Annotated in this window: 37 protein-coding genes, 4 tRNA genes and 1 pseudogene; 24 read left to right on the top strand and 18 right to left on the bottom strand. The window is 79.0% G+C overall.

Annotation, left to right across the window (positions count from 1 at the left end):
- On the bottom strand, nucleotides 1-1,041 hold a 1,041-nt coding region (locus tag ACRYMN_RS14350), incomplete at its 3' end, for a glycosyltransferase family 2 protein (protein ID WP_432496342.1).
- Nucleotides 1,038-2,048: an iron-containing redox enzyme family protein gene (locus ACRYMN_RS14345; RefSeq protein ID WP_432496349.1), complete on the bottom strand. Its 1,011-nt coding sequence runs from the start codon at nucleotides 2,046-2,048 to the stop codon at nucleotides 1,038-1,040. The genes ACRYMN_RS14345 and ACRYMN_RS14350, both read right to left, overlap by 4 nt.
- Before the next feature lie 224 nt (nucleotides 2,049-2,272).
- Here ACRYMN_RS14345 and ACRYMN_RS14340 point away from each other — a divergent pair, with 224 nt between their 5' ends.
- From ACRYMN_RS14340 to ppk2, 3 genes are all read left to right on the top strand, one after another.
- On the top strand, nucleotides 2,273-2,530 hold the full coding sequence (locus ACRYMN_RS14340) for a CDGSH iron-sulfur domain-containing protein (RefSeq protein WP_432496340.1): 258 nt from the start codon (nucleotides 2,273-2,275) through the stop codon (nucleotides 2,528-2,530).
- Between the two features lie 279 nt (nucleotides 2,531-2,809).
- Entirely contained in the window at nucleotides 2,810-4,462 is a 1,653-nt protein-coding gene (locus ACRYMN_RS14335; RefSeq protein WP_432496338.1) for an alkaline phosphatase D family protein, read from the top strand.
- A 158-nt stretch (nucleotides 4,463-4,620) separates the two neighbouring features.
- Nucleotides 4,621-5,490: a polyphosphate kinase 2 gene (ppk2, locus tag ACRYMN_RS14330; RefSeq protein ID WP_432496346.1), complete on the top strand. Its 870-nt coding sequence runs from the start codon at nucleotides 4,621-4,623 to the stop codon at nucleotides 5,488-5,490.
- Between the two features lie 64 nt (nucleotides 5,491-5,554).
- Here the strand turns inward: ppk2 and ACRYMN_RS14325 are convergent.
- Nucleotides 5,555-5,630, bottom strand: a tRNA-Lys gene (locus ACRYMN_RS14325).
- Nucleotides 5,631-5,757: 127 nt separating this feature from the next.
- Nucleotides 5,758-5,943, bottom strand: a complete 186-nt coding sequence (locus ACRYMN_RS14320) for a hypothetical protein (protein WP_432496336.1) — start codon at nucleotides 5,941-5,943, stop codon at nucleotides 5,758-5,760.
- 203 nt (nucleotides 5,944-6,146) lie between these two features.
- Here ACRYMN_RS14320 and ACRYMN_RS14315 point away from each other — a divergent pair, with 203 nt between their 5' ends.
- Complete coding sequence (locus tag ACRYMN_RS14315) at nucleotides 6,147-6,851, top strand: hypothetical protein (protein WP_432496333.1); 705 nt, start codon at nucleotides 6,147-6,149, stop codon at nucleotides 6,849-6,851.
- Between the two features lie 48 nt (nucleotides 6,852-6,899).
- Here ACRYMN_RS14315 and ACRYMN_RS14310 read toward each other — a convergent pair whose 3' ends face one another.
- On the bottom strand, nucleotides 6,900-7,289 hold the full coding sequence (locus tag ACRYMN_RS14310; protein ID WP_432496331.1) for a GvpU-like protein: 390 nt from the start codon (nucleotides 7,287-7,289) through the stop codon (nucleotides 6,900-6,902).
- A gap of 111 nt (nucleotides 7,290-7,400) precedes the next feature.
- Between ACRYMN_RS14310 and ACRYMN_RS14305 the strand changes: the two genes are divergently transcribed.
- Nucleotides 7,401-7,718 carry a hypothetical protein gene (locus ACRYMN_RS14305; protein WP_432496329.1) on the top strand — a complete coding sequence of 106 codons (318 nt, stop codon included), beginning with the start codon at nucleotides 7,401-7,403 and terminating at the stop codon, nucleotides 7,716-7,718.
- A gap of 64 nt (nucleotides 7,719-7,782) precedes the next feature.
- Here ACRYMN_RS14305 and ACRYMN_RS14300 read toward each other — a convergent pair.
- Nucleotides 7,783-7,858 (bottom strand) — tRNA-His (locus ACRYMN_RS14300).
- A 106-nt stretch (nucleotides 7,859-7,964) separates the two neighbouring features.
- Nucleotides 7,965-8,588 (bottom strand): oligoribonuclease, encoded by a 624-nt coding sequence (orn, locus tag ACRYMN_RS14295; protein WP_432496344.1) that lies wholly within the window; start codon nucleotides 8,586-8,588, stop codon nucleotides 7,965-7,967.
- Nucleotides 8,589-8,712: 124 nt separating this feature from the next.
- Between orn and ACRYMN_RS14290 the strand changes: the two genes are divergently transcribed.
- From ACRYMN_RS14290 to ACRYMN_RS14275, 4 genes are all read left to right on the top strand, one after another.
- The gene (locus ACRYMN_RS14290; RefSeq protein ID WP_432496327.1) at nucleotides 8,713-9,894 is read left to right on the top strand and encodes a PrsW family intramembrane metalloprotease; all 1,182 of its coding nucleotides are present in this window, start codon (nucleotides 8,713-8,715) and stop codon (nucleotides 9,892-9,894) included.
- Between the two features lie 74 nt (nucleotides 9,895-9,968).
- Complete coding sequence (locus ACRYMN_RS14285; RefSeq protein WP_432496325.1) at nucleotides 9,969-11,468, top strand: malate:quinone oxidoreductase; 1,500 nt, start codon at nucleotides 9,969-9,971, stop codon at nucleotides 11,466-11,468.
- A gap of 14 nt (nucleotides 11,469-11,482) precedes the next feature.
- Nucleotides 11,483-12,004 carry a methylated-DNA--[protein]-cysteine S-methyltransferase gene (locus ACRYMN_RS14280; protein WP_432496322.1) on the top strand — a complete coding sequence of 174 codons (522 nt, stop codon included), beginning with the start codon at nucleotides 11,483-11,485 and terminating at the stop codon, nucleotides 12,002-12,004.
- A 79-nt stretch (nucleotides 12,005-12,083) separates the two neighbouring features.
- Nucleotides 12,084-13,127 carry a GNAT family N-acetyltransferase gene (locus ACRYMN_RS14275; RefSeq protein WP_432496319.1) on the top strand — a complete coding sequence of 348 codons (1,044 nt, stop codon included), beginning with the start codon at nucleotides 12,084-12,086 and terminating at the stop codon, nucleotides 13,125-13,127.
- A gap of 73 nt (nucleotides 13,128-13,200) precedes the next feature.
- Here ACRYMN_RS14275 and ACRYMN_RS14270 read toward each other — a convergent pair whose 3' ends face one another.
- On the bottom strand, nucleotides 13,201-13,731 hold the full coding sequence (locus ACRYMN_RS14270; protein WP_432496316.1) for a low molecular weight protein-tyrosine-phosphatase: 531 nt from the start codon (nucleotides 13,729-13,731) through the stop codon (nucleotides 13,201-13,203).
- A 173-nt stretch (nucleotides 13,732-13,904) separates the two neighbouring features.
- Here ACRYMN_RS14270 and ACRYMN_RS14265 point away from each other — a divergent pair, with 173 nt between their 5' ends.
- Complete coding sequence (locus tag ACRYMN_RS14265) at nucleotides 13,905-16,199, top strand: peptidase M6 (RefSeq protein ID WP_432496313.1); 2,295 nt, start codon at nucleotides 13,905-13,907, stop codon at nucleotides 16,197-16,199.
- A 70-nt stretch (nucleotides 16,200-16,269) separates the two neighbouring features.
- Here ACRYMN_RS14265 and ACRYMN_RS14260 read toward each other — a convergent pair whose 3' ends face one another.
- From ACRYMN_RS14260 to ACRYMN_RS14250, 3 genes are all read right to left on the bottom strand, one after another.
- Nucleotides 16,270-17,460: a glycerophosphodiester phosphodiesterase gene (locus ACRYMN_RS14260; RefSeq protein ID WP_432496311.1), complete on the bottom strand. Its 1,191-nt coding sequence runs from the start codon at nucleotides 17,458-17,460 to the stop codon at nucleotides 16,270-16,272.
- A 125-nt stretch (nucleotides 17,461-17,585) separates the two neighbouring features.
- The gene (locus tag ACRYMN_RS14255) at nucleotides 17,586-18,824 is read right to left on the bottom strand and encodes a hypothetical protein (protein ID WP_432496308.1); all 1,239 of its coding nucleotides are present in this window, start codon (nucleotides 18,822-18,824) and stop codon (nucleotides 17,586-17,588) included.
- A gap of 113 nt (nucleotides 18,825-18,937) precedes the next feature.
- Nucleotides 18,938-19,013 (bottom strand) — tRNA-Arg (locus ACRYMN_RS14250).
- Nucleotides 19,014-19,301: 288 nt separating this feature from the next.
- On the opposite strand from ACRYMN_RS14250, the gene ACRYMN_RS14245 reads away from it, so the two are divergent.
- Nucleotides 19,302-19,718, top strand: coding sequence for a hypothetical protein (locus ACRYMN_RS14245; protein WP_432496305.1), 417 nt, complete (start codon nucleotides 19,302-19,304; stop codon nucleotides 19,716-19,718).
- Nucleotides 19,719-19,727: 9 nt separating this feature from the next.
- Here the strand turns inward: ACRYMN_RS14245 and ACRYMN_RS14240 are convergent, their stop codons facing one another.
- Together ACRYMN_RS14240 and ACRYMN_RS14235 are read right to left on the bottom strand one after the other, a co-directional pair.
- The gene (locus tag ACRYMN_RS14240) at nucleotides 19,728-20,636 is read right to left on the bottom strand and encodes an NAD(P)H-hydrate dehydratase (protein ID WP_432496303.1); all 909 of its coding nucleotides are present in this window, start codon (nucleotides 20,634-20,636) and stop codon (nucleotides 19,728-19,730) included.
- Nucleotides 20,633-21,496 carry a histidine phosphatase family protein gene (locus tag ACRYMN_RS14235; protein ID WP_432496300.1) on the bottom strand — a complete coding sequence of 288 codons (864 nt, stop codon included), beginning with the start codon at nucleotides 21,494-21,496 and terminating at the stop codon, nucleotides 20,633-20,635. Before ACRYMN_RS14235 ends, ACRYMN_RS14240 begins: the two co-directional genes overlap by 4 nt.
- 129 nt (nucleotides 21,497-21,625) lie before the next feature.
- Here ACRYMN_RS14235 and ACRYMN_RS14230 point away from each other — a divergent pair, with 129 nt between their 5' ends.
- From ACRYMN_RS14230 to ACRYMN_RS14215, 4 genes are all read left to right on the top strand, one after another.
- Nucleotides 21,626-23,314 carry a PP2C family protein-serine/threonine phosphatase gene (locus ACRYMN_RS14230; protein ID WP_432496297.1) on the top strand — a complete coding sequence of 563 codons (1,689 nt, stop codon included), beginning with the start codon at nucleotides 21,626-21,628 and terminating at the stop codon, nucleotides 23,312-23,314.
- Between the two features lie 64 nt (nucleotides 23,315-23,378).
- A complete protein-coding gene (locus tag ACRYMN_RS14225) occupies nucleotides 23,379-27,407 on the top strand; it encodes a hypothetical protein (RefSeq protein WP_432496295.1) in 4,029 nt (1,342 codons plus the stop codon).
- Nucleotides 27,404-27,556: a hypothetical protein gene (locus tag ACRYMN_RS14220; protein ID WP_432496293.1), complete on the top strand. Its 153-nt coding sequence runs from the start codon at nucleotides 27,404-27,406 to the stop codon at nucleotides 27,554-27,556. The genes ACRYMN_RS14225 and ACRYMN_RS14220 overlap by 4 nt, the downstream gene beginning before the upstream one ends.
- Nucleotides 27,557-27,822: 266 nt before the next feature.
- Entirely contained in the window at nucleotides 27,823-29,556 is a 1,734-nt protein-coding gene (locus tag ACRYMN_RS14215; RefSeq protein WP_432496291.1) for a putative bifunctional diguanylate cyclase/phosphodiesterase, read from the top strand.
- A 35-nt stretch (nucleotides 29,557-29,591) separates the two neighbouring features.
- Here the strand turns inward: ACRYMN_RS14215 and ACRYMN_RS14210 are convergent, their stop codons facing one another.
- Nucleotides 29,592-30,248, bottom strand: coding sequence for an SAF domain-containing protein (locus tag ACRYMN_RS14210; protein WP_432496288.1), 657 nt, complete (start codon nucleotides 30,246-30,248; stop codon nucleotides 29,592-29,594).
- Between the two features lie 53 nt (nucleotides 30,249-30,301).
- Between ACRYMN_RS14210 and ACRYMN_RS14205 the strand changes: the two genes are divergently transcribed.
- Nucleotides 30,302-30,592, top strand: a complete 291-nt coding sequence (locus tag ACRYMN_RS14205) for a hypothetical protein (protein WP_432496352.1) — start codon at nucleotides 30,302-30,304, stop codon at nucleotides 30,590-30,592.
- A gap of 14 nt (nucleotides 30,593-30,606) precedes the next feature.
- Here ACRYMN_RS14205 and ACRYMN_RS14200 read toward each other — a convergent pair.
- From ACRYMN_RS14200 to ACRYMN_RS14185, 4 genes and pseudogenes are all read right to left on the bottom strand, one after another.
- Nucleotides 30,607-30,747 (bottom strand): annotated as a pseudogene (locus ACRYMN_RS14200) (FmdB family zinc ribbon protein); the annotation flags it as partial.
- Between the two features lie 103 nt (nucleotides 30,748-30,850).
- Nucleotides 30,851-33,928 carry a phosphodiester glycosidase family protein gene (locus ACRYMN_RS14195; protein WP_432496285.1) on the bottom strand — a complete coding sequence of 1,026 codons (3,078 nt, stop codon included), beginning with the start codon at nucleotides 33,926-33,928 and terminating at the stop codon, nucleotides 30,851-30,853.
- Between the two features lie 21 nt (nucleotides 33,929-33,949).
- Nucleotides 33,950-35,476, bottom strand: coding sequence for a potassium/proton antiporter (locus tag ACRYMN_RS14190; protein WP_432496283.1), 1,527 nt, complete (start codon nucleotides 35,474-35,476; stop codon nucleotides 33,950-33,952).
- An 82-nt stretch (nucleotides 35,477-35,558) separates the two neighbouring features.
- Entirely contained in the window at nucleotides 35,559-36,221 is a 663-nt protein-coding gene (locus tag ACRYMN_RS14185) for a 5-formyltetrahydrofolate cyclo-ligase (RefSeq protein ID WP_432496280.1), read from the bottom strand.
- A gap of 155 nt (nucleotides 36,222-36,376) precedes the next feature.
- Between ACRYMN_RS14185 and galU the strand changes: the two genes are divergently transcribed.
- The 8 genes from galU to ACRYMN_RS14145 form a co-directional block, all read left to right on the top strand.
- Entirely contained in the window at nucleotides 36,377-37,303 is a 927-nt protein-coding gene (gene galU / locus ACRYMN_RS14180; RefSeq protein ID WP_432496277.1) for a UTP--glucose-1-phosphate uridylyltransferase GalU, read from the top strand.
- Nucleotides 37,300-38,598, top strand: a complete 1,299-nt coding sequence (glp, locus tag ACRYMN_RS14175; protein WP_432496275.1) for a molybdotransferase-like divisome protein Glp — start codon at nucleotides 37,300-37,302, stop codon at nucleotides 38,596-38,598. Before galU ends, glp begins: the two co-directional genes overlap by 4 nt.
- Nucleotides 38,595-39,119 carry a cyclic pyranopterin monophosphate synthase MoaC gene (moaC, locus tag ACRYMN_RS14170; protein WP_432496272.1) on the top strand — a complete coding sequence of 175 codons (525 nt, stop codon included), beginning with the start codon at nucleotides 38,595-38,597 and terminating at the stop codon, nucleotides 39,117-39,119. Before glp ends, moaC begins: the two co-directional genes overlap by 4 nt.
- Nucleotides 39,112-39,675 carry a MogA/MoaB family molybdenum cofactor biosynthesis protein gene (locus ACRYMN_RS14165; protein WP_432496269.1) on the top strand — a complete coding sequence of 188 codons (564 nt, stop codon included), beginning with the start codon at nucleotides 39,112-39,114 and terminating at the stop codon, nucleotides 39,673-39,675. The genes moaC and ACRYMN_RS14165 overlap by 8 nt, the downstream gene beginning before the upstream one ends.
- A gap of 7 nt (nucleotides 39,676-39,682) precedes the next feature.
- Nucleotides 39,683-40,285 (top strand): GNAT family N-acetyltransferase, encoded by a 603-nt coding sequence (locus tag ACRYMN_RS14160; RefSeq protein WP_432496266.1) that lies wholly within the window; start codon nucleotides 39,683-39,685, stop codon nucleotides 40,283-40,285.
- Between the two features lie 297 nt (nucleotides 40,286-40,582).
- Entirely contained in the window at nucleotides 40,583-41,527 is a 945-nt protein-coding gene (locus tag ACRYMN_RS14155; RefSeq protein WP_432496263.1) for a hypothetical protein, read from the top strand.
- 105 nt (nucleotides 41,528-41,632) lie between these two features.
- Nucleotides 41,633-41,705, top strand: a tRNA-Ala gene (locus ACRYMN_RS14150).
- Nucleotides 41,706-42,102: 397 nt separating this feature from the next.
- Nucleotides 42,103-43,009 (top strand): nucleoside-diphosphate sugar epimerase/dehydratase (locus ACRYMN_RS14145; protein WP_432496261.1); only part of this gene is annotated, 907 nt, incomplete at its 3' end.

Raw genomic sequence — 43,009 nt, 5'->3', positions numbered from 1 at the left:
CCCCCCCCCCCCCCCCCCCCCCCCCCCCCCCCCCCCCCCCCCCCCCCCCCCCCCCCCCCCCCCCCCCCCCCCCCCCCCCCCCCCCCCCCCCCCCCCCCCCCCCCCGCGCGCCCGCGAGCCGACGGCCAGCCACACGCACACCGCCCGCTCCGCCGCCCACAGCGGCGCCCACAGCGCGGCCGTGGCCGGGTAGTGCGCCCGGCCCCCGTGGCGCCGCCGGCCCACCTCCGCCACGGCCACCGCCGCCAGTGCCCCCAGCCCCGCGGCCCGCGCGCCCCGCTCGCGCAGCGCGGCCAGGCCCAGCAGCGGCAGCCAGGAGGCCTCGACCACCAGGCGCCACGGCTGGGCGAAGTCGTCGTACGCCTGCCGGGTGCGCTGGCCCAGGAAGTGGCGCGCCGTCGGCGGCAGGCGCCGCACGTAGACCCCCGAGGCCGCCACGACGCGGCCCCCCACCGAGCGGACCGTGCGCAGCATCTGCAGGTTCTCGAACAGCACGTCGCCGTCGTAGCCGCCCATCGCCTCGAAGGTGCTGCGGCGCACCGCGATCGTGCCGGGGTAGTCCGCCCCGAACGCCCGGTTGACCAGCGAGCGGGCGGTGTCCCAGCGCGCGTGCCAGGGCGCGGGGGAGAACACGTTCTGCGGGCGCACGGCGTCCGCGCCGGCGAGCAGGTCCAGCACGGCGCGCAGCTGCGCCGGCCCGTAGCGCACGTCGTCGTCGGCGACGACGACGAGCTCGTGGCGGGCCGCGAGGACGCCGGTGACGACCCCGGCCACCTTGCCGTTGCGCCCCGGCCACGGCCGCGGGCGCACGTGCCGCGCCCCGCTGCCGCGCCAGGCGGCCGCGTGCCGCTCGAACTGCTCCGGCGCCGAGCCGTCGACGACGGTGACGTCCACCAGGCCGCGCAGCGAGGACAGGTAGGAACCCATCTCCTCGACCTGCGCGTCCGCGGGCTCCAGCCACCGCAGCGGCACCACGTACTCGGCCGCCGGGCCGCCCGCGCGCCCGCGCGCGGGGGCGGGCGGCGCCTCGAGCGAGGTCACGGCCGCGCGTCGAGCAGCGAGCTGCGCCCCTGCTCCCAGCGGGAGAGCTGGTGCTCGCCGGCGATCGCGTCCAGCGCCAGGGCCGCCGCCGCGCCGAACAGGACGTCGCCGACCAGCCCCGGCTCGCGCCGGGCCAGCGCACCGGCCAGGTCCCGGCCGGCGATCTGCTCGTGCACGGCGTCCGCCTGCACGTGCTCGTCGAAGAACCAGGTGGCGTCGGCGTCGAAACCCAGCCGGCGGAACCCGTTGCCGTAGGCCTTGTTCGGCAGCGAGGAGGTCATCTCGAACACCGCGAGGTGCCCGACGACCGCTCCGCGCAGGCGCCGGTGCAGCCCGAAGAGCGACATGGCGTTCGAGCCCACCAGCGTCGTCGCCGGCACGGAGGGCAGGTGGCGGCCGTAGGAGTCATCCAGGCCGGCCGCGCGCATCGTGCGCGCGAACAGCGCCGCGTGCACGCGCTCGGGGCGCCCGCCGCCGTACTCGTCGGCCTGCACCTCCACCAGCGCCGCCTTCGGCCCGCCGGCCAGGCGCGGGATCGCCCACGTGTGCGGGTCGGCCTCCTTGAGGTGGTAGATCGAGCGGTGCACGAGGAACTCGCGCACCTGCTCCAGGGTGGCGCGCCGCTGCACGAACGCGCTCACGCCCGGGCCGTCGTCGCCGGCGGCCATCGCGAACAGCGCCTCGGCGACGTCCTCGACGGCGACGTCCGGGACCCGCACGAGCGCGCGCACCGCGGCCTCGAACGGGCCCTCCAGCTCCTGGCGCACCGCCAGCAGGCCCAGGTCCCACTCCAGGCGGTCGTCCACCCCGCGCACGCCGCGGTAGTGCAGCTCGTAGAGCAGGAACAGCGACAGCTGCACGTCCTCGTCGCGCAGCGGGTCGCCGCAGTCGGCCGCCGTGCGCGCGGCCAGCTCGCGCAGCCGCTGCGCGGTGGGCGCTCCGGCGCGGCCGAGGAGGTGCTCCAGCAGCGCCGCGCTCAGCGGGCCGCGCGCCGGCGGCACCGGCAGGCGGTCGGCGTCGGCGTCGGCGTCGGCGGCGACGGGCGCGCCCGGGGTGGTGGGGACGTCGGGGGCGGTCGTCACGGCGAGGTTCCGGCCGGGTGCGGTCGTGGTCATGTGCTCGTCCTGTCTGGTCTGCGTGGGGGCGGGTGCATCGTCGCGCCGCGGCGCCGGGCGGGGGCGGCGCCGGCCCGCGGGTGCGCTCAGCGGCCCCGGTGGGTAGGAAGACCGGTGTGGAACCGCACAGCGCCCCGCCCGAGCGGGCCGCCGGCCCCCGGGCCGACGAGGTCACCGTCACCGTCTGCCCCGCCGGGCCGCTCCTGCTGCGCGGGCCGGTGACGCTGCTCGACGGCGACGGCGCGCGGCTGGACCCCGGTCGCCGCACCGTGGCGCTGTGCCGCTGCGGGCGCAGCGCGGAGCCGCCGTTCTGCGACGGCTCCCACAAGCGGCGCACCCGCCGGCCGCCCGTCGACGCGTCGACGGGCTCCTGAGCGCGCTCCCGCAGCGCCTCCGGGGGAGGGCTGCTCGGGCACGGGGAGCGGGGCATCGGTCCCTCCGGGTCGGCGGTGCGGACCGCGAACGGGCACCGGTCTGGACCCTCGGCGCACGCTAGGTGCGAGCCCCGCACCCCGCAACCGCGCCCCGCGGTCGGGGCGAGTTCACGACGGCGTCGCCCGCGGGTCACCCCCCGGGCCCCCGCGGTGGGCAGGCTGGGCGGCCGGGCGCCCGCCGACGCGGGTGGGCGCGCGCACCCGACGACGGAGGTCCCCGTGCCCGCTCCCCGCTCCGGACCCGCTCCCGACGCCCTCCCCACCGCCGCTGCCGAGCCGGCACCGGCTGCGGGCACCCTGCCGCGCCGCGGTCTGCTGCGCGCGGGCGGGGCGCTGGCCGTGGCCGGGGGAGCCGGCCTGCTCGTGCCGGGCGGGGCGGTGGTGGCCGTGCCGCTGGTGCGCCGCGCAGCGCCGGTGGTCACGCACGGCGTGCAGTCCGGGGACGTCACCGCGAACGGGGCGGTGGTCTGGACGCGCTCGGACCGCCCGGCGCGGATGTTCGTCCAGGTCTCCTCCACCGGGCGCTTCCGGCGCCGCACGCGCTGGGTGCCCGGTCCGCTGCTGACCCCCGAGAGCGACTTCACCGGCCGCGTCGAGCTGCGCGGGCTGCCCTCGGGCGCCGACGTGCACTACCGGGTCGTCGTCGCCGACCCGGACGCGCACCGCCCCGACGGCGACGCGGTCGAGGGGTTCCTGCGCACCGCGCCGTCCTGGCGCGACCGCCGGCGGGTCCGGTTCCTGTGGAGCGGTGACCAGGCCGGGCAGGGCTGGGGGCGCAACCCCGACATCGGCGGGTTCCCGATCTACCGGGCCATGGCCGAGCGCGACCCGGACTTCTTCCTGCACTCCGGCGACACCGTCTACGCCGACGGCCCGATCACCGGGGACGTCGAGCTGCCCGACGGGACCGTGTACCGCAACGTCGTCACCGAGGAGAAGTCGCACGTCGCCGAGACCCTCGACGACTTCCGCGGCGCGTTCCGCTACAACCTCGACGACGACGCGCTGCGCGCCTTCGTCGGCGGCGTCGCGCAGGTGAACCAGTGGGACGACCACGAGGTGCACAACAACTGGTACCCCGGCCAGGTGATCGCCGACGACCGCTACACCGTGCAGGACGTCGACGTGCTGCGCGCGCGCGGCGAGCGCGCCTGGCGCGAGTACGTGCCGATCTCCGAGCGCCGCGGCGGGCGCGTGTACCGCTCGTTCTCCCACGGCCCGCTGGTGGACGTCTTCGTCCTCGACATGCGCTCGTACCGCGACTCCAACGCGAACGGCGCCGCCGCCGGTGGCGTGGGTCCCGAGGGCGGGATCCTCGGCGCCGAGCAGGCCCGCTGGCTCGTGGAGGCGGTCTCCGCCTCCCGCGCCACCTGGAAGGTGGTCCAGGCCGACATGCCGATCGGCCTGGTCGTGCCGGACAGCGCGACCCCGCCCGCGGGCGTGGAGGCGATCGCCCAGGGCGACGCGGGCGTCCCGCTGGGCCGCGAGCGGCAGATCGCCTGGATCCTGCGCGAGCTGCAGCGGCGCGGGGTGCGCGACCACGTGTGGCTGACCGCCGACGTGCACTACACCGCCGCGCACCGCTACGACCCCGCGCGCGCGACGTTCACCGAGTTCGACCCGTTCTGGGAGTTCGTCTCCGGCCCGCTGCACGCCGGTGCGTTCGGGCCCAGCGCGCTCGACGCGACCTTCGGCCCGCAGGTGGTCTTCCAGGCCGCGCCCCCGCACCCGAACACCTCGCCGGCCGAGGGCTGGCAGCACTTCGGCGAGGTCGAGGTCGACCCCGCCTCCGAGGAGATGACCGTGACGCTGCGCGGCATCGACGGCGCGGCGCTGTGGTCGGTGGCCCTGCAGCCGCAGGACCGCCGCTGAACCCGCCGGGCCCGCGGCCGGGCGGGCCGCGCCGGAGCGGGCCGCGCCCGACCGGCCCGTCACGCCGGGCGCGGGCCCGGCGGCCGCACTAGCCTCGTCGGGGCGAGGACGCACGGCGGTGACGGGAGACGATCGTGGACCTGCTCTCCGAGAGCGGCATGAGGGTGCTCGACGACGAGGACGACCCCGTCCTCGTGCGCGCGGACGGCACCCCCGTGGACACCTGGCGCGAGGACTACCCCTACGACGAGCGGTTGCCGCGCTCGGAGTACGACCCGGTCAAGCGCCTGCTGCAGATCGAGCTGCTGAAGCTGCAGAAGTGGGTCAAGGACACCGGCGAGCGCCTCGTGGTCCTGTGCGAGGGGCGCGACGCGGCCGGCAAGGGCGGCACGATCAAGCGGTTCACCGAGCACCTGAACCCGCGCGGGGCGCGCGTGGTGGCGCTGGAGAAGCCCAGCGAGCGCGAGTCCACCCAGTGGTACTTCCAGCGCTACGTCGCGCACCTGCCCGCGGGCGGGGAGATCGTCCTGTTCGACCGCTCCTGGTACAACCGCGCCGGCGTCGAGCGGGTCATGGGTTTCGCCACCGAGGAGGAGTACGAGCGGTTCATGCGGCAGGCGCCGCTGTTCGAGCAGATGCTCGTCGACGACGGCATCCACCTGGTGAAGTTCTGGTTCTCCGTCACCCGCGCCGAGCAGCGCACCCGCTTCGCGATCCGCCAGGTCGACCCGGTGCGGCAGTGGAAGCTCAGCCCCATGGACCTGGAGAGCCTGGACCGCTGGGACGAGTACACCGCCGCCAAGGAGGCGATGTTCGCCCGCACCGACACCTCCTTCGCGCCGTGGACGGTCGTGAAGACCAACGACAAGAAGCGCGCCCGCCTGGAGGCGATGCGGGTGGTGCTCAGCCGCTTCGACTACGCGGGCAAGGACGCGGCCGTCGTGGGCTCGCCCGACCCGCTGCTCGTGGTCGGTGCGCGCAGCATCCTCGAGGCCGACCGGCGCCCGGCGCAGTCGGCCGCCTCCTGAGGGCTCGAGCGGGGCGGGGACGACGGAGGGCCGTGGCAGCACTGCTGCCACGGCCCTCCGGGGGTGGTGCGCCGTCAGGGACTCGAACCCCGAACCCGCTGATTAAGAGTCAGCTGCTCTGCCAATTGAGCTAACGGCGCAACGAGAGAGGACTCTAGCAGTCCAGCCCGGCCCCCGCGAAATCCGCGGGGGCCGGGCCGAGGGCGGAGCCGGGGGCCGGGCCGGGGGCCGGCGCGCTGGCCGCTCGGGCCCCGCCCCGGCGGTGCGTCAGGACCGGGCCCACCACTCGTCCTCGGGCAGCCCCTCGCTGGCGAGCAGCTCCGCCGAGCGCGGTCCCCCGGGCGAGGCGATGTCTAGGATGAGCGAGAGCGGGACGTGCTCGGAGAGCAGCTCCATGACGGGCTCGGCGCCGTGCGGGGCCGCGGCCTCCCTCGTCGCGTCGTCGTGCGACATGGCGTCCTCCAGTGGTGACGTGCCCGGGCCGACGTGCCCGGGGTGGGTGTGACCCCTACGTCGTCGTCGGGCCCGCGCACCCCCTTGAGGCGTGCCGGGGCACGAGGACACGTCCGGAGCAGCCCCGTCGCCGCGCGTCACCGGCCGCCGCCCCGGGTGCCGCCGTGTGGACGGCTCCGGCCGGGGCGCGGCACAGTGGGTCGGTGCGCAGCGCCGGGCGGTGGGGGATCCACCTGTCCATGCCCCAGGCCCTGCTGCTCGCGCTGCACCTGCGCGACGCGGCCGGGCTGCGCCCGCCGGTCTCCGCCGACGTGCCGGACCTGCCGCCCCTGGACCCGCCGGCCCGCCCGCTGGGCGCCGGCGGCACCCCGCCCGCCGGCGCCGAGGCCGCCGCGCAGCAGTGGGCCCGCTGGTGGGCCGGCGCCTTCCCCGGCGGCCCGGACGCGCTGACCTCGCTGCTGCCGCCGTCCTTCCCGGGGTTGCGCGGCATGCCCGAGCTGCGCGGGGTGGCCGAGCTGGGCATCGACGAGGCGGTCGCCTGGGCCGGGCGGGTGCGCCGCCTGGAGGAGCGGGTGCTCACCCGCACGCCGACGGCGCTGTTCGAGACGACGCTGCTGGCGCGCGTGGAGCGCGAGCTGGGCGGGCACCTGAGGCCCTTCCGCCTCGACGTCGTCGTGCTGCCGGTCGCCGGCGCGGGCGCCTGGGAGACCCCGGCCGGCCCGGTGGTCTCGCTGGGCCTGCGCGCGGACCGCGACGCCTACCTGGCGTGGCTGCGCGAGCAGCTGCTGCGCCTGGGCGGGGCCGGCGGGGCGGGCGGTGCGCCCGCCCGCGAGCGCGAGGCGTCCCCGTCGGCGCCGCCCGCCCCGCCGTCCGCGCCGGCCCCGCCGGAACCGGGCGCCGGCGGCTGAGCCGCCCCCGCTGCACCCCGCGGGCGCGCCGTCACCGCGGGCGCGCCGTCACAGCGAGCCCAGCGACCAGCCCGCCACCTCGCTGATGCGCCCGCGCCACAGCAGGCCCTCGGCGATGCGCTGGGTGCCGTCGACCTGGGCGTTGAGGATGTGCAGGTAGTCGCGCGAGCCCTCGTCCCCGCCGCGGCGCTGGTCGGCCGCCCGCAGCAGGGCCTGCACCTGCTCGGCGATCCGGGTGCCCCCGGCCCCGCCGCGCGCGGCGCGCTGCTGGAAGTGCTCCAGCCAGCGGTCGCGGCCCACGAGGGTGCCGGAGACGACCTGGCCGCCGGCGAAGAGGGTGATGTCGAGGACCATGCCGCGGTCCGCCATCGCCGCGAGCAGTTCGAGGACCGCGTCTCCACCGGCGTCGAGGATCGGTTGCACGTCGTGATCGGGCACGGGCTCACCCTAGGACGCGGCGCGGCGGGGCGGCACGCCGCGACGGCCGCGGGGGAGCGGTGCGCCGGTCACGGGGTGCGGCCCCCGGCCGCGGCGGTCAGGGTGGACGCCATGAGCGAGACGGAGAGCGAGAGCGGCACCGGCGACCGGCTGCAGTGGGCGACCACGCAGCTGGAGGGGCTGGTGCGCCGGCACGAGGAGCACGTGCAGGAGCTGCACACGCGGTTCTCCACGCGCGCCGCGTCCGTGGAGGAGTACAACGACGGGCGGGTGGGCGCCTGGGCCGAGTACGAGGCCGCCGTGGGGCGGCTGGTGCGCGAGCTGGGGCTGGACGAGGTGCAGGAGGCCCAGGTGCGCGAGGAGGCCGAGCGGCTCGTGCCGCGCCCGACGCCGGAGGGCAAGCCGGTGCGCACCTCGAACGGGACCTGAGCGCCGGGAGCGCCGGGAGCGCTGAGAGGCCCCGCCCCGCGTGTGCGGGACGGGGCCTCTCCGGTGGGGTGAGTGACGGGACTTGAACCCGCGACTTCCTGGACCACAACCAGGTGCTCTACCAGCTGAGCTACACCCACCACGTGACGTCGTGCCGGGCACGCCGTGACGACGGGAGCATACACGCCGAGCGCCGCCGGGCCCGCCCGCGCACCCCGGCCCGCTCGCCCGGACGGGTCCCGGCGCTCAGGCGCCGGGCTCGGGGGCGGGCTCGGGCCGCAGCTCCAGGCGCTCGCCGGCGGCCTTGGCCGTCTCGGAGTCCGGGCCGGGCTGCGGCACGAAGAGCACCTCGCGGTAGTACTTCAGCTCCTGGATGCTCTCGCGGATGTCCGCCAGCGCGCGGTGCCCGCCGTGCTTGCGGGGGGTGTGGAAGTACACGCGCGGGAACCAGCGCCGCGCCAGCTCCTTGACGGAGGAGACGTCGATGAGGCGGTAGTGCAGGTGCGCGGTCAGCTCCGGCATGTCGCGCGCCAGGAAGGCGCGGTCGGTGTGCACCGAGCTGCCCGCCAGCGGCGCGCGGCGCGGCTCGGGCACCCACCGCCGCACGTACTCCAGCACGATCTCCTCGGCCTCGGCCAGCGTGCGCCCGGCCGGCAGCTCGGCCAGCAGCCCGGAGGAGGTGTGCATGTCGACCACGACGCGCTCCATGCCCTCCACCGCCCCCTGCGGCGGCTTGACCACGACGTCCACCCCGTCGCCGAGCACGTTGAGGTCGGCGTCGGTGACCAGCACGGCCACCTCCACCAGCGCGTCGCGCTCCAGGTCCAGCCCGGTCATCTCGCAGTCGACCCAGACGATGCGGTCCTGCACGCGGTCGCCGGCCCTGCCCGGCGCTGAGCTGCTCACCGGGCCACCCTAGCCAGCGCCGCGCCCCGCACCGGGTCCCTCCGGGCGTCCCGGTGGCCGCGGGCGCCGCCGCGGCTACGCTCGCGGGGTGCCGGTGGAGAGCGAGCGCGCCGCCGTCGCGGCCCCCGCGCCCCGGCGGTCCCTGCTGGTGCTCACCGTCGCCGTGCTCCTGGTGTGCGGCGCGCTGAGCTTCTCGGCGGTGACGATGGAGGTCGGCTTGTCCGGTGCGCTGCCGGCGCTGGCGCTGGCCGCGGTGCCGGTGGGCCCGGTGCTGGCGGCGGTGCTGTGGCTGGACCGCCACGAGGCCGAGCCACCGCACCTGCTGGCGTTCGCGTTCGGCTGGGGCGCGTGCGTGGCCAGCCTGGGCGCGCTGGTGCTCAACTCGCTGTCCTCGAAGCTGCTGGACCGCGCCGTGGGCGACGTGACGAACACCTCCGTGCTCGTCGCGCCCGTGGTGGAGGAGGTCCTCAAGGGCCTGGGCGTGCTGCTGCTGCTGCTCAAGCAGCGCCGCGAGTTCGACGGCGTCGTCGACGGCATCGTCTACGCCGCCTTCGTCGGCGTCGGCTTCGCCTACCTGGAGAACGTGCTCTACCTCGGGCGGGCCCTGGGCGACGACGAGCCGGCCGCGCTGGTGGTGGTCTTCGTGCTGCGCTGCGTGGTCTCCCCGTTCGCCCACCCGCTGTTCACCATGGCCGTGGGGGTGGGCCTGGGGCTGGCGGCCGGGCGCGGGCCGGCCGCGGTGCGCGCGCTGGCCCCGCTGGCCGGGCTCGTGCTGGCCGTGGGGCTGCACTCGCTGTGGAACGCCAGCGCGAGCAGCGGCGTGACGGCCTTCGTGGAGCTGTACCTGCTGCTGCAGGTGCCCGTCTTCGTCGCCGCCCTGGGCGTGGCCGCCGCCGCCCGCGCCCGCGAGGCGCGCCTGGTGGACCGCTGCCTGCAGGTGTACGTGCGCACCGGCTGGCTGCGCCCGGAGGAGGTGCGGGTGCTGAGCACCGGCTCCGGGCGGCGCGCGGCGCGCGCGGCCGTGCACGCGGCCGGCGGGCGCGCCGGGGTGCGCGCGCTGCGCGACTTCCAGGAGACGGCCACCGAGCTGGCCTTCCGGCGCGACCGCATGCGCCGCGGCACCGACCCCGGCTCGCCGGAGGAGGAGCTGGCGCTGCTGCAGCGCCTGGCCGCCGAGCGCGCCCGGCTGCTGGCGCTGCTGCCGCCGCCGCGGGCGGTGGCCGGGCCCGCGGGCCCGCGCGAGCCGGAGCCGTGGGCCCGCGAGCGCTGAGCGTGTGACGTGCGGCACCCGGCGCCGTCCCGGGGGCCGCCCCGCACGCGCCAGGACGTAGCCTTGCGGGGTCGATGGAGCCGCACGAGAGACTGAGGGTGAGCCCGTTGCCCGCTGCGAACCGCTACGACGCCGTCCTCGTCGGCGGCGGCGTCATGAGCGCCACCCTCGCCACGGTCCTCACCGAGGTGCAGCCGGACTGGTCGGTGCTCGTCCTGGAGAAGCTGGACACCCCCGGCGCCGAGAGCTCCGACGCCTGGAACAACGCCGGCACCGGCCACTCGGCCCTGTGCGAGCTGAACTACACCCCGGCGCGCGCCGACGGCACCGTCGACATCACCAAGGCCGTCGCGATCAACGAGCAGTTCCAGGTCAGCCGCCAGCTGTGGTCGCACCTGGTGCGCACCGGCGTGCTCGGCGACCCGTCGACGTTCATCAACCCCGTGGCGCACATGAGCTTCGTGCGCTCGCGCGACGTGGAGTTCCTGCGCGCGCGTTACGAGGCCCTCTCGCGCCACCCGCTGTTCGCGGGCATGCAGTGGTCCACCGACCACGCCGAGATCGGGCGGTGGGCGCCGCTGCTGACCGCCGGGCGCGACCCGGGCGAGCGCATCGCCGCCACCCGCTCCGCCGCCGGCACCGACGTCGACTTCGGCGCCCTCACGCGCGCGCTGCTGACCGGGGCCGCCGCCCGCGGGGTCGAGCTGCTGACCGGGCACGCGGTCACCGACCTGACCCGGCGCGGCTCGGGCTGGACGGTCAGGGGCACCGCCTCCGGCGGCGGCACCTTCGAGGTCTCCACCCCCTTCGTCTTCGTCGGCGCCGGCGGCGGGGCGCTGCACCTGCTGCAGCGCAGCGGCGTGCCCGAGGGGCGCGGCTTCGGCGGGTTCCCCGTCAGCGGGCAGTGGCTGCGCTGCACCCGCCCGGAGGTCGTCGAGCGCCACGCCGCCAAGGTCTACGGGCAGGCGGAGGTCGGCGCCCCGCCGATGTCCGTGCCGCACCTGGACACCCGCGTCATGGACGGCCGGCGCTCGCTGATGTTCGGCCCGTACGCGGGGTTCTCGCCGCGCTTCCTCAAGCGCGGCTCGCTGCTGGACCTGCCCCGCTCGGTGCGCGGGGACAACCTGCTGCCCATGCTGGCCGTGGCCCGCGACAACGTGCCGCTGATGACGTACCTGGCCAAGCAGCTGGCGCAGTCGACGGAGCAGCGCCTGGAGGCGCTGCGGGTGTTCTACCCGCAGGCGCGCGCGGAGGACTGGGAGCTGCTGACCGCCGGCCAGCGCGTGCAGGTGATCAAGAAGGGCCCGCGCGGGGGCGTGCTGCAGTTCGGCACCGAGCTCGTGCACGCCGCCGACGGCTCGGTGGCGGCGCTGCTGGGCGCCTCCCCGGGCGCCTCCACGGCCGTCGACGTGGTGCTGCGCCTGCTGCGCCAGTGCTTCCCGGCCCACCAGGAGGCCTGGCGCGAGCGCCTGGTGCAGATGGTGCCCTCCTACGGGCGCGCCCTGTCCGACGAGCCGGACCTGCTGGCGCGCACCCTGGCGAGCACCACCGACGCCCTGCGCCTGGCGGCCTGAGCACCGGGCCCGCGGTGCTCGACGGCTCGGTGCTCGACGGCTCGGTGCGCCACGGCCTGCTGCCCTCGCCGCTGGGCGAGCTGACCTGCGCGCGCGACGAGGACGGGCTGGTCGGCCTGTGGTACCCCGACCACCGCGGCGGCGTGCCCGCCGACCTCGGCCCGCGGGAGGACGGTGCCTTCGCCGACGTCGCCGAGCAGCTGGCGGAGTACTTCGCCGGCGGGCGCACCGCCTTCGACCTGCCGCTGGCCCCGCGCGGGCCCGCCTTCGACCAGCGCGTGTGGGCGGCGCTGCGCGAGGTCCCGTTCGGCGCGGTGGTCACCTACGGCGAGCTGGCGCGCGCCGTGGGCGGGCCCGGGCACGCGCAGGCGGTCGGTGCGGCCAACGGGCGCAACCCGCTCTCGATCCTCGTGCCCTGCCACCGCGTCGTGGGCGCCGACGGCACCCTGACCGGGTACGCGGGGGGTCTGTGGCGCAAGCGGTTCCTGCTCTCCCTGGAGGAGCCGGACGCCGACGGCGGCGGCCGGCTGTTCTGAGGGGCGCACGGCGGCGCGCGGCGGGGGAGGCGGCGGGGGAGCCGTTGCCGCCCGTGCGGCGCGGCGGTAGGCAGGCGGGGTGGAGCACACCCTGCCCGGCCTGCGCGCCCGCCCCCTGACCGACGCCGACGTCCCGGCCTGGGCCGCGCTGCTGCGCCGCGCCGAGCCGGTGGACCGCCCGCGGTACCGGTGGACCGAGGAGGACCTGGCCGAGGACCTGCACGCCGAGGGCCTGGACCCGGCGCGGCACTCGACCGGCGGGTTCGACGGGGACGGCGAGCTGCGCGCCGCGGGCCTGGTCGGGCTGCGCGCGGGCGACGTGCAGCACCTGCGCCTCTTCCTGGCGGGCGTGGTGGACCCCGCCCACCGCCGGCGCGGCGTCGGCTCCGCGCTGCTGCGCTGGGGCGCGGACGTGGCCCGCGAGCGGGCGGCGCAGCGCCGCGCCGAGCTGGGCCCGGTGCCCGCCTGGCTGTGGTGCACCGTGGAGGAGCACCGCGCGGACCTCGCGGCGCTGTGCGCGGCGCACGGCCTGCGGGTGCTGCGCTGGTTCGCCACCATGCACCGCGACCTGCGCCCGGGGGCCGAGCCGCCGGTGCCCGCGGCGCCGGCCGTGCCCGACGGGTACCGCCTGCTCGCCCTGGCGGGCGCCGCGCGGGAGCTGGGGGTGGACCCGGGCGAGCTCGACGAGCGGCTGCGCGCCGCCCACGCCGAGGCCTTCGCCGACCACTGGATGTCGCAGCCCCTCACGCGCGAGGACTGGCGCACCCGCGTGACCGGGCACCGCGAGGCGCGCCCCGACTGGAGCCGCGTCGCGGTGCGCGTCGGCGGCCCGCAGCACGGCGAGGTCGCCGGGTACGCGCTCGCCTACGCCCACGTGGCCGACTGGGAGGGGCTGGGCTTCCCCGTCGCCGACCTCGGCTCCCTGGGGGTGCGCCGCCCGCACCGCCGCGCCGGGCTGGCCCGGGCCCTGCTGGGCGCGGTGGCGCTGGCCGCGCGCGCCGACGGCATGGCCGCGGTCTCCCTGGAGGTGGACAGCGAGAACCCCTCCGGTGCGGTGGGCCTGTACGAGTCCGCCGGGTACCGCACCGTGCACCGGCACGCCGTGCAGGCGCTGCCCGTGTGACCCGGGGACCTGGGGACCCGGGGACCCGGGGACCCGCGCAGGCCCTCCCGCCGGTGACCGCCCCCGGACCGGCTCAGGAGCGCGAGCGGGCCGCCAGCTCGCGGCGCACGTGCTCCACGACCCCGTCGGCGGCGGCCTCGATCTGCGCCAGCGCCTCCTCGAAGTCGCCGCGGTCGCCGTACCACGGGTCGGCGATGTCCAGGTCGGACTCGTCGGCCACGGCGCCGGGGCCGTCCACGGCCGGCGCGTCGGGGTCGAACGAGCGGTACAGCACGACCCGTCCCGCGGAGGCCTCGTCGGGCGCCTGCGTGCGCAGCCAGCGCGCGTGCCGGGCCGTCATCGCCAGCAGCAGGTCGCGCGAGGCGATCTCGGCGCGGCTCACCCGGTGGGCGCGGTGCTCGGGCACGTCGTAGCCGGCGTCGGTCAGCACCGCGCGGGCGCGGCGGTCCACGGGGTTGCCGTCCTCCTCGTCGCTGATCCCGGAGGAGTCCACGACCACCTCCCCGTCCAGGCCCGCCTCGGCGAAGCGGCGGCGCAGCACGGACTCGGCCATGGGGGAGCGGCAGATGTTGCCGGTGCACACGGTCATCACGCGGTAGGGCACCCGGCCATCCTGCCGTCCCCCGGCGGCGCCGGCGCGCGCACCTGCCGTCACTGCGGGCGTACTGCTGAGCACCGGGGGTGAACGCAGGGCTTGTGCGCGCACTGTGACGCAGTAGATGCTCTGGGCCACCGGCCCGGGCGCACCGGTGCCGAGGTACCCCAGGAGGACACGCGATGGGTCTGGACCCCACACGCGGAGGTCGCATCGCGATCGCCGCGCTCTCCGCGACGGCGCTCGCCGTCCCGGCCGCGGCGGTGGCCTCCCCGGCCGTCGCCCCCGCTGCGCAGCAGGCCCCCGCCCCCGACGTGCGGCTGCTCGACGGCGAGTACCGCGACGGCGCGCCCCTGCCCGTGGTCGCCCCGGCCGAGGCGGCCCCCGCCACGGGCGCCGCGGGTGCGCAGGCGCGCGCGCTGCTGGCCGCCCCCGCCGACGGATCCGCCGACGACGGGCCCGCCCAGGTCGGTGACCAGCGCGACTGGCCGTCCCTGGTCGACGGCGGCGTCACCCCCGACGGCGAGGTCGTCGACAGCGTCGTGACCGTGCAGGGCTACACCCTGCGCGGGGTGGGGGAGAACATCGAGGTGTGGGTCTCCGACGACCTCTCCTTCCCCGAGGGTGACTGCCGCAACACCGTCGGCGGCGGTGCCCTGACCGTCGTCACCGACGAGCAGGTCGCGAGCTTCGTGCGCGAGTTCGACGAGAAGATCCTGCCGGTGGAGTCCGAGGAGTTCTCCGTGGCCACCGAGCGCAGCGGCGAGGAGGCCGTCCTCGACGAGGCGCTGCCCCAGGCGGGCTACCCCGAGGGGTACTGGACCGGTGAGGGCCGCCGCACCGTCGCGCTCATCGACAACGTGCGCGACCAGAACTACTACGACCCCACGAACCAGAACGGCCGCACCTACATCGCGGGGTTCTTCTACTCGGTCTTCAACGACCTCGTCGACCGCAACGTCATGACGATCGACGGCTTCGACTGGCTGCACCGCACCGGCGACAACCCGCCGGACGACTCCGCCGAGGCCGACTACCTCGCCTGCGCGGAGTTCCTGCAGCGTCCCGGCCTGGGCGAGCCGAACCCGCGCACCTACGAGGGCACCTTCGCGCACGAGTACCAGCACCTGCTGGAGGGCTACGCCGACCCCGACGAGGTCTCCTGGGTCAACGAGGGCCTGTCGACGTGGGCGGAGGTGCTCGTCGGGTACAGCGACCCGTCCCCGGCGCCGGACGCGCCGGACGCGCAGAGCGACATCGCCACGTTCCTCGGCTTCAACGAGCAGGAGTCCTACGGCGGCCCGGAGAACTCGCTGACGCGGTGGGGCGACCAGGGCGCCCCGGAGATCCTCACCGACTACGGCGCCGCGATGGCGCTCATGGTCTACCTCTCCGACCGCTTCGGCCGGGACTTCCTGACCGAGCTGCACAACGAGCCCGAGGGCGGCCTGGCCGGCCTCGACGCGGTCCTGCGGCGCCACGGCCACGACGTCAGCGCCCTGGACGTCCTGCACGACTTCCTGGCCGCGATGGCCGTGGACGGCGCGATCGACGCCGGCGCCCGGGTCCGGCGCGGGGACGCCTCCGTGCTCAACCCCGCGTCGCTGAACGCGAAGGTGAACTGGGACAGCCCGCAGAGCCACGACTCACCGGGGGCGCCGGTCAACGGCGCCGACTTCGTGCGCCTGCGCGACGCCTCCGGCTACGTCGAGCGCGGCTTCGTCACCTTCCGCGGCGCCACGACCTACCCGACCACCCCGGTGGAGTGGGTGCAGGAGGAGGGCGCGCTGTACTCCGGCAGCGGCGACGACCTCGACCGCGGCATCGTGCGCGAGGTCACCGTCCCGGCCGCCGACCCGACCGTCACCGTGGACCTCGAGGTCGACGCGGAGAAGGGCTACGACTTCGCCGTCGTGCAGGTGCTCGACCCGGCCACCGGCGCCTGGGTCTCGCTGTCCAGCCAGGGCACCACCACCGAGGCCGCCGAGCAGGCCGACCCGCGCATCGCCGCCCAGCTGCCCGGCCTGACCGGGGAGGTCTCCGGCGCGCAGGTCTTCGACGCCTCCGCCTACGCCGGGCAGAACGTACGGGTGGCGGTCCGCTACCTCACCGACGGCGGCGTGGCGGAGGAGGGCGTGCGGGTGCGCGGCCTCGCCCTGGGCGGGCAGCCGGTGGCCGACGCCACCGACCTGTCCACCTGGATGTCGCTGAGCGAGGCGGACCCGACCGAGGTGGCCGGCTGGACCGTGCAGCTGGTGGGCTACTCGCAGCGGCGCGTCTCGGTCGTGCAGCTGCCCGTGGTGCGCACCCGCTGGGGCTTCACCACCCTGACCTCCGTCAGGCGCGCCCTCGGGTTCACCCCGGACGTCGCCGCCGTGCTCGTCACGGCCGACGACCCCACCGAGACGATCAGCTCGTACGCCCCGTACCAGCTGCGCGTGAACGGGAACCTCCAGCCCGGCGGCGGCCCCGCCTGAGCGCGGCGTCCCGGCACGACGACGCCCCCGCGACCGGCAGGTCGCGGGGGCGTCGTCGTGGCGCGCCGGGTCAGCCGGCGCGGCGCTCGCCCTCGGCCTGCTCGGCGAGGAAGCGCTCGCGCGCCGCGACGCCGAGGTCGGGCTGGTCGGTGAAGATGCCGTCGATGCCGGCCTCGAAGTACACGACCGCCAGGTCCAGCACGCGGCCGAAGTCGGCCGGGTCCTCGCCCACGCGGTAGTCCACCGGCAGGAAGTTGTTCTCCGCCCGCAGGGTGTAGGGAACCACCTCCAGGCCGACGGCGTGCGCGTCGTCGACGAGGGTGGTCTCCTCGCCCAGCGTGCCGTCGGCCTCCAGCGCCACCACCTGGTCCAGCGACGGGCCGATGGAGGTGACGTCGGCGGCGAGCTCCTGCAGCGAGGCGGGGGTCAGCAGGTCCGCGTACGTGCGCGGGTCGCCCGCGTCCACCAGGTCCGCCGGGGCGCCGCTGGAGGAGGTCAGGAACACCGAGTCCGCGCGCAGGCCCAGCTCGCGGCGCAGCTCGATCAGGTTCGTCAGCTCGAAGGACTGCACGGTCGCGCCGGAGCCCGGGCGGTTCAGGCCGTGCTCGCGCAGCGCCTGCACGACGCCCTCCTCCATCGACAGCCCGATGGAGTCGAAGTAGGTGGAGTGCTTGATCTCGGGGATGATCCCGATCTCGCGGCGCAGCTCGCGCGAGAGGCGCTCGCGCTCGTCGAGGACCTCCTCGAACGTGGGCACCTCGTAGGCGCCGTCGAAGACGGTGTTCTCCTGGCGCAGCTCGGGCAGGCGCTCCACGGCGCGCAGCGTCTTCAGCTCCGCGAGCGTGAAGTCCTCGGTGAACCAGCCGGTCAGCTCGACGCCGTCGATCGTCTTCGTCGTGCGGCGGTCGGCGAACTCGGGGTGGTCCGCGACGTCGGTGGTGCCCGAGATCTCGTTCTCGTGGCGCACCACGAGCACGCCGTCCTTGGTGGAGACCAGGTCGGGCTCGATGACGTCGGCGCCCTGGCGGGCGGCGAGCTGGTAGGAGGCCAGCGTGTGCTCCGGGCGGTAGCCGGAGGCGCCGCGGTGGCCGACCACCAGCGGCTCGACGGGCTGCCACCGGTGGTCCCGGTCCTGGCCCCACGCCCACCCGCGCCCGGTGCCGGGACGGTGGTCGGAGGAGGCGGTGGCGGTGGCGGCGGTCAGCGGGGTCAGGAACGTGGCGGCGGCCAGCGTGGCGGCGGCGACGGTGCGCGATCTCACAGGGCGGATCCTGTCGCTGCACGGGGTCCGCACAGCGACCGCTCGACGAAATCCCGGTGACGGACCGCTGACGCCGCGGTACGGGGGCCGCGGTGCGGGGAGCGCGGTCGCGGACCGGGCGCCCCTCAGGACGGCGCGGGCCGCGCGGTGGGCGTCTCGTCCCCGCCCGGGCCGGTGAGGACGGTCAGGACGACCAGCGCGCCCAGCGCCCACGGGCCGCCCGCGCCGGTCACCGGCACGCCGTCGTAGCCCACGTACGCCCCCGCGGGCGCGGTGAGCGCCAGGCCGAGGAACCCCCCGGCCAGGACCGCCGGGGCGAGCACCGGCAGCGCCACCGCCGCCAGGCCCGCCAGGGCGGTCAGCACCAGCGCGGTGGTCCACGTCCGCCGCCGCGAGGGCGCGCGCCGCCCGGGGCCGGCGACCAGCGCGAACGGGGCCAGCGCCGCCACCAGCGCCGGGCCGGTCACCTCCGGCTGCTCGCGCGCGCGCAGCAGCAGCTCGGCCGGGTCCAGCAGCAGCAGCGCCGCCGCGGCGCTCGGCACGAGCACGAGCGCGGCGCGCGCGGGGCGGGGCAGCGGGTCCGCGGTGGTGCCGGCGCACCCGAGCGCGCACGCCGCGGAGACCGCCAGCAGCACCAGCGTCACCAGCGCGTTGGCCGTGTGCAGCTCCCCGGGCGCCCAGGGGACGTAGCGCGGGGTGGACAGGCCCTGCAGCACGGCCACGCACGCCGTGGCCGCGGCCAGCGCGCCGGCGGCGGCCAGCCACCACCAGCGCTCGCCGTCCGCGGCCGCGGCCGCGGGAGCGCCGGCGCCCGCGCGGCCCGCCCGCCCCCGCGCCGCCCCCGCGGCCGCGCCCACCGCGGCGCCCAGCGCGGTGCCCGCGGCCGTGGCGAGCAGCACGAGCGCCGCGGCCGGCGCGGGGGAGCGCCCGTCCACCGCCGGCCCGAGCAGCGCGTTGGCCGCCACGAGCGCGGCGCCGGCGCCCAGCCACGCCGCCAGCCGCACCCGCACGGGCGCCGACGCCGGCACCCGCCGCCGGGTGGCCCGCGCGGCGCGCGCGGCGCGCGGGGGGGCCAGCAGGAGCGCCGAGGCGCACCACAGCGCCGCCAGCGCCGCCAGGCGCACGTCGTGCGAGACCAGGGCGATCTCGCCCTCGCCGGGCAGGTCCGGGGTGTGCCCGGGCCCCAGCGCCCGGGCCTCCCCGGCGTGCACCGCCCAGGTGCTCGTGGCCGCCAGCGCCCACGCCCACGCACCGCCGAGCAGGGTCACGCAGGCCGCGGCCGCGACCGGTCCCGCGCCCCGCGCCGCGCCCCTCGCCGTGCCGGTCCTCGCGCCCACCGCCGTGCCCGTGCCCAGCCGGTCCACGCCGCCACGCTACGGACGCGCGGGGCGCGCCGGGAGGGCTCCGGGGCGATCCGGTGCGAGCGTCCACCCGTCGTCCACCGCGGCGTGCCCGCGCGGACGGCCGGCGGTGCTGCTGGTGCCCCCGGCAGGATTCGAACCTGCGACACACGGTTTAGGAAACCGATGCTCTATCCCCTGAGCTACGGGGGCCCGCCCGCGCTGCCGCGGGCCCGGCGAGTCTAGCCGCAGCCGCGCGCGGCGGGCCGCGCCGGGCGCTCGGCGGGCCGCGGACCGTCCGGCAGGGCCGAACTACGACGCGTTGTCGTTGGAACGTGTTGCGCCGCAGGCGAACACCGCACCCCCGTGGTCGGGGGTGGTGCGCCCGGGTGCCTACACTCAAGCCGCAAGGCACGCCGACCGATGCCGTCACCGGGTGTCGGAGCGAGTCGAGGTGGACTCCGACCCCCGGCCGACGTCGTCTCCCGAGGAGCACTCCGGATGTCCGTTCAGACCCTCCGCACCGACGCGCGCGCGACCGTCCCCGGTCCCCGCCGGGCACCCCGCCAGACCGCCGCCGTGGCCGCCATCGACGCCGCCCTGGAGGAGTCCGGCTGCATCCTCGTGGCGACCACCGCCACGGACGCCGGGTGCACCATCGCCTTCTACGACGCCCGCTCGCTGGCCCGCGCCGTGGACGTCCTGGCCTCCGCCGCCGTGCGCAACGGCGACGAGGCGCTGGCCGCCCGCGCCCACCAGCACGGCGCCGGCGCCTGGAGGGTCACCGCCCAGCCGCAGGCGTGGGCCGGTCCCGACGGCGACCCGCGCGCCGCCGGTCAGCGCTCGTCGACCACCTGGGAGCTGCAGCTGCCCATGGCCGACCTCGTGCCCGCCGCCGCCGCCCTGCTGGCCGCCTGAGCGCAGCGCTCAGACCTCCACCTCCGCGAGCACCCGCGGCACCTCCGCGGGCAGCTCCCGGGCCAGGAAGCCCAGCCGGCCCACCGAGCTGGCCAGGCGGTCCCCGGCCCGCCCGTGCAGGTGGCACGCCCACACCGCCGCCTGCACGGGGTCCGCGCCGCGCGCGCACAGCCCCGTGACGATCCCGGCGAGGACGTCGCCGGAGCCGGAGACGCCCAGCCCCGCGCCGCCGGAGGCGTCGCACCACAGCCGCCCGTCCGGGGCGGCGATCCACGACTCCCCGCCGCCGGCGGCCACCGCGCAGCGGCTGCGCCGCGCCAGCTCCAGGGCCGCCGAGGCGGTGTCGCGCTCGACCTCCCCCTCCTCGGCGCCCAGCACGATCGCCAGCTCGCTGAGGTTCGGCGTGAGCACCGCCCGCCCCCGCAGGTGGTGCAGGAACGTCGCGTCGCGCGTGACGGGCGCCAGGCCCATCGCGTCCAGCACCACGGTGCACCGCAGCGGCGGCACCAGCGCCTCCAGCAGCGCCACCACCGCCTCCTCGCCGACCGTGCCCACGCCCAGGCACACCGCGTGCGCCCCGCCGGCCAGCTCCGCCAGCTCCGAGCCCCGCGCCCCGCACGAGGGGTCGATGCCGCCCTCGTCGTTGGCCGGCAGGCCCAGCACCAGCGCCTCCGGCAGCGCCACCCCCAGCGCCGGCGCCGTCGCCGCGGTCGTGGCCACCTGCAGCTTGCCCGCCCCGCAGCGCAGCGCCGCCTCGGCGGCCAGCAGCGCCGCGCCGGGCGTGCGCTCGCTGCCGCCGACCACGCAGGTGCGCCCGCGCGCCTCCTTGCCCACCCCCGGCGGCGGCAGCGGCCACGAGCGCAGCACCGCCGAGGTCACCGTCACCGCCGCGTCCGCGGCGGCCCCCGGGACGCTCACCGGCGCACCCCCGTGCGCCCGTCCGCCGCACCGCTCCCGGCGGGGTCGACCGGGTCGGCGGTCTCCTCGACGGCCGGGTCGTCGGTGACGCGCACGTCGGCGACCGCCGAGGTGTCCCCGGCCGCGCGCAGCACCATCGCGCCGCCGCCGGCCTCGTAGGAGGTCACCGAGCAGTTCGCCAGCGGCTCACCGGCGTCCAGCGCCAGCACCGCGCGCTCGTCCAGGCCCTCCAGCACCAGCCGGAAGTTCATGATGACCGCCTGGTGGGAGACCACCACGACGTGCGCGCCGGCGTGCTCCTCGCGCAGCGAGGCCAGCACGCTGCGCACCCGCAGCGCCACGTCGCACCAGCTCTCCCCGCCCGGCGGGCGGTAGTAGAACTTGCCCAGCCGCGCCCGCCGCGCCGCCTCCTCGGGGAAGCGGGCGCGCACCCCCGCGCCGGTCAGCCCGTCCCACCAGCCCAGGTCCCGCTCGCGCAGCCGCTCGTCCGTGCGCGGGTCCGGCACGTCGCGGCCCCGCTCGCGCGCCCCGCGCACCACCGCCTCGGCGGTGCGCAGCGCCCGCTCGTACGGCGAGGACAGCACCACCTGCGGCACCGGCGGCGCCTCCGGCGCGCTCGCCAGCCACGCGCCCACGGCCGCCGCCTGGCGCCGGCCCAGCCCCGACAGCGGCACGTCCGCGTCGCGCTCCTCCACCTCCACGACCTGCGCGTGCCGCGCGCGGGCGCGCGCGTCGGCGACGTTGCCGGTGCTCTGCCCGTGGCGCACCAGCACCAGGGACGCCGGCCAGCGCGACCCCGTCGCGGGGCCGCTCGCGGGCGGGCCGGCGGAGCCGGCGGGGCTGGTCGGGTCGGCGCTCACGCCCCACGTCTATCCCAGCCCGGGCGCCCGCGCCCGGTGAGTGCTGGGAGTCCGCGCCCGGAGGTGACAAGGTGTGATGACGGGACGACAGGGTCCCGCCGGGCGAGGAGGTGGACGCTGAAGCGCCTCGTGCAGCGCTGGCACCACCTCATGCTGCGCACCACCCTGCAGCGGCGCGTCTCGCTCGTGGCCGGGGCGGTGCTCGCCGTGGCGGTGGTGCTCGCCGTCGTGCTCGCGCAGAGCGCGCTCGTGGGCGGCCGCGGCGACCTGCGCGGCACCGGGTGGACGAGGTGGAACGAGGTCTCCCAGCACGTCGGCGACTACCGCGAGGTGCTCGTGGAGGCGCAGTCCACCCACCACCAGTACACCGCCTCCGTCGACCCCGCCCAGAGCGCCCGGCTGGCGCGCCAGCGCTACCAGCTGCTGCGCGACGTGGTCGTGTGGGAGGGGCAGGTGCAGGTGATCACCGAGCGGCTGGAGGACGAGCGGGTGGACGCGCTCGTCGCCGAGGCCGCCGAGGGGGTCGCGCGCTGGCGCGAGGTCGCCGAGGAGCAGGCCGTCCTCAAGCGCGCCGGCGACGAGCAGGGCCTGCGGGCCGCCACCGCCGGCGCGCCGGCCTCGCAGCGGTTCCTGGCCACCTACCGCGTGCTGGAGGACCTCGACGACCTCGTCACCCAGCGGCGCGACGCCGCCGCCGGGCGCCAGGCCGAGGTCCTCCGCCTGCTGCGGGCCGTGCAGGTCGGCATCGCCGCGGTCGCCCTGCTGATGGTCCCGGTGATCCTGCACCTCGTGCGCCGCTGGGTGCTGCGCCCGCTGGGCACGCTCTCGGCGCAGATGCTGCGCGTGGGCGGGGGCGACCTGCAGACCCCGGTGGGCCTGGCCGGCCCGCCGGAGCTGGCCGAGGTGGCCCGCTCCGCCGAGACGATGCGCCGGCGCATCCTCGACGAGCTCGCCGACGCCGTCTCCGCGCGCGAGGCCCTCGCCCAGGGCCAGCCCCTCGTCGCCGAGGTGCGCGACCAGCTCGCCGCGCACGAGCTGCCCGAGGTGCCCGGCTGGTCGACCGCCGCCGCGCTGCGCCCGGCCGAGGGGCTGCTGGCCGGCGACTGGTACGACGTGCTGCCGCTGGCCGACGGGCGCTACGCCGTCGTCGTCGCCGACGTCTCCGGGCACGGGGCGCGCGCCGGCATCGTCGCCATCCAGCTCAAGCGCCTGCTGGAGGCCGCGCTGCACCTGGCCCCCGAGCCGGACCTCGCGCTGGCGATGGCCGCGCGGGTCTTCACCGACGAGGCCGAGCGCTTCGCCAGCTGCGTCGTGGTCGTCGTCGACCCCGACTCCGGCGTCGTGCGCTACGCCAACGCCGGGCACCCGGCGCCGCTGGTGGTGCGCTCCGAGCCCGGCGGCGGGGTGCGCCTGGTGGGGCAGCTGGAGGCCACCGGCCCGCTGCTGTCCTGGCTGCACCTGGACGTGCCGGGCGCGTGGAGCAGCGGCACCACCTCCCTGGCCCCCGGCTCGGTGCTCGTCGTCTACACCGACGGGCTCATCGAGGCCCGCCCCGGCGCCGGCACCGAGGAGCTGGGCGTGGAGGGCGTGCTCGCGGCGCTGTCGAACCTGCCGGAGATCACCCCGCAGGCGCTGGTGGACGAGGCGCTGGACGTGGCGCGCCGCGTCAGCGGCGGGCGCGCCCGCGACGACGTCACCCTCGTCGTCCTGGCCCGCGACGGCGCGGCCGCCCCGGCGCAGGCGGCCGGCGCGTCCCCGGCGGGCGGGCGGCGCGCAGCGGCGGCCACCGCCGGCGAGGGCACGCGCCCGAGGGGGTGAAGGGCGCGGCGCGGCGGGCCGTGACCGTGCGGAGCCGGGCACGCACGCGCCTACTGTGGAGGGCGTGACCGACGCAGCGCCCCGCACGGCCGAGTCGACCCGCCGGCGCTGGTGGGCGCAGGCGCAGGCGCTCGGCGGCACGTCCGCGCTGCTGGACCACCCCGACGCCCCCGACGCCGGCCTGGACCTGACCACCGCGCACCCCTCGGGGCTGGCGCAGCTGCTGGCCGGCGGGCCGGCGCCGCTGTCCAGCCTGGTGCGCGAGTCCGGCGCCTTCGCCGAGGCGCGCCGCCGGGTGCGGGTGGTGCACCGCCGCGCCGCCGACCTGCTGGCCCAGCGCGGCACCCGCGCCCTGGCCGTCGCGGTGGGCACCGTCGGCTGGACCCCGCCCGGTGGCGGCGCCCCGCGCCGCACCCCGCTGCTGCTGCGCCGCTGCTCGCTGACCCCCGCCGGGCAGGGCGTGGACGACTTCGTCGTCCAGCTCGACGCCGGCGTGCTGGTCAACCCGGTGCTGGTGCGCACCGCGCTGGCCGAGCTGGGCGTGCAGCTCGACGCCGAGCGGGTCGCGCGCGCCGTGGGCCGCCACCGCGGCTTCGACCCGGACCCGGCCCTGGAGGAGGTGCGCCGCCAGCTCGCCGGCGCGCCCGGCCTGCGGGTGGAGCGCCGGCTGCTGCTGGGCACCTTCGCCGACCCCGGCTCGGACCTGCTCGCGCACCTGCGCCGGCACGGCGCCGACGTGCGCGACCACCGGGTGGTGCGCGCCCTGGCGCAGGGGGTGCCGGTGGCGCCCGCCGGGCCGCTCGCGCCGCTCGCCGGCCCCGGCGGCACCGGTCCCGGCGCCGAGCGCACCGGACTGCCGCTGGACCCCGCGCAGCGGCGCGCCGTCGCGCACGCCCTGGAGGGCGCCGACCTGCGCCTGCTGGCGCCCGCCGGCACCGGCGCCACCCAGGTCGCCGCGGCGCTGGTGGCCGCCGGCGCCGCCGCCGGGCGCACCACCCTGGTGGTGGCCGACTCCGCCGCCGAGCGCCGCGCCGTGGACGCGCGCCTGCGCGAGCACGGCCTGGGGCGGCTGGTGCTGCACCTGGTGGCCGACCTCGACGCCGCCGCCGTCCTGGCCGACGTGCGCGAGCAGGTGCGCACCGCCCGCGCCGAGGCCGCCGCGCGCGGCGCGCGCCCCCGCGACGCCTCCGGCGGCGCGCGCCCGGACCCCTCCGCCGCGGCCGCGGTGCTGCAGGAGCAGGCCCGCGCGCTGCACCACCCCCGCGAGCCGTGGGGGGTCAGCGCCCACGACGCCCTGGAGGCGCTGGCGCAGCTGGCCGAGCGCCCGGTGCCGGCGAGCACCACCCGTCGGCTGCGCGGGGCCGCCCTGAGCGCGTGCCGGCGCGAGGACCTGCCCGCCTGGGCCGGGCGGGTGCGCCGCGCCGTGGAGCTGGGCGCCTTCGCCGCCGACGGCGCCCGCAGCCCCTGGGCCGGTGCGCAGCTGCGCAGCCGCGAGGCCGCCGACGAGGCGCTGCAGCGGGTGCGGCGCGCGGTGGGCGAGGCGCTGCCGGCAGCGCGCGCCCGCATGGCCACGGTCTGCGACGCCGCGGGCCTGCGCGGGGCGTCCTCCGTGGCCGAGGCCACCGAGCGCGTGGAGCTGCTGGAGGGCGTGCGCGCCACCGTCGCGCGCTTCGGCCCGGACGCCTTCGCCACCTCGCTGGGCGACGTGGCCGCGGCCACCGCCACGGCCGCCTGGCGCCGCGAGCACGGCGTGCGGGTGGGCGCGCTGGCGCGCTGGCGGCTGCGGCGCGCCGCCCGCGCGATGCTCGTGCCCGGCGGTGGACCGGTGAGCACCGAGCAGCTGCACGAGTGGCTGCAGCGCGCCCGCGCCCAGCGCCTGGCCTGGCAGCGGGTGTCCGTGCGCGAGGCCGTCCCGCACGTGCCCGAGGGCCTGGACGGGCTGCGCACCGCCGTGGACGCGCTGCGCGCGGACCTGGAGGCGCTGCAGCGCGTCCTGCCGCCGCGGCTGGTCGCCGAGCTGGACGCGGGCGGCTCGCTGCTGCGGGTGCAGCTGCCGGAGCTGGCGGCGCTGCTGCGCTCGCTGGACGCCGACGCCGCTGCCCTGGACGCCCTGCCCGAGCGCACGGTGCTGCTCGACCAGCTGGCCGAGGCCGGCTGGGCCTCCCTGCTGGAGGACCTGGGCGCGCGCTGGAGCGGTGCGGGCAGCCTGGACCTCGGTGCCGAGGTGGAGCGCGCCTGGTGGGCCGGGGTGCTGGAGGCGTTCTCCCTGGCCGACCCGCTCGTCGGCGCCCCCGACGCCGCCGCCCTGCGCAGCGCCCGCGCCGGGCTGCAGCTGGCCGAGGCCGCCGCCCGCGCCCACGACGCCGCGCAGGTGCGCCGCGCCGTCGACGCGCGCGCCACGGCCCTGCCGGCCCCGCCCGAGCGCTCCGCGCGCGCGGCGCGGGCCGTGCCGCGCGGCGCCGTGCGCGCCGCCGAGCCGCTGGCGCCGGAGCTGGCCACGGCCGGCGCGGCGCTGCCGTGCACCGCGCTCTCGCCCGCGGCCGCGGCCGCCCTGGCCGCCGACCTGCCCGTGGCGGACCTCGTCGTGGTCCTCGGGGCGCGCTCGACGACGACCGCCTCGGCGCTGCCGGCGCTGGCGCGCGCCCGGCAGGTCGTCGTGGTCGGCGACGAGGCCCAGCCGGGGCCGCGGGACCTGCCCACCGCCGCGCCGCGCCCCGACGGCGCGGCGGCGGACGGCGCGGCGGCGGACGGCGCGGCGGCGGACGGGACGGCCGGCGCGGACGGGGCCGCGGGCACCGCGGGTGCGGGGAGCGCGGCGGGGGAGGAGCCGGGGGAAGACCTGCTCACCGACGCCGCCGGCGTGCTGCCGGAGCTGCGCCTGGAGCGCCAGCACGCCTGCCTGGACGACCGGCTGCTGCAGGACGTGCCCGGCGCCTCGCCCGACTCGGTGCCCGCCCCCGGACCGGACCCGCGCGAGGTGCTGCGGACCTCCACCCGCCCGCCCGGGGCCCGGCGCGGTCCCGACGCCCTCGTGGACCTCGTCACCGCCGCGGTCGCCGACGCGCTGCGCCGCCGCCCGGAGCGCTCCGTGGGCGTGGTGGTGCCCGACGCCGCCGGCGCCGACCTGCTCGGTGACGCGGTGCGCCGACGCGCGGCGGAGGAGGGGCTGCCCGCCGCGCGCGGGGACGAGCCGCTGCTCGTGGCCGGCCCGGCGCGCTGGACCGGCGAGCGGCGCGACCACGTGCTCGTGCTGGCCGACGCCGTCACCGGCGGTCCCGGGCTGGGCGAGGGCCCCGGCGCCGAGCGCGACCTCGTGCTGGCGCTGACCCGCTCGCGCACCCGCACCACCCTCGTGCTCGACGACGCCCGCGCAGCCGGTCAGCCCGGTGGACCCGGTGAGCCCGGTGGACCCGGTGAGCGCGACGGCGGGGCCGGTGCCGGGCGGGCCGAGCGGCCGCTGGTGCGCACCGCGCGCGCCTGGGAGGCCCCCGCCCCCGAGGGGCCGGTGGCCACCACCGCCCTGGAGCGGCGCCTGCTGGCGGCCTGCCGGGACCTGGGGCTGCCGGTGGCGCCGGTGCGGGGCCGCTCGCGCGCGGTGCCGCTGGCGGTGCGCCGGCCCGGCGCCGTCGGCCCGGCGCTGGCCGTGGAGCTGGACGGCCCGGCGTGGGCGGCGGCCGACGTCCTCGAGCGCGAGGTGGCCGGTCCGCAGCGCCTGGAGCGCTGCGGGTGGCGCTGGGTGCGCTCGCTGGAGGCCGACGTGCTCGCCGACCCGGCCGCCGAGGCCGAGCGCATCGCGCAGCGCTGGCGCGAGGCCGCGGCCGAGCAGGGCCAGGACGCCGAGCTGGTGGTGGACCTGCGCGCCGACGCCCCCGCGGGCCCGGCGACCCCCGCGAACCCCGCGGTGCAGCGGCCGGGGTCGCGCGCCACCGCCCAGCGGGACGGGGCGCAGGGGAGCGACGTCGAGCGGGCGGAGGCAGGGGCCGGGGTCGAGGTCGAGCGCAGCGGCAGGGAGCGGGCGCAGGCCGGTGCCGACGCGCACCGGCCCGGCGCGGCGGCCGTGGAGCACGCGGTGCCGCACGAGGAGGCCTCGTGAGCGGGCGCGGCCCCGGTGACGACGACGAGCGCGAGGTGCCGCTGGAGGACGAGCGCGCCGCCGACGACCGCGACGAGGGCTGGGGCGGCGCGTCCGGGGACCTCGACGACGACTGGTACCTCTCCCAGCGACCCCCGCACTGGGACTAGCGGCCCCCGCACCGGGGCCGGTCAGGACCAGGACCGGTCGCACGCACCGTGCCCGGCCGATCGCCGTGCGGCGACGACCCTGTGACGTGCGGTCGAGCCGGTGTGACGATCGGTCGAGGACACAGGATCGGCACCTGCGCAGGGGTTCCTCGCGCGTGCCGCGCCCCGCATGATGAGCGCCAGCCGGTGGCGGCACCCCCCCACCACGCCGGCCGCGGTCCGGGCGCGCCGGGACGCCTCCGTCGCCAGGGGGCGGAGGTGGGGACGTGCGCCGCGAGGGTCCCTCCACGGGCGGTGCCGCACCCGACGGCCCACCGGCGAGCGCCCCCGCGTCCACCGGCGTCCTGCCGCTCGGCGCCCCGGCCGGCGTCGAGGCACCCGCGCGCCCCACCCGCTCCCGCTCCGCGGCGCCCGTGGTGCGTGCCGCGCCCGCCGCGCCCGCCGCTCCCGCCGCGCCCGTCGCAGCCCCGGCCGGGGACCTCGGGACCGCCCCGCCGGGCGGGCGCCACCGGCACCCGCGCGGGAGCCGGCGCCCCGCGGCGGTGCTGGCCGCGGTGCTCGTCGCGCTGGGCCTGTTCCTGCTCGGTGCGCGCGTCCGTGCCCTGCCGGTGCCCCTGCTGCCGCTGGAGCTGGCCGTGGCGGCCGGGGCCGCCGCCGCCGCGGCGCTCACCGCCGTCGGCCGGCTGGGCCGGCCGCCGCGCGACGCGCTGACCGGCCTGCCCGGGCGCGAGGTGCTGCTGGCCGCCGCCGGCCGCTCCCTGCGCGCCCGCGGCTCGCGGGGCCCCGGCCTGCTCGTCGTGGACGCCGACCGCTTCCACGACGTCAACGACGCCCTCGGCCGCGCGGCCGGCGACGCGCTGCTGCGCCGCAGCGCGCTGCGGCTGCGCGACCTGGCGCCCTCCGGCTCGCTCGTGGCGCGCCTGGACGGCGACGCCTTCGCCGTGCTCGTGCCCGACGGCGCCCGCGCCGAGGCGCTGGGGCACGAGGTGGTCGCCCGCGCCGCCCGGCCGCTGCGCGCGGCGGGGGTGCGGGTGCCGGTGCCCGTCAGCGTGGGCGTGGCCGTCGCGCCCGGGCACGGCGGCGGTGCGGCGGACCTGCTGCGCAGCGCCGAGGCCGCCCTGGAACGCGCCAAGCGCCGCCGCGGGCGCTGCTGCCTGGCCGACGGGGAGCCGCGCGCCGGCGCCGCCGAGCAGCTGCGCCTGCTGGGGGAGCTGGGCGGCGCCGTCGAGCGCGGTGAGCTGTTCGTGCAGTACCAGCCGCAGGTCGAGCCCGTCTCCGGCGCGCTCGCCGGCGCCGAGGCGCTGGTGCGCTGGGACCACCCGCGCCTGGGGGTCGTGGCTCCGGACCGCTTCGTGCCGCTGGCGGAGCGCTCCGGCCTGGTCCGCGAGCTGACCCTCGTGGTGCTGGAGCGGGCGCTGCGCGACGTGGCCCGCTGGCGCGCGCCGGGCAGCGACGTGAGCGTGTCGGTCAACGTGCCGGCGCGCCTGCTCGACGACGACGACCTGCCGCCGCTGGTGGGCGCCGCCCTGCGCCGGCACGGCCTGCCCGGCGGCGCCCTGGTGCTGGAGATCACCGAGACGGGCGTGGTGGCGGACGTGCGCCGCGCCGGGGCGGTGGTGCGCGCGCTGCGCGCCCTGGGCTGCTCCGTGGCCGTCGACGACTACGGCACCGGCCAGTCCTCGCTGCGCTACCTGACCGGGCTGGAGGTGGACGAGCTGAAGGTGGACCGCGGCTTCGTCACCGCCATGACCACCGACCCGGCTCGGGCGGTCATCGTGCGCTCGACCGTGCAGATGGCCCGCGAGCTGGGCCTGCGCGTGGTGGCCGAGGGCGTCGAGGACGAGGCCACGGTGCGGGCGCTGGCGGCGCTGGGCTGCCACCGGGTGCAGGGCCGGCACGTGGGCGAGCCCACCGGCGCCGAGGAGGTGCTGCGGCGGGTGGCGGCGCGCGGTGACGGCGCGCAGCCGGTCGGCCCGCTGCGCCCCTCCGCCCCGGCCTGACGGCCGCCGGCTCCCGCGCGCCGCCGGTGCGGCGCTCACGGCGCGCGCAGGGCGACGACCGTGCGCCCCCCGGCCGCGGCGAGCTCGGCGGCGGTGCGGGCGTCGACGGCCACCAGCACGCCGCCGGCCGCGCCGGCCGGGTCCGGGCCCAGCGGGCCGCCGCCGCCCGGGGCGGTGGGCACGGCCAGGACGACGACGCCGCCGGCCACGCGCTCGGCCCCGGAGGGCAGGCCCGTGACGGGGTCGTCGGTGCGGGCCAGCACGTCCACGCGCGCTCCGGGGGCCAGGCTGCCCAGCACGAGGGGGTCGTCGACGGCGACCGTGGTGGCCAGGGTGCCCGGCGGCTGCCCGGTCAGCAGCCCCGCGCCGGCGGTGCGGGCGTCGGTGAGGACCTCGCCGCGGCGCACCGCCCCGGCCAGGACCGCGCCGCCGGCGCTGCGCAGCGCCCCGTCGGGGACGCTCGCGCGCGCCCGCTCGACGCGCTGCACGTCCGAGGGGGCCAGGACCGCCCCGGCGGGCAGGTCGCGGGCGGCGACGAGGACGTCCTGCTGCGGCGGGCGCGGCGGGGCGAGCGCGGAGACGGCCGCGCCCACGGCGGCGGCGGCCAGCCCGGCGCTGAGCCAGCGCCGCGCCAGGCGGCGGCGGCGCCGGTCGCGGGGGCCGGGGGGAGCGGGTGTCGTGGCGCGCAGCACGCCGCGACCGTAGGCGGCCGCCGGGCGGCGGGCGCCCGCCCGCGCGGGCGGTGGTGGACGGGGGCGCCGGCGACGCGGCGGTGGACACCGCGGCGCCGGCCCCGTGCGCGGCGGTGCGCGCCGCCGCGCCCGCTCAGGCCGCGGAGGTGGACCCGCCGCCCGACGAGGACGAGGAGGTCGAGGTCGAGGTCGACGAGGTCGACGAGGTCGACGTCGAGGACCCCGAGGACGACGAGGTGGAGCCCGCCGGGGCCGGCGTGCTGGAGGACGAGCCGCCGGAGGAGTCCGAGGAGCCCTTGGACCCGGTGTCGGAGGAGCCGCCGGAGCGCGAGTCGGTGCGGTAGAAGCCCGAGCCCTTGAAGACGATGCCGACGTTGTTGAAGAGCTTGCGCAGCCGGCCGGAGCACTCCGGGCAGGTGGTCAGGGCGTCGTCGCTGAAGGACTGGCGGACCTCGAAGGTGTGGTCGCACTGCTGGCACGCGTAGGCGTAGGTGGGCACGTGGTCTCCAGGAGCTCCGGACCCCGACTGGCACTCGGGGCGTTCGAGTGCCAATCCTACTCGTCGGCGGCGGTGCGCGGCGCGGTGTGCGCACCGCGCCCGCTCAGCGCCGCGCCCTGGTGCGCCGGGCGGTGACCGCCCCCAGCGGCCGGGCGTGCACCCGCAGCCACCCGTCGTCGCGGCCGGGCGGCAGGACCTGCGCGGCCGCCGGCGCGGCGGCCGCGCCCGCGTCGACGGTCAGCAGCGTCCAGCCCGCCGCGCTCGTGCCGGGCGTCAGCGCCCGCGCGGCGGCCACCTCCAGCACCCCCTCGCGGCGGGTGACGAGCGGGGTGCTGCCGGGCGCGCGGCCCACGAGCGCGACGCGCGCGCCGGTCGTGGCGCGCCAGCGCGCCGCCCAGGTGCGCAGCAGGGCGCTCTCGTCGTCCTCGGCCAGGTCCCCCGGTCCCGCGCCGGGCCCGCGGGGCGCGACCAGCACCAGGCCGCCGGTGCCGCCGGCGGCGGCGGCGTCCAGCTCCTCGCGCAGCCACGGCAGCTGCGCCGCGCCGGCGGTGCGCAGCGAGCCGCCGGTGGTGCCCAGCAGCAGGTAGCGGGTGCCGGCCACGTCCAGCCGGCGCGGGGCCGCACCGGCCGCGGAGGTGCCCGCCTCGCCCTCGCCGGGCAGCCAGGACCAGCCCGTCCCCGCCGCCAGCTCGCGGTCGAGCAGCTCGTGCACGAGCGCGACGTCGGCCGCGGTGCCCGGCTCCCCGGGCGCGCCCACCGCGTCCCCGGCGAGCAGGACGTGCTGCGCCCCGGCGGCGGCCGCGGCCCGCAGCGCCTGCCGCAGCAGCGCCCGCCCGTCCGGCGCGCCGGCGCGCACGTGCGCGGCGGCGACCAGCGCGACGCGCCCGGTGCGCGGGCCGGTGGCGGTGCCCGGGCCCAGCGCCGGGTCGCGCGGGCCCTGCGGCACCGGCACGGCGCCCGGCGCGGTCCCCGCCTCCAGCAGCGCCAGGTCCAGCGTGCCGGCGACGCGGCGGGCGGCGTCCGTCTGCGCCAGGTACAGGCGCTCCAGCACGAGCCGGCGGGCCCCGGCGGGCACGGGCGCGACGGCGCGGCGCCAGCCGGTGGTGTCCAGCCGCTCGACGAGGGTGAGCGGGCGGGGTGCGCCGTCCACGCGCACCACCGCCCGCAGCCACCCGCCGGAGCCGTCGCCGCGCACGTGCACGGCGAGCTCGCGGGTGCCCTCGGGCAGCGCCAGCGGCGGGTCGGCGACGACGGCGGCCGAGGACGTGCCCGGCGGCTGCTCGCGCGGGTCGTGGGTCAGCCGCAGCGCGCCGGTCGCGCCGGGCAGGTCGTCCACGGCGATCGCGGTGAGCGCGGCGGTCGTGCGGGTGCCGGCCGCGCGCCAGCGCGCCGGGTCGGCGAGCGGGTCGACGGCGACCGCGCGCAGCCCCACGGCGACGGGCACCACCGCGCGCACCGGGCCCGCCCGCAGCTGCAGGGCGGTGCCGGCCGGTCCCGCGCCCGCCGCGCTGAGCCGCACCCGGCCGTCGGGCAGGGCGCTCGCGCTCAGCAGCGCCGGGTCGGTGCCCAGCTCCAGGTCCGCCGCGTCCACGCGCGCGCGGCGCCCCTCGGCGTCGCGGCCGGTGACCTCCACGTCCACGCCCGCCCCGGCGCCGGTCAGGACCGGGGCGGGCTCGACCTCCAGCGCCACCAGCGGCCCGAGCACCTCCACGGGCAGCTCGCCGGTGGCCGCGCCCGCGCGCACCCGCAGCACCGTGCGCCCGGGGGCGGTGCCGCGCACCGCGGCGCGCACGCCCCCGTCCGCGGGGGAGGTGCCCTCCACCGCGGCCACGGCGGGGTCCCCGCTGGCCAGGTCGGGCGCGGGCAGCGGTGCCGGTGCCAGCGACGCGTCGGTGCCCAGGGCCGTCACGACCAGGCGCAGGCCGGGGAAGGTGCGCGCGCCGCCGCGCCAGGCGACGCCGGTGGCGCGCCCGTCGGCGGGCGGGGCCAGCAGCCCCACCGCGTGGGCGACGGCGCGCGGGGCGCCGTCGGAGGGCTCGCCGACCACCGCGGCGCCCGCCGCGCCGGGCGCGCGGGCCACGAGCTGGGCCGAGCCGCCGCCGTCGAGCATCACGGCCCCGACGGCGCCGGCCTCCAGCACGCGCTCGGCGGTCTCCAGGGCGGTCAGCCCGCGCGAGCGCGCGGTGCCGCCGTCGACGGTGAGCAGCAGCAGCTCGCCCGCGCGCGTCCACCCCAGCGCGGTGCGCGCGCGCAGCACCGCCCACGTGGGGTCGGCGGTGTCGATCGGCGCGAGCGCGCCGTCGCGCACCAGCTCCAGGCGCGCCCCGATCGCGAAGCCGCCCGAGCCGGGCGCGAGGGCGTCGACGCGCACGTCCACGGCGGTGCGGGCGGGCGTGCCGGGCGCGGTGCCGGCCAGCGCGGCGGCCACCGAGCCGGTGGCGACGAGGACGAACCCGTCGGCGGGCACGGGCAGCGCGCCCGGGGCGCGCACGGCGCCGACGCGCCCGGCGCGCACCTCGACCTCCAGCCCGCCCGGCGCGCTCGGCGCGCGGTCCCCGGCGCCCCAGTCCGGGGTGAACAGCGCCAGCGCGTCCGGGGGGACGGTGCGGGTGCCCAGCGCGGCCAGCGGCCAGGTGCGCGCGCCGACGGTGGCGCTGCCGCTCAGGCGCACGTCGCCGACCCCGCCGGCCCACCCGGCGGCGGAGGCGTCGACGCCCACGGCGCGCTGGGCGGCGGCGTCGGCCTTGAGCGCGCGCCCGGCCACGACGACGGGGCCGTCCGGCGCGCTGGTGCGGTCGATGTCGAAGAAGTCGCCGTTGACGGCGGCCACGGCACCGGCCGCGGCGGCCAGCTCGAGCGGGGTGCGCGGCTCGGACAGGCTGCGCTGCAGCAGCGCGGGGCGGGTGCCGCTGCCCGGCGCCAGGCGCAGCAGCGAGCTGCGCACCGCTCCGGCGGCGTCCAGCGTGGTCAGCCGCTCCAGCACCAGGCCGGGCGCGACGGTGGTCAGCGTCCGCTCGAGCTCGACGCGCCCGGCGGCGGCGAGCACCGCCCGCGCGCGCCCCGCCCCGCCCGTCCCGGCAGCGGCCGCCGCACCGGGTGCGGCGCCGGGCACCGCGACGGGCACCGCGACGGGGGCGAGCAGGGTCCCGAGGGCCCCGGTGAGGACCGTGCGACGACGCATGAGCGAAGAGTAGTCATACGACTACTCCACGTCGCCGCGCCGCCCGGGCGGGTGGTGCCAGCCCGCGAGCTTGCCGTGCCGGCTGACCTCCTGCAGCCGCTCCTCCACGGCCACCCGCTCATCCGAGCCCGCCACCACCAGCACCTCGTCGCCCCGGCGCAGCACCGTGCGCGGGCCCGGCACGAACGTCGCGCCGTCGCGGGCCACCAGCGTCACGTTCGCCCCCGCCGGCAGGCGCAGCTCGAAGACCTCCACGCCGTGCAGCCGCGAACCCTCGCCCACCCGCACCCGCACCACGTCCGCCGACAGCGCCCCCAGCGGGGCCACCTCCACGTCCAGCTCGGCCGTGGGCGCCGGCTCGGCGATCCCCAGCCGCCGCGCCAGCGGCTGCAGGGTCGGCGCCTGCACGAGGGTGAAGACGACGACCAGCACGAGCACCACGTCGAAGAGCCGCTCGGTGCCGGGCACGCCGGCCACCAGCGGCACCGTCGCCAGCACCACCGGCACCGCCCCGCGCAGCCCCGCCCACGAGAGGAACACCAGCTCCGCCCGGCTCGAGCGCTGCGCCCCGCGGAACGGCAGCAGGCTGACCAGTACCGACGCCGGCCGGGCCACCACCGTGAGCACCAGCCCGATCACGAGGGCGTCGAGGACCACGCCGGGCAGCCGGGAGGGGCTGGCCAGCAGGCCCAGCGCGACGAACAGCCCGATCTGCGCCAGCCAGCCGGCGGACTCGGCCACGCCCCGGGTGGCGTGCCGGTGCGGCAGGCGGGTGTTGCCCAGCACCAGGGCGCACAGGTACGTCGCCAGGAACCCCGAGCCGTGCAGCAGGTCGGCGGCCGCGTACGCGCCGACCGCCAGAGCCAGCACCGCCAGCGGGTACAGCCCCGAGCTGGGCAGGGCGCCGCGCCGCAGCAGCCGCGCCCCGGCCCAGCCGCCGCCGACCCCGACCGCCGTGCCCACCGCCAGCTCCAGCACCGCCTCGGCCACCAGCAGCCACCACGCGTGCGCCTCGCCGCCGCCGGCCACGTCCGTCAGCGCCAGCACCGCGATCACGACGGGGGCGTCGTTCAGGCCGGACTCGGCCTCCAGCACGCCCGTCAGCCGCCGCGGCAGCGGCACCGAGCGCAGCACCGAGAACACCGCGGCGGCATCGGTGGAGGAGACCACCGCGCCGATCAGCAGGGAGACCGGCCACGAGGTGCCCAGCAGCAGGTGGGTGCCCACGCCCACCACCGCCGTGGACACCGCGGTGCCCACGGTCGAGAGCACCGCCGCCGGGGCGAGGACCGCGCGCACCGTCGACCACCGGGTCGTCAGGCCGCCCTCGGCGAGGATGAGCACCAGCGCGCCGTAGCCGAGCACCTGGGCCAGCTGCGCGTCGGAGAAGAGCACGCCCAGGCCGTCCTCGCCGATGAGCAGGCCCAGCCCCAGGTACAGCAGCAGCGAGGGCAGCCCCGTGCGCGCGGACAGGCGCACCGCCAGCACCGCCAGCAGCAGCACGGCGGAGGACAGCAGCAGGACGCGGCTGAGCTCCTCGGGCGTCATGCCGCACCGTACCGGCCGCCGCGCGGACCGCCCCGCCCGACCCGCCCCGGCGTCGCGGCCGCGGGGCGGGTCGCGCGGGCGCTCAGGCGGTCAGCGGCATCCAGCGCGTGGGCGTGACCACCGCGTGCACGGGCCGGTCGTGCGGCAGCACCGGCAGCGGGCTGACCGCGGCGTCGAGCAGCTCGTCGTCGTGCACGAGCGCGACCACCGGCACGCGCGGCGGCACCCGCCGCAGCGCCCGGTCGTAGCTGCCGCCGCCCTGCCCGAGCCGGTGCCCGGCGGTGTCGACGGCCAGCGCCGGGACCACCACGACGTCCGCGGTGGCGATGGCGTGCGGGCCCAGCCGGCTGGCCGCGCGCCCGGCGCCGGGCCGCACCGCGCGCACCTCCCAGTCCAGGTCGGCGTCGGGCAGCAGCACCGGCAGCAGCACCTCCACCCCGTGCCGGCGCAGCTCGGCCAGCGCGGAGCGGGTGCCCGGCTCGCCGGGGCCGGAGGAGTAGCACGCCACGCGCTGCGCGCCGGCGACCAGCGGGCACGCCAGCAGGGTGCGCGCCAGGGCGGCGTCGACGTCGGCGGCCTCGTCGGGCCCGCGCTCGCGGCGCCGCGCGCGCACGGCCCGGCGCAGGCCGAGCTTGCGGGCGCCGACCTCCACCGGGTCGGCGCCGGCGCGGCGCGGCGCGGCGGGGGAGGCGCCGGGGGAGGAGGTGGGGGCGGCGGGCGGCGCGGCCTGCGGGGTGGGGGGCACGGCGGCTCCTGGGTCCGGGCGCCCCGCGCAGGGGGTTGCGCGCAGTGGCGGTAGGGCTCCGGACAGTGTGCCCCGCCGGGCGCGTCAGGTCCATGGCGGACGCGCCCGCGCCGCGACCGGTGCGCCCGCGTGCGCGGGCGGTAGCCTCCGCGACCATGAGCGCACGCGACGAGCGTCCCGGCCGCACCGTCCGCAAGGCCGTCATCCCGGCCGCGGGCCAGGGCACCCGGTTCCTGCCCGCCACGAAGGCCGTCCCCAAGGAGATGCTGCCGGTGGTCGACACCCCGGCGATCCAGTACATCGTCGAGGAGGCCGTGCGGTCCGGCCTGAGCGACGTGCTGATGATCACCGGGCGCAACAAGCGCCCCCTGGAGGACCACTTCGACCGCAACGTCGAGCTGGAGATCGGCCTGGAGGCCAAGGGCGACGAGGCCAAGCTGGCCCGCGTGCGCGAGTCCACCGAGCTCGCCCGGGTGCACTACGTGCGCCAGGGCGACCCCAAGGGCCTGGGCCACGCGGTGCTCGTGGCCGAGCAGCACGTCGGCGACGAGCCGTTCGCGGTGCTGCTGGGCGACGACATCGTCGACCCCCGCGACCCGCTGCTGGACACGATGATCGAGGTGCGCGAGCGCCTCGGCGGCAGCGTGGTGGCGTTCATGGAGGTCCCCGAGGACCAGATCCACCTGTACGGGTGCGCGGTGGCCGAGCCCACCGACGTCGAGGACGTCGTGAAGGTCTCCGGCCTGGTGGAGAAGCCCAAGCGCGAGGAGGCCCCCAGCAACCTGGCCGTCATCGGCCGCTACCTGCTGGACCCGGCCGTCTTCCCCGTGCTGCACGAGACCCCGCCGGGCAAGGGCGGGGAGATCCAGCTCACCGACGCCCTGCAGGTGCTCGCGCGGGGCGACGGGCCCGGCCACGGCGTGCACGGGGTGGTCTTCCGCGGCCGGCGCTACGACACCGGCGACAAGCTCGACTACGTCAAGGCCGTGGTGCGCCTGGCCAGCGAGCGCGAGGACATCGGCGCCGAGCTGCGCACCTGGCTGGGGGAGAACTTCGCCCCGGGGGCCGGCGCCGGCTCGTGAGCCCCGCCCCCCGCGACCCGCACGCCGACGGCCCGTTCACCCCGGTGGCCGAGCACGTGCGCGCGTGCCTGGACCTGGTGCGCCCGCTGCCGCCGCTGGACGTGGCGCTGCGCGACGCGCTGGGCTGCGTGCTGGCCGAGGACGTGGTCAGCCCGCGGCCGCTGCCGGCGTTCGACAACTCCGGCATGGACGGCTACGCGGTGCGGGTGCGCGACGTCGAGGGCGCCTCGCCCGAGGCCCCGGTGCGCCTGCCCGTGGTGGCGGACGTGCCGGCCGGCAGCGGCGACGCGCTGCGCCTGCCCGGCGGCACCAGCGCGCGCATCATGACCGGCGCGCCGGTGCCGGCGGGCGCGGAGGCCGTGGTGCCCGTGGAGTGGACCGACCGCGGGGTGGCGCACGTGGCCGTGCGCCGCGCGCCGCGCCCCGGTCAGCACGTGCGCCGCGCCGGGGAGGACGTGGCCGCCGGCGTGGTGGTCGTCGAGGCCGGCACCCGCCTGGAGCCGCGCCACGTCGGCGTGCTGGCCGCCGTCGGGCGCGCGCGGGTGCGGGTGCGCCCGCGCCCGCGGGTGGTGGTGGTCTCCACCGGCACCGAGGTCGTCGAACCGGGCGCGGCCCTGGGGCGCGGGCAGCTGCACGACGCCAACGGCTACCTGCTCACCGCGGCCGCCGAGGACGTCGGGGCGCTGGCGTACCGGGTGGGCGTCGTCGCCGACGACGCCGGCGCCCTGGCCGGCGTGCTCGACGACCAGCTCGTGCGCGCCGACGTGGTCGTCACCTCCGGCGGCGTCAGCGAGGGCGCCTACGACACCGTCAAGGAGGTCCTCTCCGGGCGGCTGGGCGAGCGCGCCGGGCACCGGGTGCGCTTCGGGCGCGTGGCGCTGCAGCCGGGCATGCCGCAGGGCGCGGGCACCCTGGGCGAGCAGCGGGTGCCGGTGTTCACGCTGCCGGGCAACCCCGTCAGCGCCTTCGTCTCCTTCGAGGCCTTCGTGCGCCCAGCGCTGCGGCGCATGCTCGGCGCGCAGGGCCCCGACCCCGAGCGCCCGCGCGTGCGCTGCGTGGCCGACGAGGGCTGGACGTCCCCGCCGGCCAAGGAGCAGCACGTGCGCTGCGCGTGGACGCGCGGCGCCGACGGCCGCCTGCACGTGGCGCCCGTCTCCGGCCACGGCTCGCACCTGGTGACCGCCCTGGCGCGCACGACGTGCCTGGCCGTGGTACCCGTGGGCACGTCCGTGGTGGAGGTGGGCGACGAGGTGGAGTGCGTGCTGCTGGGGCCGCTGCCGGTGGGGGCCGCGTGAGCACCGGCGCGCGGCGTGCGGCGGGTGCGGGGGCCGGGGAGCGGCTGACGCACCTGGACGAGCGCGGCCGCGCCCGCGTCGTGGACGTCTCGGCCAAGCCCGTCACCGTGCGCGAGGCGCGCGCGGAGGGCCGGGTGCTGTGCTCCCCGGCGGTGCTGGAGCTCATCGCCTCCGGCGGGCTGCCCAAGGGCGACGCCCTGGCGGTGGCCCGCATCGCCGGGCTGCAGGCGGCCAAGCGCACCCCCGAGCTGGTGCCGCTGGCGCACCCGGTGGCCGTGCACGCCGTCGAGGTGGACGTCGACGTCGAGCCCGACGCCGACGAGCCGGGCGTGCGCATCCGCGCCGCGGTGCGCACCGCCGACCGCACCGGCGTGGAGATGGAGGCGCTGACGTGCGTGGTCGTCGCGGCGCTGACGTTCGTGGACATGGTCAAGGCCGTCGACAAGCGCACGGTCGTCACGGGGGTGCGGGTGACCGCCAAGAGCGGCGGCCGCTCGGGGGACTGGAGCGTCGATGGCTGAGGACGGGCGGGACGGCGGGCGCGAGGGCGGGCACGAGGGCGGGCGCGGCGGCGCGCGCAGCGCCCTGGTGGTGACGGTGTCCAACCGCGCCTCGGCGGGCGTGTACGCCGACGCCTCCGGGCCGGTCGTGCTCGAGGGCCTGCGCGCGCTGGGCTTCGCCGTCGACGGGCCGGTCGTCGTCCCGGACGGCGACCCGGTGGAGGAGGCGCTGCGCGACGCGGTGGCCGCCGGCTACGACGTGGTCGTTACCAACGGCGGCACCGGCCTGAGCCCGCTGGACCTGACCCCCGAGCGCACCCGCCGCGTGCTCGACCACGAGGTGCCCGGCATCGCCGAGGCGCTGCGCGCGGCCGGCGCGGCGAAGGGCGTGCCCACCGCGGTGCTCTCGCGCGGGCTGGCCGGCGTGGCCGGTCGCACCCTCGTGGTGAACCTGCCCGGCTCGCCCGGCGGGGCGCGCGACGGCGTGGAGGTGCTAGCGGGTTTCCTCGTGCACGCCGTGGACCAGCTGCGCGGGCGCGACCACGAGCGCGGCGGGAACGCCGGTGGAACCCCGTGAGGCGGCCGTGAGCGTCCCGTCCTGGCCGGTGGAGCTGTCCGAGGGGCCCGTGCGGCTGCGTCCCCTGCACCGCCGCGACGCCGCGGCGTGGCGGGCGGTGCGGCTGGCCAACGCCTCCTGGCTGCGCCCGTGGGAGGCGACCAGCCCGGAGGGTTCCGGCCCGCCGCCGACGTTCGCGCAGATGGTGCGGGGGTTCTCCCGCGAGGCGCGCGCCGGCCGGATGCTGCCGTTCGTCGTCGAGCTCGACGGCCACCTGGTCGGTCAGGTCACCGTCTCGGGCGTCTCCTGGGGTTCGCTGCGCTCGGCGCACGTGGGGTACTGGATCGACCAGCGCGTCGCCGGCCGCGGCACCATCCCGCTGGCCCTGGCGCTCGTGGGCGACCACTGCTTCCGCGTGCTGCGCCTGCACCGCCTGGAGGTCAACATCCGCCCGGAGAACGCGGCCTCGCTGCGCGTGGCGGCCAAGCTCGGCCTGCGCGACGAGGGGTTGCGCGAGCGGTACCTGCACATCGACGGCGCCTGGCGCGACCACCGCACGTTCGCGGTCACGGCCGAGGAGGTCCCCGAGGGCCTCCTGGCGCGCTACCGGAACTCCCAGCGCGCCGGCTGAGACCGCCCCCGGGACGTGGGCGTGAAGCGTCCGGGACGCGGCCGGGACGCGTCCGCGGCGCCCGGCGGGGAACGCCCGCCGGAACACCCGCGGGAAGACCCGGCGGAACGGCTGCGGGACCCGCCGGGAACGGCCGCGGAACACCCGCGGGGAACGCGCCCGGAACACCGGCCCGGCGCGGCGGGAAAGGGGCCGGGACGCCCGGCGCCGGCATTCTCGGCGATTCCCGGGAATGCGCGCGGCGACACGCGCCCCACGTGCGCCGCGCGGTGCGCGCGCGCCCGTAGCGTGACGACCGTGCCCGCGAGCAGCCTGATCTTCCTCGTCATCGTCCTCCTGTGGGCCGCCTACCTGGTGCCCGCGGCGATCCGGCGGCGCCGGCACGCGACCGACGCCCGCGTGGCCGACCGCGATTCCGCCGCGCTGCGCGTGGTGGTGCGCCAGGGTTCGGCGCCCGCGCTCGCGAGCGCCGCCGCGCCCGCCTCGAGCCGGCCGGTGCTCGCCGCCGGCCCCGCGCGCGCGCAGCTGAGCGCCGCGCGGCCGGGCACCCCCGCCGCCCCCGCGGCGCCGGCGGCGCCGGTGCGGCCGGCCGGCGCGCAGCCGCGGGTCCTGGTGCGCCAGGCGCGCACCAGCCGCGTGGTGCGCCGGCGCCGGCAGCTCCTGCTGGGCGTGCTGGGCGCGACGGTGCTCGCGTGGGCGCTGGTGGCCGCCGCGCTCGCGCCCGTGGCGGCGGCGCTGCTGCCGACCGCGGCGCTGGGCCTCGTCGTGGCCGCCCTGCGCCGCCACGCCGCGCAGGCGCCGGCGCGCGCGGTGGTGCCCACCGCCGTCGTCGCCCCCGCCGCGCGCGCCGCGACGACCGCCGAGCCGGTGGCGCCGGTGGTGCCGGTGGTGCCGGTGGCGCCCGAGGCGGCGTCCGTGCTGGACGACCCGACCGCCCGGCCCGAGCGCGAGCCGGCCGGGGAGCCGGCCGCCGCGGTGCCCGCCCCGCGCCCGCAGCCGCAGGCGCCCGCCGCGGACGGCACGTGGGAGCCGGCCGAGGTGCCGCTGCCCACGTACCTGCTCAAGCCGCGCGCCCGCGTGGTGCGGCCCGCCGCCCACCCGGTCGCCGCGGCCGCCGGCGCCCGCCCGGTCCTGGAGGTCGACGTCGAGCTGGCCGGCGCCGCCGCACCGGCCCCCTCGGTGCGTGCGCGCCGCGTGGTCGACGTGCGGGAGCACGAGCGGGCCCGCGCCGTCAACGGCTGAGCCCCCGCGGGCGGGGCCGGGCGCCGGGTGGGCACCCCGGGGTCCGGCCCGGGGCCGCGGGCCTGGTAGTGTTCTCCTCGCTCCCGCTGGTCAGGGAGCGAGCAAGGGGCTGTGGCGCAGCTGGTAGCGCACCTCGTTCGCAACGAGGGGGTCAGGGGTTCGAGTCCCCTCAGCTCCACCTCTCGCAGAGGCCCCCGCCGGTTCCGGCGGGGGCCTCTCGCGCGTCTGGTGCGCCCCCTCCTCTGGTCCGCTCCCTCCGCGGTGACCGCGGACCCCGCCCCGGCTCGCACCACTGGGTCGCACCACCAGGTCGCACCGCCGGTCCCACCGCCGGGTCGCACCGCCGGGTCCCGGCGCGGGCGCGGCCGTCGGCCCGCAGGCCTGTGCTCGCACGGTTGCGGAGCGTCATGGCAGGGATTACCGGGGTTCGAGCCTTGCGGAGGACGGGTGACGCGCCGCTACGATTCGTCGCGCCAGCTCACCCGAAAGTAGTAGTCGTCCTGACCCGTTCGGGTGGCCCGGTGCCACACCGTCGTGGGTCATGAGCACCTGTACCACCCGACGGGGGGAGAGGCATGGCCGCGGAAGAGCTCGAGACGCTGCAGCAGCGTCGCGTGATCGACGGCGCGACGCGTGGTGCGAGCACGCCCACCCTGCCGCTGCCGCGGCGGCGCGCGGGCTCGGTGCCGGCGCGCCGGCCGTCCCGGCGCGCGGAGTGGCAGCGCCGGTACGTGCGCACCCTGGTGCTCAGCGACGCGCTGGCCGCCGCGATCGGCGCCGTGCTGGGCTGGACCGTGCGCTTCGGCGACTCCGCGCCGCAGCTGGGCAGCGGGATGGCGGTGGGGTGGCTGGTGGTGCTGCTGCCGTCGATCTGGGTGTCGGCCAACGCCCTGATGCGCGCCTACGAGCCGCGCTTCCTCGGGGTGGGCTCGGAGGAGTTCCAGCGCGTGCTGATGGCCGGCACCACGGTGGTGGCGCTGGTGGGCACCTTCTCCTGGGCGTTCGCCCTGGACGTGGCGCGCGGCTTCGTGGTGGTGGCGCTGCCGGTGGCCGGTGCGCTGACGGTGGCCGGGCGCCTGGCGGCGCGCCACCGGCTGCACCGCTCGCGGGCGGTGGGGCGGTGCGTGCAGTCCACGCTGGTGGCCGGGCACCCGTCCTCGATCGCCGCTCTCGTGCGCCAGGTGCGCCGCGACACCTCCCACGGGTTGCGCATCGACGCGGCCTGCACCCCCGGCGGGCCCGGTGCTCCCGGGGCGCAGCAGCTGGCGGCGCTGGGGGTGCCGGTGCTGGGCTCGCTGGAGGACGTGGCGTCGGTGGCCCGGCGCGCGGACGTGGACGTGGTGGCGACGCTGAGCTGCCCGGAGCTGGACGGGCCGGTGCTGCGGGCGCTGGCGTGGCAGTTGGAGGACACCCGCGCGGACCTGGTCGTGGCGCCGGCCTTGACGGACGTGGCCGGGCCGCGGGTGGTGATCCGCCCGGTGG

It is taken from the genome of Kineococcus gypseus (assembly GCF_050871305.1).
GTDB classification, from domain to species: Bacteria; Actinomycetota; Actinomycetes; order Actinomycetales; family Kineococcaceae; genus Kineococcus; species Kineococcus gypseus.
The sequence above is the reverse complement of the archived record's forward strand: the minus strand, read 5'-3'. Positions and strand labels throughout refer to the sequence as shown.

What these genes read in the sequence shown, in the direction of transcription:
- ACRYMN_RS14305 (WP_432496329.1), top strand. Translation starts at nt 7,401, where the DNA reads ATGAGCGAGACGGAGAGCGAGAGCGGCACCGGCGACCGGCTGCAGTGG.
- ACRYMN_RS14285 (WP_432496325.1), top strand. Translation starts at nt 9,969, where the DNA reads ATGGAGCCGCACGAGAGACTGAGGGTGAGCCCGTTGCCCGCTGCGAAC.
- ACRYMN_RS14245 (WP_432496305.1), top strand. Translation starts at nt 19,302, where the DNA reads ATGTCCGTTCAGACCCTCCGCACCGACGCGCGCGCGACCGTCCCCGGT.
- galU (WP_432496277.1), top strand. Translation starts at nt 36,377, where the DNA reads ATGAGCGCACGCGACGAGCGTCCCGGCCGCACCGTCCGCAAGGCCGTC.
- ACRYMN_RS14195 (WP_432496285.1), bottom strand. Translation starts at nt 33,928, where the DNA reads ATGCGTCGTCGCACGGTCCTCACCGGGGCCCTCGGGACCCTGCTCGCC.
- ACRYMN_RS14190 (WP_432496283.1), bottom strand. Translation starts at nt 35,476, where the DNA reads ATGACGCCCGAGGAGCTCAGCCGCGTCCTGCTGCTGTCCTCCGCCGTG.
- ACRYMN_RS14165 (WP_432496269.1), top strand. Translation starts at nt 39,112, where the DNA reads ATGGCTGAGGACGGGCGGGACGGCGGGCGCGAGGGCGGGCACGAGGGC.
- ACRYMN_RS14320 (WP_432496336.1), bottom strand. Translation starts at nt 5,943, where the DNA reads ATGTCGCACGACGACGCGACGAGGGAGGCCGCGGCCCCGCACGGCGCC.
- ACRYMN_RS14265 (WP_432496313.1), top strand. Translation starts at nt 13,905, where the DNA reads ATGGGTCTGGACCCCACACGCGGAGGTCGCATCGCGATCGCCGCGCTC.
- ppk2 (WP_432496346.1), top strand. Translation starts at nt 4,621, where the DNA reads ATGAGGGTGCTCGACGACGAGGACGACCCCGTCCTCGTGCGCGCGGAC.